This window comes from Rhizobium hidalgonense, from assembly GCF_002914525.1.
GTDB lineage: Bacteria > Pseudomonadota > Alphaproteobacteria > Rhizobiales > Rhizobiaceae > Rhizobium > Rhizobium hidalgonense.
On sequence record NZ_LODW01000048.1, the window covers coordinates 112055 to 169725 of the forward strand.

The 57671-nt window shown below is 62.0% G+C and carries 45 protein-coding genes, 2 pseudogenes and 1 riboswitch (1 of these 48 cut by a window edge); of the genes and pseudogenes, 19 read left to right on the forward strand and 28 right to left on the reverse strand.

All coding sequences use genetic code 11. The features are described 5' to 3' along the window. Nucleotides 1-946 carry the 3' portion of a YcjF family protein gene (locus ATY29_RS10475; protein ID WP_097532685.1) on the forward strand. 134 nt of this gene lie to the left of the window's left edge, so the window shows 946 of its 1080 coding nt (coding positions 135-1080); its start codon lies off the left edge, out of view; its stop codon occupies nt 944-946. Between the two features lie 210 nt (nt 947-1156). Next, a complete protein-coding gene (locus ATY29_RS10480) occupies nt 1157-1708 on the forward strand; it encodes a hypothetical protein (protein WP_003569009.1) in 552 nt (183 codons plus the stop codon). A 67-nt stretch (nt 1709-1775) separates the two neighbouring features. On the opposite strand, the gene folK is transcribed toward ATY29_RS10480, so the two are convergent. From folK to folP, 3 genes are read right to left on the reverse strand one after another with little or no spacing between them, the layout of a single operon-like run. Next, nucleotides 1776-2294 (reverse strand): 2-amino-4-hydroxy-6-hydroxymethyldihydropteridine diphosphokinase, encoded by a 519-nt coding sequence (gene folK, locus ATY29_RS10485; protein WP_172643045.1) that lies wholly within the window; start codon nt 2292-2294, stop codon nt 1776-1778. After that, on the reverse strand, nt 2287-2652 hold the full coding sequence (folB, locus tag ATY29_RS10490) for a dihydroneopterin aldolase (RefSeq protein WP_097532686.1): 366 nt from the start codon (nt 2650-2652) through the stop codon (nt 2287-2289). Before folB ends, folK begins: the two co-directional genes overlap by 8 nt. Then, complete coding sequence (gene folP, locus ATY29_RS10495; RefSeq protein WP_025416294.1) at nt 2649-3518, reverse strand: dihydropteroate synthase; 870 nt, start codon at nt 3516-3518, stop codon at nt 2649-2651. The genes folB and folP overlap by 4 nt, the downstream gene beginning before the upstream one ends. Nucleotides 3519-3619: 101 nt before the next feature. Between folP and ATY29_RS10500 the strand changes: the two genes are divergently transcribed. Beyond that, nucleotides 3620-4246, forward strand: a complete 627-nt coding sequence (locus ATY29_RS10500) for a DUF922 domain-containing Zn-dependent protease (RefSeq protein WP_097532687.1) — start codon at nt 3620-3622, stop codon at nt 4244-4246. Nucleotides 4247-4561: 315 nt separating this feature from the next. Here ATY29_RS10500 and ATY29_RS10505 read toward each other — a convergent pair whose 3' ends face one another. Then, complete coding sequence (locus tag ATY29_RS10505) at nt 4562-4882, reverse strand: 2Fe-2S iron-sulfur cluster-binding protein (RefSeq protein WP_003569017.1); 321 nt, start codon at nt 4880-4882, stop codon at nt 4562-4564. Nucleotides 4883-5082: 200 nt separating this feature from the next. Beyond that, nucleotides 5083-5466 (reverse strand): Hpt domain-containing protein, encoded by a 384-nt coding sequence (locus ATY29_RS10510; protein WP_003569019.1) that lies wholly within the window; start codon nt 5464-5466, stop codon nt 5083-5085. Nucleotides 5467-5930: 464 nt separating this feature from the next. Between ATY29_RS10510 and ATY29_RS10515 the strand changes: the two genes are divergently transcribed. Further along, a complete protein-coding gene (locus ATY29_RS10515; protein WP_097532688.1) occupies nt 5931-12929 on the forward strand; it encodes an apolipoprotein A-IV repeat region-like domain-containing protein in 6999 nt (2332 codons plus the stop codon). 122 nt (nt 12930-13051) lie between these two features. Continuing rightward, on the forward strand, nt 13052-13612 hold the full coding sequence (locus ATY29_RS10520) for a cysteine hydrolase family protein (RefSeq protein ID WP_097532689.1): 561 nt from the start codon (nt 13052-13054) through the stop codon (nt 13610-13612). Between the two features lie 52 nt (nt 13613-13664). Here ATY29_RS10520 and ATY29_RS10525 read toward each other — a convergent pair whose 3' ends face one another. Further along, a complete protein-coding gene (locus ATY29_RS10525; RefSeq protein ID WP_097532690.1) occupies nt 13665-14414 on the reverse strand; it encodes an aminoacyl--tRNA ligase-related protein in 750 nt (249 codons plus the stop codon). Between the two features lie 387 nt (nt 14415-14801). Between ATY29_RS10525 and ATY29_RS10530 the strand changes: the two genes are divergently transcribed. Then, on the forward strand, nt 14802-15677 hold the full coding sequence (locus ATY29_RS10530) for a D-alanyl-D-alanine carboxypeptidase family protein (RefSeq protein ID WP_025416300.1): 876 nt from the start codon (nt 14802-14804) through the stop codon (nt 15675-15677). A gap of 11 nt (nt 15678-15688) precedes the next feature. Here the strand turns inward: ATY29_RS10530 and ATY29_RS10535 are convergent, their stop codons facing one another. The 5 genes from ATY29_RS10535 to ATY29_RS10555 form a co-directional block, all read right to left on the reverse strand. Next, complete coding sequence (locus ATY29_RS10535; RefSeq protein WP_097532691.1) at nt 15689-16942, reverse strand: sensor domain-containing diguanylate cyclase; 1254 nt, start codon at nt 16940-16942, stop codon at nt 15689-15691. 147 nt (nt 16943-17089) lie between these two features. Continuing rightward, entirely contained in the window at nt 17090-17701 is a 612-nt protein-coding gene (locus ATY29_RS10540) for an ABC-type transport auxiliary lipoprotein family protein (RefSeq protein WP_003569028.1), read from the reverse strand. A gap of 24 nt (nt 17702-17725) precedes the next feature. Next, nucleotides 17726-19096, reverse strand: coding sequence for an MlaD family protein (locus ATY29_RS10545; protein ID WP_025416302.1), 1371 nt, complete (start codon nt 19094-19096; stop codon nt 17726-17728). Between the two features lie 8 nt (nt 19097-19104). Continuing rightward, nucleotides 19105-19944, reverse strand: coding sequence for an ABC transporter ATP-binding protein (locus ATY29_RS10550; protein WP_003569030.1), 840 nt, complete (start codon nt 19942-19944; stop codon nt 19105-19107). A 1-nt stretch (nt 19945) separates the two neighbouring features. Next, nucleotides 19946-21130: an MlaE family lipid ABC transporter permease subunit gene (locus ATY29_RS10555; protein WP_097532819.1), complete on the reverse strand. Its 1185-nt coding sequence runs from the start codon at nt 21128-21130 to the stop codon at nt 19946-19948. An 84-nt stretch (nt 21131-21214) separates the two neighbouring features. Here ATY29_RS10555 and dgcA point away from each other — a divergent pair, with 84 nt between their 5' ends. Further along, on the forward strand, nt 21215-22198 hold the full coding sequence (gene dgcA, locus ATY29_RS10560) for an N-acetyl-D-Glu racemase DgcA (RefSeq protein WP_097532692.1): 984 nt from the start codon (nt 21215-21217) through the stop codon (nt 22196-22198). Here dgcA and ATY29_RS10565 read toward each other — a convergent pair. Both ATY29_RS10565 and ATY29_RS10570 read right to left on the reverse strand, forming a co-directional pair. Next, the gene (locus tag ATY29_RS10565; RefSeq protein WP_097532693.1) at nt 22150-23367 is read right to left on the reverse strand and encodes an MFS transporter; all 1218 of its coding nucleotides are present in this window, start codon (nt 23365-23367) and stop codon (nt 22150-22152) included. The genes dgcA and ATY29_RS10565 overlap by 49 nt on opposite strands. 178 nt (nt 23368-23545) lie before the next feature. After that, nucleotides 23546-24388 carry a UDP-2,3-diacylglucosamine diphosphatase gene (locus ATY29_RS10570; protein ID WP_003569035.1) on the reverse strand — a complete coding sequence of 281 codons (843 nt, stop codon included), beginning with the start codon at nt 24386-24388 and terminating at the stop codon, nt 23546-23548. Nucleotides 24389-24577: 189 nt separating this feature from the next. Between ATY29_RS10570 and ATY29_RS10575 the strand changes: the two genes are divergently transcribed. Continuing rightward, nucleotides 24578-25327, forward strand: coding sequence for a histidine phosphatase family protein (locus ATY29_RS10575; RefSeq protein ID WP_003569036.1), 750 nt, complete (start codon nt 24578-24580; stop codon nt 25325-25327). A 57-nt stretch (nt 25328-25384) separates the two neighbouring features. On the opposite strand, the gene ATY29_RS10580 is transcribed toward ATY29_RS10575, so the two are convergent. Continuing rightward, nucleotides 25385-28537, reverse strand: a complete 3153-nt coding sequence (locus tag ATY29_RS10580) for a multidrug efflux RND transporter permease subunit (protein ID WP_097532694.1) — start codon at nt 28535-28537, stop codon at nt 25385-25387. Between the two features lie 5 nt (nt 28538-28542). Continuing rightward, nucleotides 28543-29721 (reverse strand): efflux RND transporter periplasmic adaptor subunit, encoded by a 1179-nt coding sequence (locus tag ATY29_RS10585; RefSeq protein WP_193550352.1) that lies wholly within the window; start codon nt 29719-29721, stop codon nt 28543-28545. Nucleotides 29722-29953: 232 nt separating this feature from the next. Between ATY29_RS10585 and ATY29_RS10590 the strand changes: the two genes are divergently transcribed. After that, complete coding sequence (locus ATY29_RS10590; protein ID WP_097532821.1) at nt 29954-30514, forward strand: TetR/AcrR family transcriptional regulator; 561 nt, start codon at nt 29954-29956, stop codon at nt 30512-30514. An 85-nt stretch (nt 30515-30599) separates the two neighbouring features. Here ATY29_RS10590 and ATY29_RS10595 read toward each other — a convergent pair whose 3' ends face one another. Further along, nucleotides 30600-32039: an FAD-binding oxidoreductase gene (locus tag ATY29_RS10595; protein WP_097532695.1), complete on the reverse strand. Its 1440-nt coding sequence runs from the start codon at nt 32037-32039 to the stop codon at nt 30600-30602. A 278-nt stretch (nt 32040-32317) separates the two neighbouring features. Between ATY29_RS10595 and ATY29_RS10600 the strand changes: the two genes are divergently transcribed. After that, a complete protein-coding gene (locus tag ATY29_RS10600; RefSeq protein WP_097532696.1) occupies nt 32318-34630 on the forward strand; it encodes an NADP-dependent malic enzyme in 2313 nt (770 codons plus the stop codon). Between the two features lie 15 nt (nt 34631-34645). Here ATY29_RS10600 and ATY29_RS10605 read toward each other — a convergent pair. Continuing rightward, a pseudogene (locus ATY29_RS10605) lies at nt 34646-35172 on the reverse strand (ribonuclease H family protein). 150 nt (nt 35173-35322) lie between these two features. Between ATY29_RS10605 and ATY29_RS10610 the strand changes: the two are divergent. Beyond that, nucleotides 35323-36420, forward strand: coding sequence for a DUF2865 domain-containing protein (locus tag ATY29_RS10610; protein WP_097532697.1), 1098 nt, complete (start codon nt 35323-35325; stop codon nt 36418-36420). Nucleotides 36421-36450: 30 nt separating this feature from the next. Here ATY29_RS10610 and bluB read toward each other — a convergent pair whose 3' ends face one another. Further along, a complete protein-coding gene (bluB, locus tag ATY29_RS10615; RefSeq protein ID WP_097532698.1) occupies nt 36451-37140 on the reverse strand; it encodes a 5,6-dimethylbenzimidazole synthase in 690 nt (229 codons plus the stop codon). Between the two features lie 42 nt (nt 37141-37182). Next, nucleotides 37183-37370: riboswitch (cobalamin riboswitch) on the reverse strand. A 203-nt stretch (nt 37371-37573) separates the two neighbouring features. Between bluB and ATY29_RS10620 the strand changes: the two genes are divergently transcribed. The 4 genes from ATY29_RS10620 (at nt 37574) to ATY29_RS10635 (ending at nt 43126) form a co-directional block, all read left to right on the forward strand. After that, the gene (locus tag ATY29_RS10620) at nt 37574-38980 is read left to right on the forward strand and encodes an MFS transporter (protein ID WP_097532699.1); all 1407 of its coding nucleotides are present in this window, start codon (nt 37574-37576) and stop codon (nt 38978-38980) included. Between the two features lie 237 nt (nt 38981-39217). Further along, nucleotides 39218-41095: a methyl-accepting chemotaxis protein gene (locus ATY29_RS10625; protein ID WP_097532700.1), complete on the forward strand. Its 1878-nt coding sequence runs from the start codon at nt 39218-39220 to the stop codon at nt 41093-41095. A gap of 60 nt (nt 41096-41155) precedes the next feature. After that, complete coding sequence (locus tag ATY29_RS10630) at nt 41156-41737, forward strand: hypothetical protein (protein ID WP_097532701.1); 582 nt, start codon at nt 41156-41158, stop codon at nt 41735-41737. Nucleotides 41738-42058: 321 nt separating this feature from the next. Then, nucleotides 42059-43126, forward strand: a complete 1068-nt coding sequence (locus tag ATY29_RS10635) for a 3-deoxy-7-phosphoheptulonate synthase (RefSeq protein WP_097532702.1) — start codon at nt 42059-42061, stop codon at nt 43124-43126. Nucleotides 43127-43357: 231 nt separating this feature from the next. Here ATY29_RS10635 and ATY29_RS10640 read toward each other — a convergent pair. The 3 genes and pseudogenes from ATY29_RS10640 to ATY29_RS10650 form a co-directional block, all read right to left on the reverse strand. Further along, a pseudogene (locus ATY29_RS10640) lies at nt 43358-43920 on the reverse strand (hypothetical protein). Nucleotides 43921-44194: 274 nt separating this feature from the next. Beyond that, on the reverse strand, nt 44195-45025 hold the full coding sequence (locus ATY29_RS10645; protein WP_003569065.1) for a TolB family protein: 831 nt from the start codon (nt 45023-45025) through the stop codon (nt 44195-44197). Nucleotides 45026-45050: 25 nt separating this feature from the next. Further along, entirely contained in the window at nt 45051-46730 is a 1680-nt protein-coding gene (locus ATY29_RS10650) for an NAD+ synthase (RefSeq protein WP_097532703.1), read from the reverse strand. A 190-nt stretch (nt 46731-46920) separates the two neighbouring features. Between ATY29_RS10650 and ATY29_RS10655 the strand changes: the two genes are divergently transcribed. Further along, complete coding sequence (locus tag ATY29_RS10655; RefSeq protein WP_003569068.1) at nt 46921-47451, forward strand: DUF1003 domain-containing protein; 531 nt, start codon at nt 46921-46923, stop codon at nt 47449-47451. A 15-nt stretch (nt 47452-47466) separates the two neighbouring features. On the opposite strand, the gene ATY29_RS10660 is transcribed toward ATY29_RS10655, so the two are convergent. Together ATY29_RS10660 and ATY29_RS10665 are read right to left on the reverse strand one after the other, a co-directional pair. Next, a complete protein-coding gene (locus ATY29_RS10660) occupies nt 47467-48114 on the reverse strand; it encodes a VOC family protein (protein WP_025416320.1) in 648 nt (215 codons plus the stop codon). Nucleotides 48115-48221: 107 nt separating this feature from the next. Further along, nucleotides 48222-48620, reverse strand: a complete 399-nt coding sequence (locus tag ATY29_RS10665) for a GFA family protein (protein WP_097532704.1) — start codon at nt 48618-48620, stop codon at nt 48222-48224. 285 nt (nt 48621-48905) lie between these two features. Between ATY29_RS10665 and ATY29_RS10675 the strand changes: the two genes are divergently transcribed. Then, nucleotides 48906-50744: an ABC transporter ATP-binding protein gene (locus tag ATY29_RS10675; protein ID WP_003569071.1), complete on the forward strand. Its 1839-nt coding sequence runs from the start codon at nt 48906-48908 to the stop codon at nt 50742-50744. 72 nt (nt 50745-50816) lie between these two features. On the opposite strand, the gene ATY29_RS10680 is transcribed toward ATY29_RS10675, so the two are convergent. Continuing rightward, complete coding sequence (locus ATY29_RS10680; RefSeq protein WP_003569072.1) at nt 50817-52190, reverse strand: class II 3-deoxy-7-phosphoheptulonate synthase; 1374 nt, start codon at nt 52188-52190, stop codon at nt 50817-50819. A 254-nt stretch (nt 52191-52444) separates the two neighbouring features. Between ATY29_RS10680 and ATY29_RS10685 the strand changes: the two genes are divergently transcribed. After that, the gene (locus tag ATY29_RS10685; protein ID WP_003569073.1) at nt 52445-53734 is read left to right on the forward strand and encodes a vWA domain-containing protein; all 1290 of its coding nucleotides are present in this window, start codon (nt 52445-52447) and stop codon (nt 53732-53734) included. A gap of 16 nt (nt 53735-53750) precedes the next feature. Here the strand turns inward: ATY29_RS10685 and gor are convergent, their stop codons facing one another. Beyond that, nucleotides 53751-55136 (reverse strand): glutathione-disulfide reductase, encoded by a 1386-nt coding sequence (gor, locus tag ATY29_RS10690; protein WP_003569074.1) that lies wholly within the window; start codon nt 55134-55136, stop codon nt 53751-53753. A 537-nt stretch (nt 55137-55673) separates the two neighbouring features. Between gor and ATY29_RS10705 the strand changes: the two genes are divergently transcribed. After that, nucleotides 55674-55892 (forward strand): hypothetical protein, encoded by a 219-nt coding sequence (locus ATY29_RS10705; protein ID WP_003569075.1) that lies wholly within the window; start codon nt 55674-55676, stop codon nt 55890-55892. A 46-nt stretch (nt 55893-55938) separates the two neighbouring features. Here the strand turns inward: ATY29_RS10705 and ATY29_RS10710 are convergent, their stop codons facing one another. From ATY29_RS10710 to rpiA, 3 genes are all read right to left on the reverse strand, one after another. Further along, nucleotides 55939-56223 (reverse strand): acylphosphatase, encoded by a 285-nt coding sequence (locus ATY29_RS10710; RefSeq protein WP_003569077.1) that lies wholly within the window; start codon nt 56221-56223, stop codon nt 55939-55941. A 94-nt stretch (nt 56224-56317) separates the two neighbouring features. Beyond that, nucleotides 56318-56887 (reverse strand): DUF2059 domain-containing protein, encoded by a 570-nt coding sequence (locus ATY29_RS10715; RefSeq protein ID WP_003569079.1) that lies wholly within the window; start codon nt 56885-56887, stop codon nt 56318-56320. Between the two features lie 15 nt (nt 56888-56902). Next, on the reverse strand, nt 56903-57601 hold the full coding sequence (gene rpiA / locus ATY29_RS10720) for a ribose-5-phosphate isomerase RpiA (RefSeq protein WP_003569081.1): 699 nt from the start codon (nt 57599-57601) through the stop codon (nt 56903-56905). Nucleotides 57602-57671 lie beyond the last annotated feature (70 nt).

Here is a 57671-nt window from a genome sequence, read left to right on the forward strand (position 1 = left end):
CATCGTCACAGCTGATGAGGACGATCCCTTCCTCAATCCCGATAAGGATCTGAGCGCAGTCCCGGTCGCAACGCCACGCAAGCGCCGGACCTCGTTCGGCAAGATCGCTGCCGGCGCCTTCGGCATCCTGCTGTCGCTTGGCATCGGCCTCTGGACCGATCGCTTGATCCGCGATCTCTTCACCCGCGCCGACTGGCTGGGTTATGCGGCCCTTGCCGTGCTTGCGGTCGGTATCCTCGCCGTGCTTGCCCTCGTCATCCGCGAGACAGCCGGCATGATGCGCCTTGCCGCCGTCCAGGCGATCAAGGCCGAAGCGGAAGCGGCGATGGTCGAAACCCGGCCGGCAAAGGCGCGCGCGGTCGTTGACCGCCTCACCGCGCTGCTTTCGGCCAATCCCGAGACATCGAAGGGCCGCGCCACGCTGAAGGCGACGGAAGGCGAGGTCATCGATCCCCCGCATCTGATTGCGCTTGCCGAACGTGAATTGCTCGCGCCCCTTGACCGCAAGGCCCGCGCCCTGATCGTCAACGCCTCGAAACGCGTCTCGATCGTCACGGCCGTCAGCCCGCGCGCCGTGGTCGACCTGCTCTATGTGCTCTATGAGGCCGTGCGCCTCATTCGCGCCATGGCCGAGCTTTACGGCGGTCGCCCCGGCACCCTCGGCATGTTCCGTCTGCTGCGTGACGTGCTGGCGCATCTTGCCGTCACCGGTTCGATTGCCGTCGGCGACAGCCTCGTCCAGCAGGTGCTCGGCCATGGGCTGGCCTCCAGGCTCTCGGCCCGGCTTGGCGAGGGCGTTATCAACGGCCTGATGACCGCCCGCATTGGAATCGCGGCAATGGATCTCTGCCGCCCACTCGCCTTCCACGCCCTGAAGCGGCCGGGAATCGGTGACTTCATCGGCGATCTCACGCCCTCCATGTCACCGCGCGGCAACACTCCTTGATCGACGAGGCTAATCCTCAAGCGTGACCTTCCCCGGCGTAATGCCGAAGAAATTGTAGCAGATTCAAAGCTCTAACAGCGATAATTTAAAATTGTCGCCGCGCGAAAACCCTGTATCTCCGCGCATTTCGGCACAATCGAAAGGAAGGATTAACCATTATTCGGCAAAACTTGCTGCCAGTTCTTGAGTGGCGCTTGCCAAGGAAAATCCATGTATTCGCGCAAGTTTCTTATCATATGCGGCCTGGCCGCCGCGGCATTGTCTCCCGTCGCAGATGTCGCTCCGGCAGCCACCGCTGCCACCCGTGACAAGGCCTTCTTCGATTCCGTCGCCGGCTCCTGGAAGGGCCCGGGCGAAATCGTCGCCGGCAAATATAAGGGCACGAAATTCACCTGTAATCTGATCGGCGAGCCGACAGGTGACAGCGGTGCCGGCATCAAGCTCGACGGCACCTGCCGCGTCGGCGTCTTCAAGCAGCCGATGACCGCCGTCATTTCGCAGTCGGGCTCGACCTACAAGGGCAAGTTCCTCGACGGCGCCGCCGGCAAGGGTCTCGACGTCGTCTCCGGCGCCGTCAGCGAGGATACCGTCGTCGTCGGCATCAACCGCGCCAAGCTGAACGGCGCGATGATCGCTCGTGTACGCGACGACAAGACGATGAACGTCACCGTTTCGGTCAAGGTCGAAAGCCAGATGGTCCCAGTCATCGGCCTGACGCTGACCCGCCAGGTCGACGAGATGGCCGTCGGTTCGATCCAGTAGATAATCGCAGAGCGGATTTTCCTGAAGCGGCGGGTTTCCCGCCGTTTTCCGTTTCAGGATCTCCGCCTCAGTTTTGGAGCCACCAGTCGCGGCTGTTGTCGGCAATCTCGATACCCGCCACGTCCGCACCCGACAGCCAGTCGCTGACCGCCCTGCCCTTGACGAGCAGGCCCGGCGCGATATCGGCAAGCGGCATCAGCACGAAACCGCGATCGGTCATGCGTGGATGCGGCAGTTCCAGCCGCGGCGCCTCCTGGATGACGTCGCCATAGGTGAGCACGTCGATATCGAGTGTGCGCGGCCCCCAGCGCTCGATGCGCTCGCGTTTCATTTCCCGCTCGATCGACAGGCAGACATCGAGCAAAGCCTCGGGCGCCAGCCGGGTTTCGACGGCGGCGCAGGCATTGAAGAAGAAGGATTGATCCGTCTTGCCCCAGGGCGGCGTGCGATAGAGCCGCGAGACCGCCGTAACCCGGCAGTCACCTCGTCCATCCAGCCGCTGCAGTGCGGCGGCCATCGCCTTGACGGGATCGCCGATATTGCCGCCGAGCCCGAGTGTGGCGGATTGCAGTGCAGCCTCAGGCAAAGTGCTCAACGCTCACCTGCACGAAATCGAGCACGCCCGGCACCGGCGCGTTCGGCTTGCGCACCGTGATCTTCGCCCGCCGGACCTGCGGGAATCTCTGACACAGTCCCTTGGCGATATCGAGCGCCAGCGCCTCGATCAGGTAGCGCCGCTTGCCCGTGACGATCTGCTCGATCACGGTGAAGGCGATACCGTAATTGACGGTGTCGTCGATCGAATCGCTTTCCAGCGCCTCGCCGGCAACGACATCGAGCTCGGCATCGACGAAGAAGCGCTGACCGAGGAACTCCTCCTCGTCATGCACGCCGTGGCGCGCAAAGAAAGCGCAGTTCTGCAGCGTGATCGTGTAGGTGGTCATGTCGGCCGCTTCCTCTCGAATTCCTTGCGCGCATTCAACATAGCATCGGCGATGTCGAGCGCATCCCTGTTGATTGCGACATTGTGCACCCGGAAAACCGCAGCCCCCTGAAGTCTGAGCAGGGCGCTGGTAACAGCGGTCGCAGAATCCCTGTCTGCCGCCTCACGCCCCGTCACCGCGCCGAGGAAGCGCTTGCGCGACGTCCCGGCGAGCAGCGGCAGGCCGAAGCGGGAAAGTTCGGAAAACCGCGCCATCAGTTCCAGATTCTCCTCCGCCGTCTCCTTGGCGAAGCCGAAGCCCGGATCGAGCACGATGCGGTCGCTGTTGACGCCGGCTGCCGCCGCGATCGCAAGCGACCGTTTGAGAAAATGCACCTGGTCGGCGATGACGTCGGGAAGCTTCGCCCGGTCGCGGCCGGTATGCATGATACAGAGCCCGGCCCCGGTCGCCGCGGCGATGTCGGCGATATCGGGCTCCTTCTGCAGCCCGAACACGTCGTTGACGATATGGGCGCCGGCGCCGACGGCTAGCCGCGCCGTCTCGGCGCGATAGGTGTCGATCGAGATCAGCGCCTGGGTGCGCCCGCGCAGCGCCTCGATGACGGGTAGCACGCGGGCCTGCTCCTCGGATGGGCTGACGGCTGCGGCGTTCGGCCGGGTCGATTCGCCGCCGATATCGATAATCCCGGCACCCTCGCTCACCGCCCGCAGCGCCTGTTCGACCGCCGCATCGACGGTTTCAAACCGCCCGCCGTCGGAAAAGGAGTCCGGCGTCACGTTGATGATCGCCATGATCACCGAACGACGGCCGAGTTCGATCTGCCGGCCATGGCCGACACGCCATAAACTGCCTTCGAGCCCTCTCACCAGACTTATCCCATCGATCATGAAAAAAGCGCCATCCGATATTGCGCTTGCGGTGGCTATGCCCCAAGCTCCTGTCGATTTCAACACGGGTTGCGTTCAGAATGCCGCTTGCAGTGCGTTATATGGTCCTTCCTATTGCCTATTCCATTGGTCTTTCCGTCTGCAGCCCGGTGGCAGCAGAAGTGATCGCATCGAAAAGCTATTCCTATTTCAGCATCCGCGGCAAAACCGCGGATGAGCTCGACCGCGAACTCAGCCGGCGCGGCCCAACCTCGAGCGGCTCTTCGGCGCGCCATCCGGGTGCCACGAAGATCCGCTTTGGCGGTGAAGCCACCTATATCCAGGATAGCGGACGCTGCCGCGTCGGTAACGTCAAGGTTACGGTCCACACCCAGATCATCCTGCCGCGCTGGAGCAACCGTAAGGGCGCCAGCAAGGAGCTGTCGATGATCTGGGACGCCCTGTCGAGCGATATCAAGCGCCACGAGGAGCGCCATGCCGAAATCGCCCGCGATCAGGCCCGCGCCATGGAACGCGCCATCCGCGCGCTGCCGCAGCAGCGCAGCTGCGAGGCCATGCAGGAACTCGTCTCCGGCGAATCAGCTCGCGGTATAGACGAGCACGATCGACAGCAGGCGCGATTCGACCGGGTCGAGGCGGTCAACTTCCAGAAGCGCATGCTGAGATTGCTGAACAATCGAATCAACGGCCGAGCCGGCGAAAAATAGGGCTTTTTCGCTCTGGTTGCGAGCGGAAAACCTTAGCTGCACAACGAAACTTGTGCGAAACTTGTCCCCTCCCCAGTGATTGAATGGTCATTTTTCATCCTGGCAGACTCAACCGGAACGCGTTAATATGAACACATTCGAAAGTGCAGCTACGGCATCTGCCCTTTCATCGCTGGGTTCTCCTGGCGCGTTCCGAAGCCGCGGATGTTCCTCCCTCATCCGTAGGTAATGCGCCCGCCTCGCCTCGCTCGCACCAGCGCGCGAGGCGTCTTTTTTGTGGATCTTATTCCGGCGAAGTTTGAAGCGCGGGCGCGCTTAAGCCTGGCGTTCCGGCACGTGCACCACGAGCCCGTCATAGACAGCCTTCATGCGGATCTGACAGGACAGCCGCGAGGTCGGGCGCACATCGAAGGCGAAGTCGAGCATATCCTCTTCCATCGCTTCCGGCTGGCCGACCTGCTCGGTCCATGCCTCGTCGACATAGACATGACAGGTCGCGCAGGCGCAGGCGCCGCCGCACTCAGCCTCGATACCGGGCACCGAATTGCGCACGGCATTCTCCATGACGGTGGAGCCTTGGTCGACGTCGAGGTCGAAGCGCGTGCCGTCGAAGGCGACGATGGTAAGTTTGGGCATCAGGACTATTTCCGGTCTTCAAATGATGGGCGGATTTTCTTCCGACAATTCGACGCTTCAGTCAACATTGGGAAAGTCGCCATAACCTCGCAGATCGAGCCTTCGGCCGCCGTCTTCAAAGCGTCATGGAAGACGTCGCAAAAAGACCCGAGGTTCCGCAATGGAACAACGGGTCTTTCAAACGACATCTCAAACAGCGATCAGCCGCGGCAGAGCTTCAGGATGAAATTCTCAGCGTCGATGACGGCGGCGCCGAGCGCTGCCGTCGCCCCGGCGTCACCGCCGGTCTCCTCGACGGCTTCGGCCGTCTGCGACACGCGGAACGCACCTACCGAGCTTGCCGCGCCCTTCAGGCGGTGCGCGGCCGCGCCGACGCGGATGGTTTCGCCGCTGGCTATATCCTGCAGACATGCGCGAGCCTGGCGCGCAAACATCTGAAGGACTTCGATTTCCAGCGACTTGTCGCCCATCGTCTGCTTGGCGAGATGGACGAGATCGATCGGCCGGACCTTCGAGGGACAGGGTCCCTTTGCATTGTCCGGCGCCTCGAATACGATGTTCAATGCTGCCATCTGAGCTGCCATTGCCAATTCTCCCGTCTCGTGTCGTGCGCAGTTGCTACCGTTCTGCGACAGGAGGGTGGCCATCACGTTAAATTCCGGCACATGCGGGCTGGAAATCTCGCCACATGGTTAACGTCCGTTAAATATCCCTAAATTATTGGTTTTTAAGCGGTGTCACGGATTCAAAGATGTTAACAACGGGTTAACGAGCCGCAAATCTCAAGCCTTCATTAATTGTGTGAAGAGCCCAGATGTGTCACTACGATACTGGTAGAGCGGGTTTATGGTACGCGCCTTTGCCGAGCGAGTGGATAATGGTAGTGTTTTGATACCTTCCGTTTGAAAAAGCGGCTATCTACTCTGAAATGACATGCTTATCCGTCCGTCGTTGGGATGGAAGGCTGGAACGGCAAAGTTGTTCTCCGGGTGAGGCGGAAGCCCGGAATTGCGCTGCCGGATCGGCCGACAGTAACGAGGCATAACCAATGGCGAACAATAGATATAACGAGTCGATCGAGGACAAGGCGTTCAAGGCATTGGACGAGGCCCTCCAGATCGACTTCGGCAAAGATAACGTGCCGTCTCGCCGCGGCGACGCGCCTGAGGCCCCGGAGGCTAATGTGTCTGATCCAGTAAATGCGCGTAACCAGCAGGCCCAGGAAGAAGCGCAGCGCCGCAACCGCCGCGGTGGCGCCGGCGAGCCGGCTTCCAGGGGGCCGGCTTTCACGCCCGCCAACGATGCCAGCCGCAACACGCCCGCCTCGATCCTGAAATCTTTCGACGGCTCCTCCAGCCGCTCGGCGGTGCGCACCGCCACACTGTTCTCCGTACTCTGGGTCATGGGCGGACTCGGCCTCATGTCGCTGCTGTATGGTCCACAGATCTGGCAGATCCGTTCGCTCGCCGATCTCGTCGCCCTGCCCGGCGTCATCGCCGGCCTCGTCGGCATCATTATCCCCGTGATGATGTTCTATGCTTTCGCCATCATGATCGCCCGCGCCCAGGACATGCGCAACGCCGCCCGGTCGATGGCGGAGGTGGCATTGCGCCTGGCGGAGCCGGAAACCATCGCCTCCGAACGCATCATGACCGTCGGCCAGGCCGTGCGCCGTGAGGTCTCGGCCATGAATGAAGGCATCGAGCGCACCATCGCGCGTGCCTCCGAGCTGGAAACGCTCGTCCATTCCGAAGTCAATGCACTTGAACGTTCCTATGCCGACAACGAGCTGCGCGTCCGCGGCCTCGTCCACGAACTCGGCTCCGAGCGCGAGGCGATCGTCAACCATGCCGACCGCATCCGCACCTCGATCGGCAGCGTCCACGACCAGTTGAAGGAAGAGCTGTCGCTGGCGACCGAAGAGATCGCGGTGCGGCTTTCTACATCGGGCGAAGCCTTTGCCTCGCTGATCGATACGCGCGCCGCGACGATTCTGGAAAAATCCGACAATGCCCTGCAGTCGATCGGCAGCCTGCTCGCCGCCAAGACCGATAGCCTGTTGCAGACACTGAACGCATCGGGCTTCGCGCTCGCCACCGAATTCGACAACCGCCTCGAAGCGCTCTCGGTCAACCTCAATGACCATGGTGAAAAGCTGCTCAGCCAATTCGAGACGCGCGCCTCGACCATGGACAGCAGCACCGAGAAGCTGAATGCCGCGCTGCAGGAGCGCACGCAGCAGCTCAGCGAGATCCTGATCGCCCGCACCCGCGAGATCAATGAGAGCCTGACATCGGGCGAACGCACCATCGGCGGGACGCTCGACGACGTGCTGTCGAAGCTGAATAGCGCCCTTGATGAAAAGGGCGCGAGCTTCCGCCAGAGCCTGCAGAGCACCGCCGACGACGCCGTCATGGATCTCGACGTGCGCTCCGGCTTCTTCGAAGAGCGGCTGCAGACGACGGTTGCCCAGCTGTCCACCGCCTTCGACGAACGCGTCGCTGAATTCACCAGCGCCTTCGACAAACGCACCGGCTCGCTCGACACCAAGCTGATGGAGAGCCTCGCTCGCATCAACGAGACGCTGACCGGCGGCTCGGATTCGATCGACGGCATCCTGAGTTCCGGCATCGACCGGCTCGGCACCTCGATGACCGACCAGCAACTGGCGCTCGCCACGGCACTCGCCACCGGCCATGACGTGCTGGAAAGCACGCTGGGCACCCGGGCCGACGAAATTACCACCGCCCTCACCGGCCGCACCGGCGAACTGACGTCGGCGCTGCAGAGTGCCACCTCGGAAATCGCGCTGACGCTTGCATCCGGCACCTCCGAGCTGCAGAACAATCTGCAGGCACGCTCGGCCGAATTCCGCGACACGCTGCGCACCACCACCACCGATCTGACCACCGCCGTTGCCGCCGGCACCGAGCAGGTGACTGCAGCCTTCGGCGGTCGCGCCGAGGAGCTGAGCGGTGTGCTTGCTGCCCGTACGGCAGAAATCAGCGAGGCGCTCGGCACGGCCCACGGCCGCATCGACAGCGTCATGGCCGAGCGCGGCGGCGCCCTGGTCGACGCGCTCACCACCCATCACGGCCGCTTCGAAGAAGCGCTGACGACCCGCGCCGACGCCATCATCGATGCCGTCTCCGGCACCCATGACCGCCTGGCCGAGACGCTTGACGAAAAGGCCATGGCGCTCGCCATCTCCCTGAACGAGAGCCAGGCCCGCATCGAGGATACGCTCGAGACCCGCTCCGGAGCGCTGCTGAGCGCGGTATCGGGCACGCATGACCGCCTCTCCGAGACGCTCGATGAAAAGGCGATGGCGCTCGCCATTTCGCTAAACGAAAACCAGGCCCGCATCGAGGATACGCTCGAGACCCGCTCCGCCGCCCTGCTGAACGCCGTCTCCGGCACCCATGCCCGCCTCTCCGAAACTCTGGACAGCAAGGCGGCCGCCCTGACCACCTCGCTCGACGAGCGCCATGCCCGCATCGACAATGCACTTGGAACGCGTGCAGAGGCGTTGCTGAACACCGTGTCCGGCACGCGTGATCGCCTTGCCGAGACCCTCGACGAAAAGGCCGCCGCCTTCGCCATTTCCTTGAACGAGAGCCAGGCCCGCATCGAAGAGACGCTCCAGACCCGCTCGGCGGCTCTGCTGAACGCTGTCTCCGGCACCCATGACCGCCTGTCCGAAACGCTGGAAGACAAGGTCGCAGCTTTTGCTACCTCGCTCAGCGAAGGCCACGCCCGCATCGACGAGACGCTCGAAAGCCGCTCCGCGGCTCTGCTGAATGCCGTCTCCGGCACCCATGACCGCCTCTCCGAGACGCTGGACGAAAAGGCGATGACACTCGCCATCTCCTTGAATGAGAGCCAGTCGCGGATCGAAGACACGCTGGAAGCGCGCTCCGAAGCCTTCCTGAAGGCTGTGTCCGGAACGCATGACCGTCTTTCGGAAACGCTCGACAAAAAGTCGGCAGCTCTCGCCGCCTCGCTGAATGAGGGCCAGAGCCGCCTGCAGGACACGCTGGAGAGCCGCTCGGAATCCTTCCTCAATGCGGTCTCCGCCACCCACGACCGTCTGTCCGAAACGCTCGACGACCGGGCGATGGCGCTTGCCATTTCGCTGAACGAGAGCCAGAGCCGTCTCGAAGAGACCCTGACATCAGGCGCCGATGCAATCACCCAAGCGGTCTCCGGTACGCATGACGGCCTGAACGGTGTGCTCGACCGGAAGGCAGCGGCCATTGCCACCTCTCTGAATGAAGGCCAGGCCCGCCTCGAGGAAGCCTTAGTGCACCGCACCGCTGCGATCATCGGCGCGGTAACGGCAACCCACGACCGGCTGACCGACACGCTCGACGAAAAGACCATGGCGCTCGCCATTTCGCTCGACGATAACCAGAGCCGCTTCGACAGTGTGCTCGAAGCGCGCAGCAACGCCATCATGGAGGCCGTCTCCGGCGCCGAGTCACGCGTTGCCGGCGCCTTCACCGACAAGACCGATGCCATCCGCGCCGCCTACACCGACAATCAGCAGCGGCTCGAAAATGCGCTTTCCGAGCATAGTGCCGCCCTTTCGGGCGTTCTCGATGCCGGCGGCGCTCGCTTCGAGGATCTCGTCGGCGGCCTGACCGGCCGCATCGAAGGCCGGCTGAGCGATGCCCATGCACGGCTCGGAGGCCTTGCCGACGAGACCGCGGCGCGTATCGAAGGCGGGCTCACCTCCGCCCACGAGCGCATCCGCACGACGCTTGAGGATCGCGCCAACGCCATCGACCTGTCGCTGAACCAGGCTCATGCGCTGATCAGCGATACGCTGACCGAACACGCAACCAGCATCGGCACCTCGTTGGCGACGAGCGTCAGCATGCTCGAAATGTCGCTGGAGGACCGTGAAGCTTCGATCCGCCAGGCCATCGATGCCAGCGCCCAGACGTTGGAAGACCGCATGCATGCCGGCGCCGGCCAGATCGCCGGCCGCTTCCAGGAGGCGGCAAATGCGATTTCGAGTTCCACGCAGAATTTCTCCGCCCAACTCGATCAGTCGGTCGAAAACCTGACGGGCCGTTTTGAAGAAACCGGATCGCGTGTGGAATCCAGTCTTGCAGCGATCGAAACTCGCATCAGCAACGGCGTCGGCGGTGTTGCCGAAAGGGTCGAAGCGGCCAGCGGCCAGCTCTCCAGCGTGCTTGCCGACGGCATCTCCCGTCTCGGCGCGCTCGGCGACGACGCCAACCGGCGCATCTCGGCAACGCTCGAAGGCAGCGCCGCAAACCTTACTCAGGCGATCGACAGCCGCGCTGCCAATCTGGCCGAGACGCTCGACAGCCGGACCACCACCCTGACCGGCGCCATCGACGGCCGCACCGTGAGCCTCGGTGAAACCCTCGACCGCGGCAATGAACGCATCGAGGAACGTCTCTCCACCATGGACCGTGCCTTGACAGTCGGCCTGGAGGCCGTCAACCGCACCATCGAGGGCAAGGCCGCCGGCCTCGCCTCGACGCTGCGCAGCGCCGTTGCCGAAGCAGCCCAGGGAATGGAAGGCGAAGCGACGAGAACCACCGAGCTGCTCGGCAAGACCGGCCAGCAATTCGCCGAAGATCTTAATACGAAAAGCGACGAATTCACCCGCACCATGGATGAGCGCTCGTCGCAGATCGTCACCCGCGTCACCGAGGCCCAGAGCCGGCTGGCGAGCCAGGCCGCAGCCGTCGCCCAGACCTTCTCGGAAGCCGGCAACGCCATCGTCAACAAGGTTGCCGAGGCAGAGACCATCGTCGGCAAGCAGGTCAATGCCATCTCCAAGGCGCTGTCGGATGCCGGCCAGTCGCTGGAGACGCGCGGCGACGCCATCCGCTCGACGCTGTCGGGGGCCGGCAGCGAGATTTCCACCACGATGGCGGATGTCGATCGGGCGCTCGAAGCCCGCAGCAGTGCTATCCGCTCCAATCTCGAAGAGCGCGCCCGCGAGATCGATACGACCTTCTCCGGCATCGACCGGGCGCTCGAAGCACGCGGCGATTCGATCCGCGCGACACTCGAAGAGCGCACCCGCGACCTCAATTCGATGCTAGCAGGCCGTTCGGTCGAATTGACCCGCATCCTCGACGAAACCGCCCGTCCGATCATCGACCGATATACCGATGCCGGCGAACAGGCCGCCGCCCGCATCACCGCCGCGGCCAACCTCAGCGCCGACCGTCTGCGCGCCGAAAACGAAGCGCTCGCCAGCGCCGTTGCTGCCCGCACCGAGAATGTCGCCAATGCCGTTAGCGCCATCGAAAACAGCCTGGTCGGCAACGTCAACGGCCTCGTCGAGCGCATGGCGGAAAGCAGTGCGGCGATGGCGATGATGATGAACCGCGCCGCCGAACAGCTGACGAGCGTCGACAGCCGTCTCGGCGACACCACCACGCGCTTTGCCGACTCCGCCACCAAGGCTGCCGAGATGGTCAACGCCTCGACCCGGCTTCTCGAAGGCAAGGTCGACCGCCTCTCCGACATTTCCGGCCAGACGCTGTCGCAGGTCGGCGGCATCATCGGCCGTTTCGACGAGCACTCCAAGGTGCTGACACAGGCCTCGCAGCTTCTCGGCGCAGCCCAGTCCAACCTTGCCTCGACGCTCGAGGAACGCGAAGGCGCGCTGCAGGCGCTCTCCGTCAGCCTGGTCCAGCGCTCCGACGAAATCGAAAAGACCATGCGCGGCCTCGGCGGCATGATCGAGACCGTGTTCGAGCGCGCCGAACAACGCTCCAGCCAGGTCACCGGCAATCTGCGCCAGGGCGTGCAATCCTCCTTCGCCGATATCGGCCGCATTCTCACCGAAACCGAGAAGCGCGCCCAGGAAGCCGCCGAGACGATGCGCGAGGCGATCACCCGGGCCGGCGACGAGGCCAATACGACGATCGACGGCACCTTCGCCAATGTCGAGCGTCGAACCGGCGACCTCTCCAATCGTATTCGCGGTGGCCTGACGGCTTCGCTGTCGGAAGTCGAGCGCATGCTCGGCGAGGCCGGCCGCGCCTCCGACGGTGCCGCCCAGCACATGCGCGAAGCGTTGCGCGAGGCAATCGATGATGCCGTCGGCCGCTTCTCCGGCGCCACCGATGATATCCGCCGCTCCGCCGTCGACATCCGCAACGAGCTCGACGCCACCCGCGCCGAGTTGAAGCGCGGCGCCTTCGACCTTCCCGAGGAAGCCAAGGAAAGCGCCTCGGCCATGCGCCGGGCCGTCGCCGAGCAGATCAAGGCGCTGCAGGATATCTCCCAGCTCGTCGGCCGCTCCAGCCAGCAGCTTGAGATTTCCGAGCCCGTCGCCCGCACGCTCGCTCAGGCGCAGCCGGCCCCGCGTGCCGCCCCGCCGATAGCAACTCAGCCGGTGGCAAGTCAGCCGGTGGCACATCAGCCGCCGCAGCCGGCAGCGCCCCCGCCGATCGAAGCGACGGGCCTGCGCGGAACGATCGCTCCGACGGTATCCGCTGCCGCCTCCCAGCGCGCCGCTCCGCAGCCTGCCGCTGCCCGTCAGGAACAAGGCCGCCAGGAACCGGCTCGCGCCGAAAGTGGCGGCTGGATCAGCGATCTCCTGCGCGGCGCATCGCGTGAGGAGGCCGCTGAAGAGGCGCCTGCCCGCACCCCGGCGCCAACGGCAGCACCGGCTGCGCGCAGCAATGATCTGCGCAATCCGCGCCACGTGGTCGAATCGCTGAATTCGCTTTCGGTCGATATCGCCCGCGCCATCGATCACGACGCCTCGGTCGATCTCTGGCGCCGTTATCAGCGCGGCGAGCGCGACGTCTTCACCCGTCGCCTCTATACGCTGAAGGGCCAGCAGACCTTCGATGAGATCAAGCGCAAATACGACCGCGAACCGGAATTCCGCACCGCCGTCGACCGCTATATCGGTGATTTCGAGAAGCTGCTCGCCGACGTTGCCCGTACCGATCCGAACCAGACCGTCTCGCAGTCCTACCTCACCTCGGATACGGGCAAGGTCTATACCATGCTCGCCCATGCAGCAGGCAGGCTCAGCTGAGCCTGTTTGTAACCATCGATCGTTTATGACCGAATTGGACAGAAAGCCGCCGCCACACATGTCGGGCGGCTTTCGTTTGTCGGAAGGGCGCGACCGAGAACGCCTATCGTGAGGTATCCGAAATGACCAAGGCCCTGCTGATCATCGATGTGCAGAATGCAATTCTTTCCGGAAAAGCCGGGCCGGAGCGCCAACCGCATATCGATGCCGCGCTGGACGAGACCGTCGCGCGCCTGGCCGCGCTTCAAGAAAATGCCCGGCAGGCGAGCGCGCCGGTCGTGCTGGTCCAGCATGACGGCGACACCGGCCATCGATTGGCAGTCGGCACGGAAGGATGGGTGTTGCGTCAGGAGATTGCGCCGAAACCAGGCGAGGTCGTCGTCCGCAAGAAAAGCGCCGACTCATTCTTCGAGACCGATCTGGCCGAACGTCTGAGCGAACGCTCGGTCACCCACCTCGTCATCGGCGGCTGCATGTCGCAATTCTGCGTCGACACGACGGTCAGGCGCGCCGTTTCCCTCGGATATGACGTAACGTTGATTGCCGATGGTCACACCACCGGCGATACGGCAACCCTCACCTTCTCCGAGATTATCGCCCACCACAATGAAACGCTCGACGGTTTCGACGCGGGCAAGGCGACGGTAGACATCCGTCCGGCCGCCGGGATCACCTTTTCATAAGCCTTGGCCACGGAAAGACCCGGACCGCCAGGCGGTCCCGATCGTCTGTCTTTCACTGTTCGGCTGCTATGCTCCAATTGTAAACGCATCGATCGAGGCCGATGGCGATTTCGAGCACGAGGACGTCGTGATCTATGGCCGCTCCCTTCTTGGGTTGCGACCGGTAGCGCTGCGGAAAATCGGTGCGCCGCGAGATCGAGCAGACCTCCATCCACTTGTCGCCATTGTCGACCTCGATATCCATCGTCACCTCGGAATAGGCGGGCAGCCGGTCGGAGGCGACGATCCGCGTCGGCAGGTGGATCAGCGAGGCGATCATGCGGCGCACCGGTTCGAGGCAGGCGGCGTGATAGTCGTTGCCGCTGTCGGCCGTGAAGGCACATTGGAATTCGATCTGCCAGAACTCCTTCAGCCGCATATGTTTGGTCGGCTGTTCCTGCTCACGGCGATAGGACCGGCCGGCCTGCCAGATACAGAGCGGCAGCCGCGTCTTTGAGTGATTGCCGAGAATATGCTGCATATAGGCATAGGTCGACGGCGTCGTCTCAGGCCTCAGCACCAATGTTGTATCCCCGGCTGAGAGCGCCTCCTGAACCCAGATATCGGCATTCGAATAGGCGCTTGACACCAGCGACCGCGGCATCAGCGCCGGCGCCTCGACTCTTCTGATATCCCAGGCCGGATTGATGGATCTGAGAAAACTGCGGACCTCTTGCGAGAAAAAGCCGATCATATGATCGCGCAGATGGATCTCGCGCTCCTCCCAATGGACGAGCGAATTGACATGATAAAGATTGAGCACGGTGCCTGTCTCCCTGGCAGCGTTGATTGACGTGGTGAGGGGCTTTACGTCCAGCCGCGCGCCGGACGCTCAGAGCGCCCGCACGTCACAGCAGGACGCGGAGACCTCGTCCGTCAAAAGCGCGCACAATCGCGACCTGCAGGCAGGTGCCGATATGGCGGGAGAAAGGCGCGCGCTTCATGCTCATGTTGAATTTCTACGTGCCGCTAGCGCCATTGTCAAAACCCAAGACGGTGAGACAAAATGAATCAGCTGTGGATGGGCTTTTTTATTGCCGCCTGTCCTTCATTTCGTCACAAACTTTCTCGATCCGCTTGCGTTTAGCCAATGGCTCACCCGCCGTCCAACGACAGAGCCCACCGCTCAACGACAGAGACAGTAATATCGATGACCAAGACGACCTCCCGGCTCCTTGCCACCGCGCTCTCCTCCGCCTTGCTGACGGGCGCTTTCACCCTGGCTCAAGCCGGCCAGGCAAGCTTCGTCGTCGATGCGCAATCCGGTCAGGTTCTCGAAGCCTCCAATCAGGATGAGTTAAACTATCCGGCGTCACTGACCAAAATGATGACGCTCTATCTCGCCTTCGAGGCCCTGCATGAGGGACGGCTCAAATGGGACCAGAAGCTCACCATGTCGGAAAATGCCGAGAGCAAGGAGCCGTTCAAGCTCGCCGTCGGCGCCGGCCGCCAGGTAACGTTGCGCGAAGCGGTCGAAAGCATCGTCGTCTTATCCGCCAACGACTCTGCCGTGGCGATTGCCGAACAGCTCGGCGGCTCCGAACAGGCTTTTGCCACTGTCATGACCGACAAGGCGCACCAACTTGGCATGTCGAATACGGTCTTTAAGAATCCCTCGGGCCTGCCCGATCCGGAGCAGGTCACCTCGGCGCGTGACATGGCAACCCTCGGCGTTTCGCTGATGCGGGACTTTCCGGAGGAGTTCAAGCTCTTCTCCATGCGCGGCTTTCAGTTCCGCGGCATGAAGCTGCGCGGCCACAACAACCTGATGTATCGATATGAAGGCGTCGACGGCATCAAGACCGGCTATACCGATGCATCGGGCTATAATGTGGTAACGTCGGCGCTGAAGGACGGCCGCCGCGTCGTCGGCGTCGTGATGGGCGAAAAGACGGCAAGCCTGCGCGACGACAAGATGGCAGGCCTGCTGGACAGCACCCTGTCCTCGTCATCGAATGCGACAGCTTCCACAACGCCAGGCACCCAGCTGGGAGCGACGATGACGGACACACAACCGACGAAGTAGGCCTGGGTCTGCTATCTGAAAGCCACTTCCAGGTGCTGCCGGTCCTGGGCGATCACCCGGCAATTCGTTTCGAATCCTTCTCCCTTGATGGCAAGAATGAACTCGGAAGGAATGCCGGCCGAATTGGAAACCGAAATGCCGGCGCTTTCCGAGCCGATGGATTTGACGGTGCAGTCGATGGTCGAGCGTCGATCGTTGAACAGGATCGAACCCGCCTTCAGCACCCGCCGCCGCGCGCCGATAGCATGATCCGCATGGATGGAACTCCATGACACGCAACGATTTCGCCCGGAATGTTTGGCCTGATACATTGCGGCATCCGCCTGAGCCAATAGCGTCTCGATCTCCTTGCTGACCATCGAGAGCGCCGACGTTCCGAAGCTCGCCGTGACATTCAAGGCGCCGTGATCGCCGCGAATGGACTGCGCGGCGATGGCGGCCCGGAGTTTCTCGGCGACGGCGATAGCCCCTTCCCGATCGACATGCGGCAGGATGACGGCAAATTCCTCGCCCCCGATCCGCCCGAACAGATCACCGGCGCGAAGGGTCGACTTGCAGGTCGAGGCGACCGCCTTGAGAACCGCATCGCCCGCGGCATGCCCATGCGTATCGTTCACCCGCTTGAAATGGTCGATATCAAAGGCGATGCAGGCCAGGTCATGCTGGTGCCGCAAAGCGACCGAAATCAGCTGGTCGGCTTCCTGCTTGAAGGCGCGCCGCGTCATCGCCTCGGTCAGACTGTCGGTGGCGGCCGACTGCACGAGTTCGATGCGGTCCATCGCCGCCCCCGCCAACTCCTGGAGAATGTCGAGATCTCTGCTGCCGAACGACCTTGGCCGGCGATCGATCGCGCAGACCGTTCCGATCATATGCCCGTCCTTCGTTCGGAGCGGCACGCCGGCGTAAAAGCGGATATGATCCTCGCCGGTCACCGCAGGATGTTTTGAAAACCGTGCATCCTTGGTGGCGTCCTGCACGATAACAGGCTCGTCACAGTCCACCACGCAACGGCAGAACGTATCTTCAAGCGACACTTCGTCGGCTGAGAGGCCGGAGCAGGCCTTGTACCATTGCCGGTGCGCATCGATCAGGGAGACGATGCCGATGTCGATGGAAAATATTTGCTTTATCAGGCGGACGATCCGCTCAAAACCTTCGTCCCTCGGTGTGTCGAGAATGTCGAGCTGCTGCAGCGCAGCCAGGCGAGCATTGTCGCGCTGGATGGCTTCTGATGGCGACTTTCCGAATACGCGTGCGACCACCATGCAGCATGCCTCCTGACAGCGATGTCATGATGCGTTCCACAAATTCGTGAAGAAATTGAATACGATGACAGCCCCAAGCTTATGGGGCCGAATATTTTTCAGAACAGGCAACCCTCAATGGCGACGCAATGGTCGCCAAACGCCATCTCAGATTGAGCGCAGCGTCCAGCTGACGATCTCGGAGACCACCGTGGAGAAGGCGCGGTCGAGGCCCTTGACGAAGCCGACATTATCGCCGCCGGCCGACGCCATGGCGCGAAACACCTTCTGGGCGCGGACCGAGCCGTTGCGGTCGTTGAGAATCTTCGCGGAGATTTCGACCACCGCCTGGTTGCCGTTCGAAGCATCGATCTCGAAAGAGCGGACATCGGTGACGATCTGGTAATCGATCGCCAGCCCCTGCCCCGGCATGCCGACGCCGCCAACCTTGCCGGAATTCTCGAAGGCCTCCACCAATTTCGATTGGACTATGCGCGGTAGCTTGTCGCCCCACTGCGCCCGCGACAGATACTGGATTTCCGAAGGCGAAACGCGGATGACGATCTGTTCGCTGTCGAGCGCCTTCAGCGCCGTCGGGCTGGCGATCAGGATCTGGCGGGATTTGGCCGCGGGTCCGTCACCGTCGACGGCCGCAGATAGGTCATAGGTATCGTTCTTGGCCGCGGTACCACACCCCGAAAGGATCAGCGCCGTCAGCAGCGGCGCGATCACCGTTCCCCTGATCCACGAACGGCGCGACAACAGATGCGATGCGACCATATTCGGCTACCCTGACTTTCCCTGTTAACGCCGCGTCCGGCCGTCGTACTGCTTGACCGTGTCTCCGCCGAAGATCAGGCGTTGCGGATTGCGGTCGAAGTTGGTGATCGTATCGTTCAGATTATTCACGGTTCCGCGCATGTCGTTGACGAGAGTCTGCACATCGCGCAAACCGCCGCTTGAGAATTTCTGCAGATTATCGGCGATCGGACCGATTCGCGAATTCAAATTGTCGGCGACCTTCTTGAAGGATTCCAGCGTTTCGCGCGCTTGTGCAAACATCGATTGTGTATTGTCGGTGCCGAGCAGCGCATCGACTTTGATGAGAATGCCGTCGATACGGGTCGAGGCCGAATTCAGCTTGTTGGTAAGCTGCGAGACGTCCTGGATCGTCTGGTCGATATCTTTCTTGCGGGCCGAAACCGTATCGGCGACATCGCGGATCGAGGCGACGGCGGTGCGCGCATCCTTGGTCGCCTGGGCGATGTCGTCGACTGAACCCTTCACCTTGGCGGGGTCGATCTGGGCGACGAGCGTGTCGACGCGGTCGAGCGTCGCCTGTGCCTGCTTGCCGAAATCGTTGAAGGTGGTGGCCGTCTGGTCGAACTTCTGGACCGCCCCCTTGAGCTCGCCAGAGGCATCGGCGACATTGGCGGTGATCTTCTCGGCGTTGGAAACGATGTTGTCGATCTTCTGGGCGTCGACAGCCTTGACCAGCGATTCCACCGCCTGCAGCGTCGAATCCACGCGGCCGGAGACTGCCTTCACCGTATTGGAGAGCTCACCGACGCTTTGCAGGAAGGCGTCGATATTGTCGGAATTCTTGGCCAGCGCATCCGAGAAGGTCTCTGCATTCTTGAATGTCTGGGTCAGCGGCGCACGTGAATCCTGGATGAAGCCCTGAAGTTCGCCGACTGCGTCATTGGCGCGATCGAGGATCTTGTCGGCGGTCGCCAGAAGATTGGTGACGCTCGACTGATCGGCGACGATGACGGCGCGTTTGCCGTTGTCGATCGCGTGCTGGAGAATGCTTTCCTCGCCCTTGCGGCCGCCCGACAATTCGATATAGGCGGCCCCGGTCAGGCCCTGAATTTCAAGAGCGGCCTTGGTCGAGGGGTAGATCGGCGCATCGGTGCGCACCTGGGTGAAAGCCAGCGAATATTGCGGATCGTCGGCGTCGATCGACAGTGTCTGCACCGAGCCGATCTGGATGCCGTTGAAGCGCACCGGCGAGCCGACGCTGAGGCCATTGGCCGAGCCCGGAATACGCACGATTAGCTCGGTCATCGGGCCGCCGCGGCCATATTCGGCCATCCAGTAGACGAAGCCGAAGGCCGCCGCGATCACCAGCACCGTGAAAAAACCGACAATCGTGTAATTGGCTTTGGTTTCCATTTATCCGATCACTTCCCGCTCACGCCGTGCCGCGCGCCATTGTCCTGCGGCACGATCGAGCGCGCCCGTTTACCCTTGAAATAGGCCTGCACCCAGGGATCGTCATAGGCCAGCATGTCGTCGATCGTGCCTTCCACCATTACCCGTTTCTTTCCGAGCACGGCAATACGGTCACAGACCGAAAACAGGCTGTCGAGATCATGCGTCACCATATACACGGTCAGTCCCAGACTATCGCGAAGGTTGGCGATCAGCTCGTCGAATTCGGCAGCGCCGATCGGGTCGAGACCCGAGGTCGGCTCGTCGAGGAAGACCAGTTCGGGATCGAGTGCCAGCGCACGGGCGAGCGCCGCGCGCTTGATCATGCCACCTGAAAGTTCGGACGGGTATTTGTCGGCGGCATCAGCAGCCAAGCCCACCATGCGGATCTTCAAATGCGCCAGTTCGTCCATCAGCGAGCGGGGCAGGTCGAGATATTCGCGCATCGGCACTTGGATGTTTTCCTTGACCGTCAGCGACGAAAACAGCGCCCCCTGCTGAAACAGCACGCCGAGCCGCATATCGAGAGCGTTACGCTGCGGTTCGGTGAGTTCGTCGAAATCCTGGCCTAGAATCTTGATCGTGCCGGAGCGGCGCGGCAGCAGCCTCAGCACCGTACGCATCAGCACCGATTTGCCGGTGCCCGACGCGCCGACGAAGCCGAGGATCTCGCCGCGATAGATATTCAGGTTGAGATTGTCGAGCACCACCTTGGAGCCGAAGGCGACGGTGACGTCGCGCGCCGAGAGCACGATGTCCCTCTCGTTCCTGTCTTCCGTATCGATCGGTTTTTCCACGCGGTTTGCCATGCTAAAAGTCGATCGCTGCATAGAACATCGCAAAAAGCCCGTCCATCAGGATGACGACGAAAATCGCCTTCACCACCGCGGCCGTTACATGCTGGCCGAGCGACTCCGCGCTGCCGCCGACCTTCAGCCCTTCGACGGCGGCGACGATTCCGATGACCAGTGCCATGAACGGCGCCTTAATCATGCCTGACAGAACCGTCGACAGCGTTACCGCCTCGTGCAGGCGCGACAGGAAGTTGGCGAAAGTGATGCCGGAATAGCCCCAGGCGACGGCGGCCGCACCGGCGAGCGAGGCGAAATTTGCCAGCACCGTCAGAAGCGGCAGCGCAATGGTCAGCGCCACCAGCCGCGGGAAGATCAGCACGCCGATCGGGTTCAGCCCCATCACCTTCAGCGCGTCAATCTCCTCGCGCATCTTCATCGAGCCGATTTCGGCGGTGATCGCGCTGCCCGAACGACCGGCGATCATGATCGAGGTCAACAGCACGCCGATTTCGCGCAATTGCAGGATGCCGACGAGATCGACGACGAAGACTTCAGCGCCGAAATAACGCAGCTGGAAGGCGCCCTGCTGGGCGATGATCGCCCCGATCAGAAACGACATCAGAAGGATGATCGGAACGGCGCGAACGCCCATATGGTCGATCTGGTTGACGATCGAAGCCGGCGAAACACCGCTGCCGCGCCCGAATTTCATCTGCGCGCCGCGCACGGCGGAGCCGAGGATATACATCGAGGCGGCCAGATTGTCCCAGAGATCGTAAGTCATCTTGCCGATCGGCACGAAGATGCGCGCGACAAGCGAGACCCTCTCCCTCTGCTCCGGCTCCGGTTTGGCCGGCTCCTCGGAAAACATCTCCAGCATTTCGTCGATATGCGGATTGGTGCCTTCGAAACGCACCGTTCGCCCGGCCGCCTCCTCTTCCTTCTTCAGCCGGCACAGCAGCCAGATGCCGGCGGTATCGATATCGGAAATGTCGGAGAGATCGACCGTCAGATCGCCGGCCTTCTGGTGCAGGAGCTTTTCGAAGTCGCGCAGCACGAAATGCACATAGGCACTGCGCCAGTTGCCCTTGAGACGAACATGCTGCCCCGAACCATCGGCATGGTCGTCCACTTCAAGTGAGGCAACGTTGCGATTCTCGGCGTTCAAGTTACTTATGTCTTTCAAGGCTTGCAGCGACATTGCCGAATCGCGAACGATGGTTCGGCGCCGGCGCGTCAATATACAGAAGCAGGCTGCAATTTCCATGCTCGCAGGACAGCAATAATGCCGCGCACCCTCGATATTCAGATGAATTCCTTTCCGATTGCCGGGAGCTTCACCATCTCGCGCGGCGCCAAGACCGAGGCCGAGGTAATCACCTGCGCGCTCGCCGAAGACGGTGCGCGCGGGCTTGGCGAATGCGTGCCCTATCGCCGTTATGGCGAGACCATGGAGAGCGTGTTCGCCCAGATCGAGGCCGCGCGTCCGCTGGTCGAGGCCGGCATCTCGCGCCGCGACCTTTTGTCGGCGATGCCGCCGGGCGCTGCTCGCAATGCCGTCGATTGCGCCCTCTGGGACCTCGAAGCGAAACGAACGGGCGAAAGCGTCGCGGCTCGTCTCGGCCTTGCCGATCTGAAGCCGCTCACAACTGCCTACACCATCTCGCTTGGTGAACCGGAGGTGATGGCCGCCCAGGCGCGCGAACATGCCGGCCGCGCGCTGCTCAAGGTGAAGGTCGGAACCGGCGACGATGAAAGCCGCATCCGCGCTGTCCGTGCGGCCGCACCCGACGCCGCCATCATCCTCGATGCCAATGAGGGCTGGCCGGAAGCGGTGCTGGAACGCCATCTCCATATCGCTGCGGAAGCGGGTGTGGCTCTCGTCGAGCAGCCGCTGCCGGCCGGCCGCGATGCGCTGCTTGCTGAAATCCGCCGGCCGCTGCTGGTCTGCGCCGACGAAAGCGTCCACCATACCGGTGATCTCGCAAGCCTTGCCGACCGCTACGACGCGATCAACATCAAGCTCGACAAGACGGGCGGCCTGACGGAAGCCTTGGCGATGAAGGCCGAGGCCGAACGCCTCGGATTCAGCATCATGATCGGCTGCATGGTCGGCACCTCGCTGGCCATGGCGCCCGCAGCGCTGCTCGCCCAGAATGCCGATTTCGTCGATCTCGACGGTCCGCTGCTGCTTGCCCGCGATCGCGAACCCGGCCTGCGCTACGCCGCTTCCCTGGTCTTTCCGCCCGAAAGCACGCTTTGGGGCTGAAGGTAGTAGGCCAAGATGACAAGGCCGAGGCCGGAGAATGCGACCAGCGCCATGACGTAATAGCTGACGACGCCGAGCCAGGCATAGAGATAACCCGACGCCAGCGTCATCAGCGCCATCGCCATGCCGACATAGAAGAAATAGGCGCCTTGCGCCGAGGATTCCTGCGTCTCCTGCACCGTCGCCATCATCCGCCGCTGCACGCCCGTATGCACGAAGGCATAGGTGAAGCCGTGAAAACACTGCAGCAGGAAAAAACCGGCAAAACCCGCATTCATGGGAAACAGGATCCAGCGGCAGACGCTGACGGCACAGCCGAAGCGGATCAGCGTCCAGGCGTTGAAGCGCCGGTTGAGGCGCTTCGACAGGAAGAACACCGTCACCTCGGAAGCAACGCCGGCGCTCCAGAGCAGGCCGACCTGAGCGCCTGAAAAGCCTAGCTGATGCCAATAAATCGAGGAGAAGGCGTTGAGTACCGCATGGCTCGACTGCTGGATGGCGACACCGATCAAAAGCAGCAGCAAATGCGGCTCGCGCAGCCCGCTGCCGGTAGCGGCTGGAATGTTGATCGGCTGGCCGCGGCGCCGCGTCGGCCCGATGCGCGGACAGAAGATCGCCATTACAACGGTCATGGCAAAGCCGAACACCATGACGACAAGCACCATTCCGCCGCCGAACCGGCTGACCATCTGGCCACCGACTAGCGTCGAGACGATGAAGGCGATCGAGCCCCAAACGCGCATCGACCCGTAATCGAGCCCCCAGCGGCGCACGCCCGAAATGACGATCGATTCGACGACGGGCACATAGGGCGCGAAGGTGGCGCCCTGCAGCGCGTAAACGATCGTCACGGGCCAGAAGCTGGTCGTCCAGAAAAGCGCGATCGCCGTCAGCAGCGACAGGCCGCCCGACCAGAGCAGCACGTCGGCGCGTTCCTTCAGACGGTCGGCGATCATGGCCACGACAGGCGCCACCAGCACGCGAACCACCATCGGTATGGCAAGGATGATGCCGATCTCGTGGTCGCTGAAGCTGTGGGTCGCGAGCCAGACCGGAAAGAACGGCAGAACGATGCCGTTGACGAGCAGCGGGGCGCAATAGGAAAGCGCGCTGAGCAGCCGGAAGCGCGGCGGCGCTCCCTCACTCGGGGAATGTTGAGCGGGAATCATCGGTGGACCTGAAGGAAACTGATCGTTGTCCTAACACACCACCCAGGAGGCGACTATTGCGAGAAATAGCCCCACTGAAACGTTTTAGAAAATAAATAGGGCCTGTCACCTGGCGGTAACGGCTAAATCACTGGGAGCGCGGCGCGGATGCGCCGGCGTCAAAATCACGCGGCCAAAATCAAGCAGCCTGGGGGGCCAGTTTTGCATCTTCGAGATGCTCGAGGGCAACAAGCGCCGGCACGCTGCTGGCGAGCGCCCGCCAGGTGATCAGTTCGAAGGTGCCGTCCTCATGTTCGGCGACCGCCGTGCAGCTTTCAACCCAATCGCCGGTATTGATATAGCGGATGCCGTCCATGTCCTGGATGATGGCATGATGGATGTGTCCGCAGATCACGCCGTCGGCGCCGTTCTTGCGGGCTTCCTCTGCAACGACGCGCTCGAACTCGCCGATGAAGTTGACAGCATGCTTGACCTGCAGCTTCGCCCAGGCCGAGAACGACCAGTAGGGCATGCCGAGGCGGCGGCGAACGGCGGCCAAGAGGATGTTGATGCGGATCGCCGTGTCGTAGGCCCAGTCGCCGAGATAGGCGAGCAGGCGCGCGTTGCGGACGACGACGTCGAATTCGTCGCCGTGCAGGATCAGGTATTTTTTGCCGTCGGCGCCGTCATGCATCATGCGATCGACGACCTCGATGCCGCCGAAATGCATGCCTGGGAAATCGCGCAGGAATTCGTCGTGATTGCCGGGAATATAGACAACGCGCGTGCCCTTGCGCGCCTTGCGCAGAAGCTTCTGAACGACATCGTTGCAGACCTGCGGCCAGTACCAGCTGCGCTTCAGGCGCCAGCCGTCGACGATGTCGCCGACGAGAACGATCGTATCGGCCTCGTGGTGGCGCAGGAAATCCAGGAGGAAATCAACCTTCGCGGCCTTCGAGCCGAGATGGACATCGGAAATGAAGAGCGTGCGGAAATGTCTGGGTTCCATCATGTCTATCATGAGCTGCTGCTCATGCCCCATCTTTCATCTAGCCTTCCAAAACCAGACTCGTGTTTCAGGAAGATGACAAACTGGGGAAAAAGCCCTGCAAACCCCATCCCACGCAAGCAGCTAGCGTATCGTCGGCTGCTTCCTCCCGGCAATGTTGCCCTCTCCATCGCGCGCGTTCATGATGACGGCGATTCCATATCCGACAATGCGGGATGGCTGATGCGTCTCTTTCTCGTTCGCCACGGCGAATCTCTCGGCAACCTCAACGAACGGGCCTATCGCCAATTCGGCGATCACAACGTGCCGCTGACGCAATGGGGCCATCGCCAGGCGGTGGAAGCCGGCGGCGCCATCGCCTCCTATTTGAAGGCATTGCCGGGCGCGGATTTCGGCAAGCTGCAGATCTGGTACTCGCCATTCCTCAGGACACGGCAGAGCAAGGATGCCCTGCTCACAGCCTTGCCGGAAAGCGTCGTCGGCGAGATCCGGGAGGATTACCTGCTGCGCGAGCAGGATTTCGGTCTTTTCACCGAAATCTATGACCACGCCGAACAAAAGCAGAAATTTCCCGAAGAATTCGAAAAATGGGCAAGGCTACGCAGCAACAGCGGCAAGTTCTACGCGCGGCCGCCGGATGGCGAAAGCCGGGCGGATGTGGCCCAGCGGGTGCGCCTCTTCCTTCAGACCGTCATGCGCGAGGCCGAAAACAGCAGCGACAACGTCGTCATCGTCGGCCATGGCGTCACCAACCGGGCGGTCGAAATGAATTTTCTGCACCGCCCTGTCGAGTGGTTCGAGCGTTCCGACAACCCCGGAAACGCCGATGTCACGCTGATTGAAGGGACGCGCTTGCAAGGATACGAGTCGATCCTGTTGCACCAGGCCGCTGACCGGCAGCCGGGACAGGAAGATGATCTGCGCGATGCCTATGGCGCCGACGTGACAATCACCCCGAAGACCGCCGGGTAGGTCTCCGGCGGGTTACAAAGGCAACCCGCCAACTCTTCACGTGAGGTGACGCGTCATTTACGTCGGCGACGTCACCGTCGCCGGTTCCTGCCCCGCCGAAGCCTCCTCCTTCGCCGCCTCCGGCCGTCTCGTCCTCAACAGACGCAGCACGAAGACGAAGAAGACGGGAACGAAGAAGATCGCCAGCACCGTTGCCGAGACCATGCCGCCGAGCACGCCGGTGCCGATCGCGTTCTGGCTGGCGGCGCTTGGCCCGGTGGCGATCGCCAGAGGCACCACCCCCAAGGTGAAGGCGAGCGAGGTCATGATGATCGGCCGGAAGCGAAGACGAGCGCCTTCGATCGCGGCATCCATCAGCGATTTCCCCTCGGCAAAGCCGTCCTTGGCGAATTCGACGATCAGGATGGCGTTCTTCGCCGACAATCCGATGATCGCGATCAGACCGACCTTGAAGTAGATGTCGTTGGACATGTCGCGGCTCATCACCGCGAGCACGCAGCCGAGCACGCCGAGCGGGACGACCAGCATCACCGACAGCGGAATGGACCAGCTCTCGTAAAGTCCCGACAGCAGCAGGAAGACAAAAAGGATACTGAGGCCGAACAGGAACGGCGCCTGCGATCCCGATCTCAGTTCTTCCAGCGACTGGCCGGTCCATTCGAAGCCGAAACCGTCGGGAAGCTCCGAGGCCAGCCGTTCCATTTCTGCGATCGCCGCACCCGATGAATATCCGGGGGCCGGGGCGCCCGAAATGCGAACCGAGGGATAGCCGTTATAACCGACGATCTGCGCCGGTCCCTTCTGCCATTCGGCCACCGCGAAGGATGACAGCGGCACCATGCCGCCGCTCGCATTGCGGACATTGAGCTTCATCAGGTCTTCGGCCTGAAGTCTGCTCTTGTCCTGCGCCTGCACGATGACGCGCTGCATGCGGCCCGAATTCGGGAAGTCGTTGACATAACTCGAACCGAGGTTGGAGGTGATCGTGTTGTTGATGTCGGCGAAGGCGACGCCGAAGGTATTTGCCTTTTCGCGGTCGATGACCAGCACCAGCTGGGCCGAATCCGGCATGCCTTCCGGACGGATCCCGGCGATGATGGGGTTCTGAGATGCTTTGCCGAGCAGCATTCCTGCGGCCTCGGTCAGTGCCGCCTGGCCCTTGCCCCCGCGGTCTTGCAGGCGAAAGGTGAACCCGTTGGTGGTGCCGAAGCCTTCGATCGGCGGCGGCGACAGCGCGAAGGATGTCGCATCCTTCAACGCGAATAGCTGCATATTGGTGCGGTTGGAGATCTCCTGCACCGAATTGCCTGCGCCGCGTTCGGCCCAGTCCTTGAGGGTGACGAACACCAGGGCGGCATTCGGCCCCTGCCCCGAAAAGCTGAAGCCCTGAATGGCGACGACGTTGGCTACCGCCGGCTCCTTCTTGAAGATCGTCTCGATGCTTTCGAGCGAGGCCACCGTGCGGTTGCGGCTCGCCTCAGGCGGTCCCTGCACGTCGACGATCAGGAAGCCCTGGTCCTCATCCGGCACGAAGCTGCTCGGCAGGTTGACGAAGAGATAACCGAGCCCGACGACCAGCGCGACATAGACGGCCATCACCCGCCAGGATCGCTTGGCCAGTCCGCCGACGGTGCGGGCATAACGGCCGGTCAGCCGGTCGAAATTGCGGTTGAACCAGCCGGCAATACCCTTCTTCTCGTGATGGCCCTTGATCGGCTTCAGGAAGGTGGCGCAGAGCGCCGGCGTCAGCGACAGTGCCAGGAAGGCCGAAAACAAGATCGAGACGACCATGGTCAGGCTGAACTGGCGGTAGATGATGCCGGTCGAGCCCGGGAAGAACGCCATCGGCACGAAGACGCAGGAGAGCACCAGCGTGATCCCGAGGATGGCGCCGGTGATCTGCCGCATCGCCTTTTTGGTCGCCTCCTTCGGCGACAGCCCTTCCACCGCCATCAGCCGCTCGACATTTTCGACCACGACGATGGCGTCGTCGACAAGAATGCCGATGGCAAGCACCATCGCAAACATCGTCAGCACGTTGATCGAGAAGCCTGCGGCAAACATCACTGCAAGCGTGCCGAGCAGAGCGACGGGTACGACAAGCGTTGGAATGATGGTGTAGCGGAAGCTCTGCAGGAAGATGAGCATGACGATGAAAACGAGCGCGACGGCTTCGGCGAGCGTATGCGCCACCTTCTCGATCGATGCGGACACAAACGGACTGGTGTCGTAGGGAACGGAATATTCAACGCCCTCAGGGAAGAATCGTGACAACTCCTCCATCTTCGCCTTGACCAGATTGGAGGTGCTGACGGCATTGCCGGTCGACGACAGCTGGATGGCGATGGCGGCACTCGGCTGGCCGTTCAGCCGGGTGGAAAAGCTGTAGCTCTCGCTGCCTTCTTCGATGCGCGCGACGTCGCTCAGCCTGACGTTCGAGCCGTCGGCATTGGCGCGCAGAACGATATCGCCGAACTCCTTGGTATCGGTCAGCTGACCCTTGACCAGCACCGTCGCCGTCAGGTCCTGCGAGATCGGATTGGGCGCCGCGCCGATCTGGCCTGCCGCGACCTGGGCATTCTGCGCCGAAATCGCCGTGCTGATATCGGATGCCGTGAGGTTGAGGCCAACCATCTTGTCGGGATCGATCCAGATGCGCATCGCCCGCTGCGATGCAAACAGCTGCGCGCGGCCGACGCCGTCAAGACGGCGCAGCTCGCCGATGACGTTTCGGTTGAGATAATCGCCGAGCGCCACCTCATCGGTCTTCCCATCCGTCGATGTCAGCGAGATGAACATCAGGAAGCCTGACGACGCCTCCTCGACCGTGATGCCCTGATCCTTGACGGACTGCGGCAGCCGCGGTTCGACCCGGCGGATGGCGTTCTGAACGTCGACCGAAGCCTGGTCGATATCGGTGCCGGCTGCAAAGGTCGCGGTGATCGTCATCGCACCCGAAGTGTCGGAGGTCGATTCGAAATAGGAAAGGTGCTCGACCCCGTTCAGCTCTTCCTCGATCTGCCGGGTGACACCCTGATAGATGTCCTGCGGCGATGCGCCGGGATAGCTGGTGGTGATGCTGAGTTGCGGCGGTGCGACCTTCGGATATTGGGCGACCGGCAGAAACGGCAGCGCGATCAGGCCGGCAATGGAGATGAAGATCGCAAAGACCCAGGCAAGGATCGGGCGATCGATAAAGAAACGTGCCATCGATCTTACTCCGGCTTCTTGGCGTCGCCGGACGCGACTTCGCCGCTACGCCACTCTTCCGGCGCGACCTTGGCACCCGGCTGCAGTTTCTGCACACCGTCGACGACGAGGCGCTCGCCCGCGGACAGGCCGCTTTCGACCACCCATTCATTGCCGGAGGATTGACCGAGCTCGACGTCGCGCGGCTGCGCCACATCTCCCTGCTCGACGACATAGACCTGCGCCTTGCCGTCGGCCGCGCGGATGACGGCGCGTTGCGGGATGAGGATCGCCTTCTCGCGGACGGCCTGTTCGATGCGGACCCTGATGTAAAGGCCCGGCAGCAGATCACCCTTCGGATTGGGGAATTCGCCGCGCAGGGTGACCTGCCCCGTCGTCGCATCGACGCTGGCACTGCTGAAGAGCAGCTTTCCGGACTGACCGTAGACCGTGCCGTCGTCGAAGATCAGCTTGATGTCGGCTTTGCCTGGTTCCGTCGAGGCGAGGCTGCCGTTCTCGACCGCCCGCTTCAGCGCCAGCAGATCGCCGGAGGATTGGGTGAAGTCGGCATAGACGGGGTCGATCTGCTGGATCATCGCCAGCGCATCGCCGGCATCGGCGGTCACCAGTGCGCCCTCGGTTACCAGCGCACCGCCGATGATGCCTGAGATCGGCGCCCGGACTTCGGTATAGCCGAGATTGATCTTCGCCTCGTCGAGTGCTGCCTGCGCCAGCGCCACATCGGCATCGGCCTGGGCAAGGGCGACGGCCGCCGTATCATATTCGATACCGCTTGCGACATCGCGGTCGCGCAGCGACTTCTGGCGGTCGAGCTGCAGCCGGGCGTTGGTCTGCGTCGCCTTGGCGCGCTCGAGGCTTGCCTCGGCGCTTGCGACGCGAACCCGAAACAGCGCCGGATCGATCCGGTAGAGCACGTCACCCTGGTGAACGAGACTGCCCTGCTCGAAGACCCGCTCCTGCAGGATGCCGGAAACCCTGGCCCGCACCTCCGAAACCCGCGTCGCGGCAATGCGGCCGGGCAATTCGCTGACAACGGGCACCGGACGCGCATTAAGCGTCAGGACGCTGACGGCGGCCGGCGGCATCGCGCCGCCTTCCTGAGCGTAAGCCGGCAGGCCGGCGGCGACGATCAGCGCCAGCGTTAGCGCGCAACGCAATGATTTCGTGTGAAAAAGCATGTTCATAAGCCTTCCTGATGGTCCCACTGAGGTCCAAAAAAGCACAGCCCGCCGAAATGACGTTCGGCGGGCCTCCTGAGCCGACAGGTAATCGATATTTTTTCGATTTTCAAGATACCTACCGGTTGGTATGATAGTGAAATCACTTCACGAGTTCCCATGGCACTGCGATCCCGAGAGTGATACTGACCTCTTGGGCGCCCTCATCATCAGGCGCCGCGCGAACACGGATCACCCATTGATAGATAGCCCCCGGAACAGAAAGAAACAGCCTGATGTTGTACGGCAGGCTCTTCTCGATTGCGCCACGAAACTGGCGCTCGAACATGGTCTTTCCGCCGTCAGCCTGCAGGCTGTCGCCACTGCTGCCGGCGTGACCAAGGGCGGCCTGTTTCATCATTTTCCCAACAAGCAGGCTCTCATCGAGGCCGTCTTCGACGGGATGATGGAAAACCTGGATCGCGAGATCGACGAGGAATTGGAAAAGGACGAGGGCGGCCACGGCACATTCACCCGCGCCTATGTCCGCACCCTGTTTGCCGACCGCGCGCAAAACAACAGCCCATGGTCGGCGCAGACCATGACCGTGCTTGCCGACCCCTACTCCAAAAGCCTCTGGCACCGATGGATGAATGACCGCCTCATCAAGCACGCCGCGACCGACACGGGAACCCGGCTCGAAATCGTGCGCCTGGCCGCGGACGGTGCATGGCTTGCCCACGTTCTCAGGCCCGACGACCATGCGGGTTCCGACGACGCCAGTCTATTGCAGGAACTGATCGAACTCACCGACAGGTGACAATCAGCCGGCTCGTCACTGCCAGGAGGGCCGCGCGTCAAACTGAACGCGCGGCGGAGACTTCAACTCGGATATCTCCAGACCCTCACGCAGGCCGCACCGCCGCCATCGGCTTCACGTTCTGGTTCATGCGAAACAGGTTGTTCGGATCGTAGTGCCGCTTGATTTCGGCAAGCCGGGCGTAATTGGCGCCGTAAGCCATTTCGACCCGATCGGACTCATCCTCAGGCATGAAGTTGATGTAGGCGGTGCCGACGGCATGCGGCTTGGTTGCCTCAAACAGCTCACGCGCCCAGCCGGTGCAGCTTGCATCCATCCCCGCCTCCCGCCAGCGCGCATGCACATTCATGACGAAATGCGAGCTGCGCTGCGGAAATGCGGTGGCTTCGATGGGAATGCGGCCGGCAGCACCACCGACATGGCCGACGAATATTTCGCATTCCGGCCCCGGCAATTTGCGCACGGCGTCGAGCAGCACCTCGATCGCCGCATCCGAAAGCGAGGCGAAATCCTGGCTCTTCCAGTAGTTGCGCGCACCTGGCGTCAGCAACGGATCGAATGCCTGCTGCCAGCCGGTGAACGGCACCGGGCCGACGACATCGGCGATCGGTTTTCCGATTGCCCGCAATCTTTCCGTCGCCTTTTCCCCCGCCGCGATGTCTCCGCAATAGCACATGGCGAGCACCACGATTTCCTTGCCGTGCCATTCGGCCGGCAGGAAGGGCAGCGGCGGCGCCTGGCGCATCACCACCCAGCAGGTCAGTTCATCGGGTGCCGCTTCCAGCGCCTGCCGATATTCCCTCAACACCTTTTCCGCATCGGCAAAAGGATGCACCACCAGCCCGGCGAGGACCTCGGTATTGAGCGGGTTGAGCTGAAACTCGAAGGAGGTGACGACGCCGAAATTGCCGCCGCCGCCGCGCAAGGCCCAGAAGAGGTCCGGCCTTTCCGTCTCGCTCGCCTTGACCAGCTCGCCATCGGCCGTCACCACATCGACCGAGACCAGATTGTCGATCGTCAGCCCAAATTTGCGGGTCAGCCAGCCGAAGCCGCCGCCGAGCGTCAGGCCGGCGATGCCGGTGGTGGAATTGATGCCGGTCGGCAGCACCAGCCCGAAGGCCAGCGTTTCCTGGTCGACATCGGCAAGCGTTGCGCCCGGCTCGATCCTGGCGCGGCGTATCTCCGGGTCGACCCGCACCGATTTCATCGCCGACAGGTCGATGACGACGCCGCCCTCGCAGACGGCGTTGCCGGCAATGCCGTGCCCACCGCCACGCACCGAAACGAGCAGATTATTGTCGCGTGCAAACCGCACGGCGCGCACGACATCGGCAGCACCGGCGCAACGCGCGATCAGGCCGGGCCGGCGGTCGATCATTGCATTCCAGATCGCCCTAGCCTCGTTGTAATCCATATCCTTGCTGGTCAGGAGATTGCCACGAAATCCGGCGGCAAATGCATCGATGGCCACGTCATTGACCATCGTCTGCCCCTTTTGCAGGGTCGTCAGGTTCAAATTGTCCATGATTTCCTCCATGCGACCGGCGCCCCGCACCGTCGCGGCCGCATCTTGCGCTTGCAGCGGCCGTCAAACAAGTTTTCCAAAGGGATTAGCTAGCCGCGGCCCACGCGGCGATCCGTCCATTGGCGGTACCTGGGATATCCCTCTGCCCGGCAGGGCCGAGGGGTATCCCACGAATGCCCAACTCACGAAAACTTCCCCCATCCCTCATTTCCATACTGTCGCCCGTATCCGATTGATGTATGGAGGGAACTCCCAAAAAGACGTGCACGGAGGCGGCAATGGATCACCAGGAAAAATCCAAAACGGACAAGAACCTGACGAGCGGCGATCTCGACGAGCAGGCGCTGTTCTTCCATCGCTACCCCCGCCCCGGCAAGCTGGAGATCCAGGCGACCAAGCCGCTCGGCAACCAGCGCGACCTCGCACTTGCCTATTCCCCCGGCGTCGCCGCCCCCTGCCTTGCCATCCGCGACAATCCGGAAATGGCGGCCGAATATACCTCGCGCGCCAATCTCGTTGCCGTCATCTCCAACGGCACCGCCGTGCTCGGTCTCGGCAATATCGGTCCGCTGGCCTCCAAACCGGTCATGGAGGGCAAAGCCGTGCTCTTCAAGAAATTCGCAGGCATCGACGTCTTCGATATCGAAATCGATGCCGCAAGCGTCGACCAGATGGTCTCGACCGTCTCCTCGCTGGAGCCGACCTTCGGCGGCATCAATCTCGAAGACATCAAGGCGCCGGAATGTTTCGAGGTCGAGCGGCGCCTGCGCGAGAAGATGAAGATCCCCGTCTTCCACGACGACCAGCACGGCACGGCGATCATCGTCGCCGCCGCGATCCTCAACGGGCTGGAACTCGCCGGCAAGGCCATCGAAAACGTCAAGATCGTCGCCTCCGGCGCCGGGGCCGCCGCCCTTGCCTGCCTGAACCTGCTGGTCATTCTTGGAGCAAAACGCGAAAACATCTGGGTGCACGATCTCGAAGGCCTCGTCTATGAGGGCCGCACCGAGCTGATGGACGAATGGAAATCCGTCTATGCCCAGAAGAGCGACACGCGCACACTGGCCGAAAATATCGGCGGCGCCGACGTCTTCCTCGGCCTGTCGGCCGCCGGCGTGCTGAAGCCCGAGCTATTGGCGCAGATGGCCGACAAGCCGCTGATCATGGCGCTCGCCAATCCGACGCCGGAGATCATGCCGGATCTTGCCCGCGCCGCCCGTCCCGACGCGATGATCTGCACCGGCCGCTCGGATTTCGCCAACCAGGTCAACAACGTCCTCTGCTTCCCCTATATCTTCCGCGGCGCGCTCGATTGCGGCGCCGAGACGATCAATGAGGAAATGAAGATGGCCGCCGTGCGCGCCATCGCCGCGCTGGCCCGCGAAGAACCGTCCGATGTCGCCGCCCGCGCCTATTCCGGCGAAACCCCGGTCTTCGGCCCGGATTACCTGATCCCCTCGCCCTTCGATCCCCGCCTCATCCTGCGCATTGCGCCTGCGGTCGCCAAGGCTGCCGAACAGAGCGGCGTGGCGCGCCGCCCGATCCAGGATTTCGACGCCTATCTCGATCAGCTGAACCGCTTCGTCTTCCGCTCCGGCTTCGTCATGAAGCCGATCTTCACTGCAGCCAAGGCCGCAGAGCGCAAGCGCGTCATCTTCTCCGAAGGGGAGGACGAACGTGTGCTGCGCGCCGCCCAGGTGCTGCTCGAAGAAGGCCTCGCCGAACCGATCCTGATCGGCCGCCCGCAGGTCATCGAGACGCGCCTGAAGCGCTACGGCCTGCGCATCCGGCCGCTGCAGGATTTCGAAGTTATCAATCCGGAAGACGATCCGCGCTTCCGCGAATATGTCGATCTCTATTTCTCCCTCGTCGGCCGCCGCGGTGTTATCCCGGAAGCCGCGCGCACCATCGTGCGTACCAATACCACCGTCATCGGCGCGCTGGCGCTGAGGCGCGGCGAGGCCGATGCGCTGATCTGCGGCCTGGAAGGCCGCTACGAAAAGCATCTGCGCGACGTCCGCCAGATCATCGGCAAACGCAAGGATGTCCGCGATTTCTCCGCCCTCAGCCTGATGATCTCGCAGCGCGGCGCCACCTTCTTCACCGACACCTACGTCACCTTCAATCCGAGCGCTGAGGAAGTTGCCGAGTCGACGGTGCTGGCGGCCGAGGAAATCCGCCGCTTCGGCATCACCCCGCGTGCTGCGCTCGTCTCGCATTCCAATTTCGGCTCGCGCGAATCCGAAAGCGCCACGAAGATGCGCAACGCCCTGCAGCTGGTGCGCGACACCGCGCCCGATCTCGAGGTCGATGGGGAAATGCATGGCGAAAGCGCTATCACCGAAGCGCTGCGAAAACGCGTCATGCCGGATACGACGCTGCACGATGAAGCAAATCTGCTGGTCTTCCCGAACCTCGACTCCGCCAACATCACGCTTGGTGTGGTGAAGTCGATGACGGACGGCCTGCATGTCGGCCCGATCCTGCTCGGCACCGCCCTTCCCGCCCACATCCTCGCGCCCTCGGTCACCTCCCGCGGCGTCGTCAACATGGCGGCGCTGGCCGTCGTCGAGGCGTCGCAGCCGGCTTAGCCGGCTGCGAACATATCAGCCACCCGGGATCGACAGGCGCCCATTGTCCGCGAGCACATCCGCGCGTTCGTTGCCGATAATTCCCGAATGGCCCTTGCACCAGGCAATGCTCACCAGGGCGTTCCGGGATAGCTGAAGATCGACCGCTTTCCAGAGCTCCGCATTGTCGATCGTTCGCCTTCGCCCATTCCCGTTCGGGCTGCTTTTCTTCCAGTCGTTGTTCTTCCAGATATGTCGCCGGCTGTTGCAGCCTTTGACGGCATAGATGGAATCGGACCAGATGACCGCGCGTTCGCCAGTTGTTTGGCTATTGATCCACATGGCTGCCTTGAGAACGGCGGTCAATTCCATCGCATTATTGCTGGAATCTTCAACGCCACCGTAATCGGCGGCAATTTCCACCGCATCGCGATAAGCGACAAACGACCATTCCCGGAACCGGGCTCGTAACAACCGTCCGCGAAGACGTGAAGGCCGTGTTGGGAGCCCGGTGCGCCTGATGCCGGTGCGGAGGATCGGATCTCGTCGGGAATGCCTGTCATTTTCACCGGGTCTCGGGCGATTACTGGATAAGGTCGCGAAAATACGCTAGGATTTCATCTGAGCTTATTAAGAGAAACACGTTAAGGGAAAACGCGCGGCCGGTTGAAGTCGCCAGTGACCCATCGACACTTTCTCATCCGGAACGAGCCGTGAAACGCCGAAACCTGTCTCTTGCGCTTCTTCTTGCCATCGCGGCGCCCGCCGCCGCGCAGACCAGCGTCATCTGCGAGGATCTGCGCGGCCGCCTCGCCGATCTGCCGCGATCGATCGGCAACGGCAACGGCCCGGAAGCCCGCCAATATGCCAGCGCCATGGCCGAGCAGAACCTTGAACTGCGCAAGGTTCGCAACGACCTGCGCAGCTACGGCTGCACCTCCGGCAGCATGGTGGTGATCGGCGGCGAAAATGCCGATTATTGCGACGAGCTCTCGCAGGCCGAAGCCCGGATGATCGACAATATCCGTTATCTCCAGGACCGCCGCGCCGAGCTGCGCGCCCAGGGCGGCGGTGATGACGGCGCCCGCCGCGAGTTGATGGCCGCGCTCGACCGCAACGGCTGCAACAGCGAAAACTTCTATGCGCCCGACGAGCGTAGCGCCAACGACCCCGCTCCGAGCGTCGAGGAACAGGCAATGCGCTCCGATACCTTCATCCCGCTCGGCGGCGGTGGAGAGGTCGACCCGCGTTACGGCCTGCCGCGGGCCGACATGATGTCGCCTGTCAGCACCATGTGCGTGCGCAGCTGCGACGGTGGTTTCTTTCCGATCAGCTCGAACGCCACCTCGGTCGATTTCGGCCGCGACGCCGAGACCTGCGCCAAGATGTGCCCCGGCATCGAGACGGAACTCTTCTATCGCGACGTGACGAGTACCGAGGCCTCGAACATGATCTCGGTTGCAACCGGCACGCCCTACAGCGCCATGAAGAACGCCTTTGCCTACAAGAACCGCACACCTGGCGAAAAGACCTCCTGCGCCTGCAATCTCACCGCCTATTACGACGAGATGCGCGGCAAGCAGGCGGTGAGCCAACCGCCGCAGCAGGGCTCGATCACCACCATCCACACCAATCCGCCGGCGAAGGATGCCGCTGCGGCCGCCGCGCCGCAGCCATCGGTTCCGGAACGTCCCTACGACCCCACGAAGAGCAAGGTCCGCCAGGTCGGCCCGCAGTTCCTCGCCGGCGATCAGGGCTCGATCGACCTCGCCAATCCGGCAACGCCGGGACCGCAGCCGCAACAGCAGTGATTGGCCGAGCCGGGTTCGAAGCGACGCCGTTCAGCGCTCGCTGCGCCCCCAGCCATCATGAAACACCAGCTCCTCGAGCGGCAGCCGCTGCCGCCAGCCTTTGACGGAGAGTTCCGGCTGGTCATAGAGCCGATCGACAAAACCGGCGCAGAGCCAGGCGACCACCTCGATATGCTCGGGTATGCCGAGAATGCTCTTCAGGTCGCCTTCCCGAAAGATGCTAACCCAGCCGATGCCGATCCCCTCAGTGCGGGCCGCTAGCCAGAGATTCTGGATCGCGCAGACTGTGGAATAGCTGTCCATCCTCGGATTATGAGTGCGCCCCAGCACCACGCTGCCGCTGCGGGTGGGATCGCAGGTCACGCATATGCCGAGCGGCGCCTCGACGATGCCTTCGAGCTTGAGCGAGCGATAGGCCTGCCGCCGCTCGCCCTCGAACATTAATGCCGCCTCCTCGTTGGCCTTGGCAAAAGCGTCCCGGATGCGCGCTCGCACAGTTGGACTTTTCACCAGAATGAAATTCCACGGCTGCATGAAGCCGACGGAGGGCGCATGATGGGCGGCCGTCAGCAGCCGCGCCACGACATCGTCGGGCAACGGGTCGGGCAGGAACTGGCTGCGCACGTCGCGCCGCGTCATGATCGCGTGATAAACGGCCTGGCGTTCAGCCAAGGAAAAACCGGACGCCACTGACAGGGCATCCTCATCAAAGGGTCGCATCGTCAAATCCCCAACAACGCAACCGCCCGCCGTCCGCGCGGGTTGGGTCTATCTTGCCAGGCCGGTCTTCTGACTTGGCTTCATCCGCCTGCCGCAGCCTTCCCGGCCTTGCGGCCAGTGGCATTCTATGCGGCAAGCGTCGGCCTTACAGCGTTGGGCACGTTCCGGTCTTGCACCGGATTCCCGATTCTCCCGCTTTGACGGCGGGCACCTGACGGCGCATCTATTTCAGGAAACGGGTGCTGCGGCAAGGCCGCTCCGATGGCGCAGTCGAAAGCGAAGCGCAATAATGAGCTCACCCCGCCCCGCGTCGGTTTGAAGCAGCTCGGCAAACCCCTTCATCGATCGTTTCTATGGCCTTATCATCGCCGACGGCGTATGGACGATGCAGTCCCTCGCAGCACCCCGGTTGCCCGTGCCCCGCCTGACGCCCATGATCCTTGCGGTCGCCCTGTTCATGGAACAGATGGATTCGACCGTGATCGCCACTAGCCTGCCGGCCATCGCGGCCGATATCGGCACGTCGCCGATTGCGCTGAAGCTTGCCGTCACCAGTTATCTCGTGGCGCTGGCGATCTTCATCCCGATCAGCGGCTGGATGTCCGATCGTTTCGGCGCGCGCAACATCTTCCGCCTGGCAATCTCAGTCTTCATATTCGGCTCGGTCGCCTGCGCCTTTTCCAATTCGATCGCCGCTTTCGTCGTCTCGCGGCTGATCCAGGGCGCCGGCGGCTCGATGATGACGCCGGTCAGCCGCCTGCTGCTGGTTCGGGGAACGCCGCGCCACGAACTCGTTGATGCCATGGCCTGGCTTACCATTCCCGCCCTGATCGGCCCGATCATGGGGCCGCCGATCGGCGGTTTTCTGACCACCTATCTCACCTGGCACTGGATCTTCTGGATTAACGTCCCGATCGGCGTCGCCGGCATTATCCTCGTCACGCGTTTCCTGCCGGCGGTCGAGCCGCGCAGTCCGCGGCCGATGGATTTTCCCGGCTTCTTCCTTTGCGGCATCGGCTTTTCCGGCTTCGTCTTCGGCCTGTCGGTCATCAGCCTGCCGGCCGTGCCCATCATCTACGGTTATATCACCGTGGCGATCGGCATCCTTGCCGGGTCTATCTACCTTCTGCATGCCCGCCGCGCGCCCCATCCGCTTCTCGATCCGAAAATGTTCCGCTACCCGCTGTTCCGGGCGGCTATCCTCGGCGCCTCCAATTTCCGCATGGGCCTCGGCGCTCTGCCCTTTCTGATGCCGCTGATGCTGCAGCTCGGTTTCGGCCTGACGCCGTTGCAATCGGGCTCGGTCACCTTCGTCAGCGCGCTCGGCTCGATGGGGTCGAAATTCGCCGCTTCGCGCACCTTCAATGCCTTCGGCTTCCGAACCGTCATATCGATCACCACCTTGCTGGCGGCAATCTTCCTCGGCATCAACGGGCTCTTCACCGTCGCAACGCCGCTGCCGCTGATCATGGCCTGCCTGCTGATCGGCGGCCTGTTCCGCTCCATGGCCTTTTCCGGCGTCAACGCCATGGCCTTCGGCGATGTCGACGATGCCGACAGCAGCCAGGCGACCGCGATCAACGCTGTTGCCCAGCGTATCTCCATGGCGATGGGTGTGGCGATTGCCGGCAGCATCCTGGAAATTTCGAGCAGTCTCCACGGCGGCAGGCTGCTGGTTTCGGATTTCCACATCGCCTTTTTCAGCGTCTCTGCCATTTCGGCGCTGGCCTGCATCACCTTCCTGCGCCTGCCGCGCGATGCCGGCGCGGAGCTGACGACGCGCCGCCGCAAGCATCGCGGGATCGAGCCCGACGGGGCCATGGCGGAAAACAGCCCCTAATTTCGCAAGAAAAGCAGCTCTCGGCGATCAAGGCCGGCCGAAACGCCGGTCCGCGCCGGTATCCCATTCTACTTTATGATTTATTCACACATCAAAGACACACTGCGTCTGCGCGTTTTGGGTCGCAAGGGGGACATGGGCATGAGTGCTCATGCTGCGACTGCCGGCGTGGATGCCCGTGTTGATAGGCTGGTCGAGAACATATCCGACTGAGCTGCGTTTCGAGGCCCCCGCGGCATGTTCCAACTTTTGAAAACGATGCCTCTGACAGCCAAGCTGGCGGCGATTATCGTGGCCGTCAACCTTTGCGGCATCTCCGCTTTTGCAACCTACACCTGGATGTACGAAACCAGGGCGTTGATCGATGGCGCCAAGGCGAACTGGTCCAAGGATGCGGAGCAGTTTGCGTCCCTGGCTGCCGGCGGCGTAAAATGGGGCAAGGCGAACGCCGTTCGCGAGGCCTATTCGCTCTACCGCGACGATCCCTCGCTCGACCTGGTGCAGTTTGCTGCCTTCAACGCGGAACCTGCCGCCGTCGACACGTGGACGCGCGACGGCATTGACGGTCTGCCCGCACCGGCCGATCTGGCGAAACGCCTCAGCACCAAGCCCGAAAAAACGACGATCGATGACAGCGGAATATCTGCCGGCGTGGTCACGATCATTGCGCCGCTTCCGCTGGATAAGTCTGGCAAGGCCACCGGCTACGTCGTCACCAACTGGTCGATCGAAAAAATCGCTGCCGAAGTCAAGCAGAAGGTCCTGATTTCGCTGCTGACGCAGTTCGCGATTACCGCCATGGCCGTTGTCGCCTTTCTTCTCGCCATGCGCAGCCTCGTCGGCCGCCCCCTCAGAATTCTCAGTGAAAGAATCAGCGCGTTGCAGAAGGGCGATCTGGCCTCTCCCGTCACCTACCGGGAAAATGGTGACGAGATCGGCTTCCTCGCACGTGCCTTGGAAGTTTTCCGCAATGAGGCGATTGCCAAGGTCGAAAGAGAGCAAGCAGCGGCCGAACAGAGCGCCTCGTTCGACGCCGAACGGGCGCGCAACACCTTGTTGACGGAAGAGGCCAGCAACGCTCAGCGGCTGGTCATGACAGCGCTAGCAAATGAATTGGAAAAACTCGCCGCCGGCGATTTCTCGATACAGCTCGCCGATCTCGGCCCAGAATTCGATAAATTGCGGCAGGATTTCAATAATATGGTTCATGCGGTCGCAGCCGCGCTGACGGAAATCAAGACTGCCTCCGTCGCGGTTGAAGGCGGCTCGAGCGAGCTGGCATCCTCCGCCGATCAGCTCGCCAGGCGGACTGAGCAACAGGCCGCCGCCCTGGAACAGACCGCCGCGGCCCTTGATGAGGTAACGACGACGGTCAGAACCTCGTCGCAGCGGGCCGAAGATACCGGCAAGCTGGTCGAGGAAACCAAGCGCAGCGCCCATGTCTCGGCAACGGTGGTACGCGATGCGATCGGAGCGATGGATAGGATCCAGACCTCATCGAGCCAGATCGGCCGCATTATCGGCGTCATCGACGAAATCGCTTTCCAGACGAACCTGCTGGCACTGAATGCCGGCGTCGAGGCCGCCCGTGCCGGCGAAGCCGGCAAGGGTTTTGCCGTCGTCGCACAGGAAGTGCGGGAACTCGCCCAGCGCTCCGCCAATGCGGCAAAGGAAATCAAGAACCTGATCAACGTCTCCGGCCAGGAAGTGGCAGCCGGCGTCGGGCTGGTGAACGAGACCGGCGATGCCCTCTTGAAGATCGAGGAGCAGATCAACCGCATCAGCGACAGCATCGCGTCGATTGTCCACTCCTATCGCGAACAGGCGACGGGTCTGCAGGAAATCAACGGTGCGATCAATCAGATGGATCAGGCCACACAGCAGAACGCAGCCATGGTCGAAGAGACTAACGCGGCCTGCCAGGAACTGCGCACGCAGGGACGCCTTCTGCAGGACTCGGCCGGCAGGTTCACCGTTGCCGTCTCTGCCGCCAGCCAGCCCAGATCCGCTCAACCGAGCATTCGTCAACCCCGCCCGGAACAGAGGAACTTTTCGCAGCGCCATGCGGGTAACGCCGCCGTCGCCGCCTCTCCCGGAGCTTGGGAAGAGTTCTGACGCCGACTTCGTTCGCTAAGCTTTAATCCTCAACACCCCAAAATCGGGAAGGGAACCGTTATGAAGAAAGTTGTGACCGCATTTCTTTTGGCCTGCACCGCAGTCGCCGTGCCTATGAGCGTATCCATGGCGCAGGATGCCAAGCTTGCCCCAATCTCCGACTACGTGACGAGCGACGTAAAACCCTGGCTGAATGACCCTGCTATCATCGAGGCCATCAAGGCGCAGAACGTCGCAAACGCCAATCTCGGCCAGGCCGATATCGACGCCCTCGACAAGAAGTGGCGCGCCGAAGTCGATGGCTCCGACCATTCGATGATCGACGGCGTTCTCGGCAATGCGCTGTCGAAATTCCTTCAGGAAAAGAAGGCTGCTTCCAACGGCAAGATTTCGGAAATCTTCGTCATGGATGCCAAGGGCCTGAACGTCGGTCAAAGCGATCCGACCTCCGACTACTGGCAGGGTGACGAAGGCAAGTTCCAGAAGTCCTTCGGTGCCGGCAAGGAGGCCGTCTTCGTCGACGAGATCGAAAAGGATGAATCGACCCAGACGCTGCAGTCGCAGGCAAGCGTCACGATATCCGATGACAAGGGAACGCCGATCGGCGCCATCACCGTCGGCGTCAACGTCGACGCTCTCTGATCTCAGCTTCTGTGTGATATCGCCCGGAAGCAGCGCACTTCTGGGCGATATGCTTTTTGTCTCCCTGCGGAGGCGATTAGTGGTCCCCCAGGAGCCGGATTTTCAGGTCGTAAATTCTGCGTGACATCAGGCGGCCGTGACGTTACATACGCCTCATGTCGAACGCTTCGATCTACGCCTCGCGATTTTATTGGTACCGCTGCTCCCAGCGGATGCGGGTCTATGCGTAACTGAAGTCGACGCGACGACAACCCGAACAGCCGCTAGTCTACCTGGCGGCTTTTTTTGTTTCGCCCGGTATGACCAAACAGGAGCCATACCGTGTCCGATACCATTGATGATCTGCGAATCCTCGAGATCACCCCGCTGACCAGACCCGCCGATATCATTGCGGAAATCCACCGCGACGACGTGGTCACCGAGACCGTGACCAGCAATCGCGATGCGATCCATAAAATTCTCCAGGGCAAAGACGATCGCCTGATCGTCGTCATCGGCCCCTGCTCTATCCATGACCCGATTGCCGCCCGTGAATATGCCGAGCGGCTCAAGCAGCAGCGACAGCGCTTCTCCGACGACCTCGAAATCGTCATGCGCGTCTACTTCGAAAAGCCCCGCACCACCGTCGGCTGGAAGGGCCTGATGAACGATCCGCATCTCGACGGCAGCTACCGCATCGAGGAAGGGCTGCGCATCGCCCGGCGCCTGCTGCTCGACATCAATGCCATGGGCCTTCCGGCCGGCGTCGAATTCCTCGACACGATCACGCCGCAATATATTGCCGATCTTGTCAGCTGGGGCGCAATCGGCGCGCGCACGACCGAAAGCCAGATCCATCGCCAGCTCGCCTCCGGCCTCTCCTGCCCGATCGGCTTCAAGAACGGCACCGATGGTAGCGCCCGCGTCGCGCTCGACGCGATCCTGGCCGCATCGCAGCCGCACCATTTCCCCGCCGTCACCAAGGACGGCCAGGCGGCGATCGCCTCGACGACAGGCAACGAGGACTGCCACATCATTCTGCGCGGCGGCAAGCAGCCGAACTATGAAGCGGCCGATGTCGAAGCGGTGGTCAGCGAAGCCGTCAAGCTTGGCGTGACCCCGCGCATCCTCATCGACGCCAGCCATGCCAACAGCAGCAAGGATCCGATGAACCAGCCGCGCGTCGTCAAATCCGTGGCCGCGCAGGTCGCCGCCGGAAACAGTCACATCAAGGGCATGATGATCGAGAGCAACCTGGTTGCCGGCCGCCAGGATCTCGTCCCCGGCAAGCCGCTGGTCTACGGCCAGTCCATCACCGACGGCTGCATCGACTGGGACATGTCGATGACGACCCTGGAAGACTTGGCGCAATCCGCCCGCGCGCGGCGCAAGGCAGTCGTCGCAGCCTGATAGACAGCATCAAGCGCGGCGGGCAGACACCCGCCGCCCAACAGGGCGGTGGGGGCCAACCCAGTTATCTCACGGGTAAGCCTACCGGATAGGGCTTCATAACTCACGCCCGGATGATCGATCCAAATTCCGATTTGAAACTGATACGAGCAACGTGGCTACTAACCCACCGCCTCGCCATCATGGGCGGAGCTCGGGACCGGATCACCGACACACGGAATAGTAGCAGATTTAATAGAGCCATGGGTGCATTGAATCGGGCTCGTGTTCAGTCGCGACCCTGTAATAAATACGCATGTCGTCGCGCTCTTTCTCGTAAGTCCACTTCAAGCCCCATCTGCATTCGTCAGTCATGCACTCACGGCTCTTCGATTCGAACATATCGAGTTGAAATGCCTCCCCATTGATTTCGCCGGTAATCGAGCCGGTTTTCCCCTTATCCTTCGATATGAGTTCAAATGCCCCTGCTCGACCATCCAGACAGTAGATCTTCCCGCGATAGGTTCGCTCGCCGGTCTCCAGCTTCCAGAAATTTGTCTTCACCTGCGATACTTTGTAGCGACCCTTGCATTGCTGCCTTTCGGCCGAGCCGATCTCGATCGTTCCCCCATCTCCTCACTCTCGTTCCTCGCAGTCACCTTTCCAAGCACCGGAGTACCCGTTGCGAGGTAGCTTCCCTCGACACCACGGACAAAAATATATGAACATCCTGCGAGCGTGAAACCCATTGCCACCACGGAGCCGGCGATCGTGAAACCACGCAGCGTCCACGCACATCTCAAGGCAGCCAGCAAGTCTATACCTCCAGGTTCATCTTCATGTTTGCGGATGCCAAAAGAGCGAGCAGGAGCAGTGGACGACCAGTCGTTACCAGCCAGGACAGCACTGATATTCAGGTCACAATATTTCTCCCATAATTACGAAGATGAATAACTGTTCTGGCTGATGGCCGCCGCTGGCGTTAAAAGACAGCCCGTTTCTGAAACGGTTCCAAGCAAAGTGTTCGAGTAGGCGGTCTCTCGATATCATCAGATACCCACCACCCCATCATAAAAGGCGGTGTCCCTCTCAAGATCTCACCGGGAAATACCTGACATAGGCAAACTCGTCACCATCTGGTGACCAGCAGGGCACGTTGATCGTGCCCTGCCCGCCGAAAAGCTCGAACAGCGTCTTCAGATTGCCGCCGTCCATATCCATCAGCCGCAGCCGCACGTCGAGGTCGCGCGGATGGTCGAACACCGAGGGGTCGTAGGACAGGATCAGCACCTTGTCATTCCTGGGCGACGGATGGGCGAACCAGTTGCCCTGATTGTCCGAGGTTACCTGTTCCAGCCCGGTGCCATCGGGGTGAATGCGCCAGATCTGCATCAAACCGGTGCGGCTGGAATTGAAATAGATCCATTGCCCGTCGGCGGAATAATCCGGCCCGTCGTTGCGGCCCTCGCCATGCGTCAGCCGCGTCTCGGCGCCGCCGTCGACGGAGATCGTATAGATGTCGAAGAGATCGTCGCGGATGCCGCAATAGGCGAGCTGACGCCCATCCGGAGACCAGCCGTGCCAATAGGAGGGCTGGTTCTCGGTGATCAGCCGCGGCGTGCCGCCCTCGATCGGCAGGATATAGATCGTCGACTTACCGAATTCGGTCTTGTCGGAGATGACGATCTCGGTGCCGTCGGGCGAAATGCCGTGATCATTGTTGCAGTTGACGGCAAAGCCGGTATCGACCTGGGTGACTTCGCCGCCGTGAAGCGGCAGCCGGAAAAGCAGACCGTCGCCGTTCAAGAGCAGGTAGGAACCATCAGGCGAGAAGTTCGGCGCCTCCACCAGCTTGTCCGTCTGCCAGACTTCGCGCGCCCTGCCCGTCCTGACATTGTAGATCTCAACCGAGCTGCGCATGTTTCCTCCCTTGTATTCGATCGCGCTAGCGATCGCGGAACCGGTTGGTGATCGGATAGCGCCGGTCGCGGCCGAAATTCTTCTTGGTGATCTTTACCCCGGGCGCCGATTGCCGGCGCTTGTATTCGGCGAGATAGAGCAGGTGCTCGACGCGGTGAACGGTGGCGACGTCGTGGCCGCGCGCGACGATCTCATCGACCGCCATCTCCTTTTCGACAAGGCATTCGAGAATATCGTCGAGCACGGGATAGGGCGGCAGCGAATCCTGATCCTTCTGGTCGGGACGCAGTTCGGCCGATGGCGCCTTGTCGATGATATTTTTCGGGATCACCTCGCCCGACGGCCCGAGCGCACCCGGCGGCACATTCTCGTTGCGCCAGCGCGACAGTGCATAGACCTGCATCTTGTAGAGGTCCTTGATCGGATTGAAGCCGCCGTTCATGTCGCCATAGAGCGTGGCGTAGCCGACCGACATTTCCGATTTGTTGCCCGTCGTCACCACCATTGCGCCGAACTTGTTGGAGATCGCCATCAGGATGACGCCGCGCGCCCGGCTCTGCAGGTTCTCCTCGGTGACGCCGCTGTCCGTACCCTCGAAGAGGCTGGCGAGCGCGCTGCTGAACCCCGTCACCGGCTGTTCGATCGGCACGATGTCGTAACGGCAGCCGAGCGCTTTGGCGCAGTCGGCGGCGTCCTTCAGCGAATCCTCGGATGTATAGCGGTATGGCAGCATGACGGTGCGCACCCGCTCTTCGCCCAGCGCATCGACGGCGATGGCCGCGCAGATCGCCGAGTCGATGCCGCCGGAAAGGCCGAGCACCACCGTCTTGAAGCCGTTCTTGTTGACGTAATCGCGAAAGCCGAGCAGGCAGGCGCGGTAATCGGCCTCCTCGCCTTCCGGGATATGCGCCATCGGCCCTTCGGCGCAGTGCCAGCCGGCCTCGCCGCGCTTCCATGTGGTCACCGCCAACGCCGTCTCGAACTGGCTCATCTGGAAGGCAAGCGACTTGTCGGCGTTGAAGGCAAAGCTGGCGCCGTCGAAGACAAGCTCGTCCTGACCGCCGAGTTGAGCGGCATAGACCAGCGGCAGGCCGGTCTCGATCACCTGCTTCAGCACCACCTGATGACGGATATCGACCTTGCCGCGATAATAGGGAGAACCGTTCGGCGACAGCAGAATCTCGGCCCCGCTTTCGGCCAACGTCTCGCAGACGCCGAGATCGCCCCAGATATCCTCGCAGATCGGAATGCCGATGCGCACGCCGCGAAAATTCACCGGCCCCGGCATGGCGCCCTGGTTGAAGACGCGCTTCTCGTCGAATTCGCCATAGTTCGGCAAATCGATCTTGTCGCGCACCGCGATCACCTTGCCACCGTCGAGCACGGCGACGGAATTGTAGCGCCCGGTCTCGTCCTGGCGGGGAAAACCGATGAGAATGCCCGGCCCGCCATCGGCGGTGTCGGCGGCGAGAGCCTCGACCGCTTTCCAGCAGGCGCGGATGAAGGCCGGCTTCAGCACCAGGTCTTCAGGCGGATAACCGGAAATGAAAAGCTCGGTCAGAACGAGCAGATGCGCGCCCTCCCGGCCCGCGTCGGCGCGCGCTTCGCGTGCCTTGGCGAGATTGCCGGCGACATCGCCGACCGTTGGGTTGAGCTGCCCGATGGCAATGCGGAGGATATCGGAGAGAGCGTTTTCCTGTGTCATGTCATTTATTTAGCCTGCGCCTTCCGCAACGGCAACATGTTCGCCCCGAAAGCGGCGCTTCCCAGAGACGAAATTTTTATGAACGAATCGCACGGCGCGACGCGGCATCGATACGCATTGCAATTTGCCGGCAGAGCGGAATACTGGCCCCGAAAGCGATCCTAGCGATAACCGGCACCGGAAACAGGCAATGTCTAATCTTTCGAACTTCATGCACCATCATTTCGACAAGCCGGCCAACGAACTCGGCGATATCGAAAAGCGCGTGCTCGCAAGGGCGCACGAGCGCAAGGTCATCTCGACCGACGTCAACGCCGCTCTTTCCGCCGAGGCCTCGTTCGGCGAGCGTGTCGCCGACGGCATCGCCCGCGTCGGCGGTTCCTGGTCCTTCATCCTCGCCTTCCTGGCGTTCCTTGTCGTCTGGACACTGATTAACACCATCATCCTGGCGACCGGCGCTTTCGACCCCTATCCCTTTGTCTTCCTCAACCTGATCCTGTCGATGCTGGCCGCCATCCAGGCGCCGATCATTATGATGTCGCAGAACCGCCAGGCCGAACGTGACCGCTTCGAGGCCGCCAAGGATTACGAAGTCAATCTCAAGGCCGAACTCGAGGTACTCTCGCTCCACCAGAAGATCGACATGAGCGTGCTGACAGAGTTGACGGCGCTGCGCGAGGATGTCGCCCGCCTCAGCGCCGCGCTTTCCGCAAAGAGCTAGCCGCCCTCGCAAGGATCAATCACCCGGGCCTGCAAACAGGATAAGATTTCCATCCGGATCGAGCACGATAAAGTTTCTGGCGCCCCAGGGTTCTTTCCTCAAGGTTTGGTGAAACGGCACTCCAGCGGCCTGGAAATCCAGGAAGAGGCGCTTGATCTCGTCCGACGTATCGACGGCAACCGACGCTGAAAGCAGATGTTCGCGTTGCCTGATGTCGCCGACGAACACAGGCTCCCACACCTTCCGCAGGGCGATTTGCGCATTGTCGCGGATAACCTGCCCGTAAAAAGGCGGATCGCCGTAAAGGAAGTCGATCGTGAAGCCGAGTTGGCTGGTGAAGAATTGACACGACGCCTCGATGTCGGCAACGAAGAGCTGGGCCGATATCGAACGCAGAACGGGCTCAGGTGTGGATTGCTTTTTCGGATCTGCCATGACTGCGGCTCCTGTTTTGAGCGCCTGCCATCCCTCGAACCCCAACTGACGCGCGATTAGATCCTGCGCGTCCGCGAGCCTGAAGCTCGCTTCCAGCACTTCTTTGTCATCAAGATGCTGGAAGCGGGACAAGGCTGCTCTGATTTCGGCCGCCACCGGATAGTAGCCTTCACGATGCCACCGCAGATATTGCTTGGCCTGTTTTTTGAGGTTTTCGAGATTCGGCATGGGCGCAACTGTTAATACAGTGTAGGCGGGCATTGCCCTTTCGGCATTGGTCCGAAGCGCCCTACGCAGCACACCAAGTCTAGCCTCGGCGACCCACTATTGTCAATCTAAACGGGATACCTGTCATATTGCGGCAGCCCATCTGATATCTCGTAGAAATCGCCCTTGTCGGCGCAGTAAATATGGTGGCTGAAGACAAGACCGCTTGGTTCGTCGAAGGCGCCCGCCATCACGGAAATCTCGGGCGATTGATCGCCCTGCCAGAACAGCGCCGAGCCGCAATTCGAACAAAAGCCGCGCTGGGCTTCGGCGCTCGAGCGATACCAGCGGATCGCGCCGGCGTCATCCACCGAGAGGGCTGCGCGCGGCACGTTGACTGCGGCGTAATAGAACCCGGTCTGCCTGCGGCATTGCGAACAATGGCAGCCGACGACGGGTCCGGGCTTTGACCCAATTGAAAATCGCACGGCGCCGCAAAGACAGCCGCCTGTATGCCGTTCGGTCATAATCGCTCTCCCATTTTATGAGTGAAAATTGCCGCCGATCGCGCTTGCCGTCAAATCCATTCCGCTCAACAAAATCATCAGAAATCTTGAAGGCCGCCGGTGATTTGGCTTGAGACACACTGTTGCCGGTCGACAACGCTCACCAACCTCCTCCCATCGCCGGTTGCATCAATCGCCGTTGTGGGCGATAATCCTGATGCAATTCATACAACCGCTGGGAGACTGACATGAGAGCGACCCTGTCCACACAGAAAGGAAACATCGCCCACAAGGACATTCTGCCTCATGAATATTCGGTTCGCCCGCGCGAGGAAAAGCTCGCGACGCCATAACCCCTTCCTGAAACTCTTCCCCGACCATTCGAACGCCGCCGACCGCGAGCGGCGCCGGTCGCGCATGCGAAAATTCCTCTCCTACTATCGCCCGCATCTGCCTTTGCTGCTGGCGGATCTGGTGTGCGCCATCCTCGTCGCCGGCACGGCGATCGCACTGCCACTCTGCGCCAATGTCGTCACCAGCCGGCTTCTCACGCTGCCTGACGCGCCACAAGCTTTCACACACATCCTTGCGATGGGCGGCGTGATGCTGGCTGTTCTGGCGGTCCAGATGGTCGCCATCTTCTTCGTAGACTATCGCGGCCACGTCATGGGCGCCCGCATCGAGGCGACGGTCCGGCAGGAGCTCTTCGAGCATTGCCAGAAGCTCTCCTTCAGCTTCTACGATCGCCAGCGCACCGGCCAGCTGATGAGCCGCATCACTAACGATAGCCTTTGGTTGGGCGAACTGTTTCACCACGGTCCAGAGGACCTTTTCATCGCCGTGCTGAAATATGGCGGCGCCATGCTGGTGCTATTCTTCATCGATCCGCCCTTGGCCGGCCTCATCCTGCTGCTGACGCCTGTCGCGGTGATCTATGCGCTCTATTTCAACCGGCGCATGAACCGCGCGCTCGAAGCCAGCAAGCACCAGATCGCCGCCGTCAACGAGCGCGTGGAGGATGCGCTCGCCGGCATCCGCGTCGTTCAGTCCTTCGCCAACGAGGCACTGGAAAGGCAGCGCTTCGCCGAGCAGAACCGGCGCTTCCTGCAAAGCCGCGCCGACGGCTACCGCAGCGAGGCGTGGTTTTCTGTCGGCACCGAAACTTTCGCCCAGCTCGTCACCATACTGGTGATCGTCGTCGGGGGCTTACGCATCCTGGCAGAGCATCTCACCGTCCCCGATATGCTGACCTTCCTGCTCTGCGTTGCCGTCCTTGTCGACCCCGTTCAGCGGCTCGCCAATTTCGTGCGTCTCTGGCAGGAAGGCTATACCGGTTTCATCCGGGCGATGGAAATCCTGGAGATCGACCCTGATATCACCGACCGGCCGGCCGCCCAGCCGATGCCGGCGCCCAAAGGCGAGATCAGCTTTACCGATGTCGCTTTCGGCTACGAGGCCGATGGTCCGCGGGTGCTGGAGCGGCTATCGCTCACAATCGCGCCGGGCGAGTTCGTTGCCCTGGTCGGTCCTTCCGGGGTCGGCAAGAGCACGCTGTGCGCGCTCATCCCACGCTTCTACGATGTCGAGGCCGGCGCAATCCGCATCGACGGCACCGATGTAAGAGATGTGACGCTGGCCTCGCTGCGGCGTCATGTCGGAGTGGTGCAGCAGGATGTCTATCTCTTTGCCGGCACCGTGGCGGAGAACCTGCGCTACGGCAGGCCCGACGCCAGCGATAGGGAGTTGGAAGCGGCCGCCCGCGCCGCCAATGCGCACGACTTCATCATGGCCCTGCCCCAGGGCTATGACACCGATATCGGCCAACGCGGCGTCAAGCTCTCCGGCGGCCAGCGCCAGCGCATCACCATCGCCCGCGCCTTCCTCAAGGATCCGGAGATCCTGATTTTCGACGAGGCGACCAGCGCACTCGACAATGAGAGCGAACGGGCGGTGCAACAGGCGCTACTGAATCTCTCGAACGGGCGAACCACTTTGGTCATCGCCCATCGCCTGTCGACCGTCCGCCATGCCGACCGGATCCTGGTTCTGACGGCAGACGGCATCGTCGAACAGGGCACCCATGACCAGCTCATGGCGCATGACGGCGTCTATGCCAACCTGCACAGCGTCCAGGCGAGCATCTGACGGAATTGTCGACTCCGCAACAATAAAAAAACCCGGCTCGCGCCGGGTTTTTCGTCATCCGTTTCCGGTATCTCAGCCGTTGGCGACCATGCGCTTCTCGTCGCGACCGCCCTTCATGCGCTCGGCAAGCAGGAAGGCAAGTTCGAGCGCCTGGTCGGAGTTGAGGCGCGGGTCGCAATGGGTGTGGTAGCGGTCCTGCAGGTCGTCGGCGGTTACAGCGCGGGCGCCGCCGGTGCATTCCGTCACATCCTTGCCGGTCATCTCGACATGGATGCCGCCGGGATGCGTGCCTTCGGCGCGGTGGATTTGGAAGAAGCTTTCGACTTCCGACAGGATCCGTTCGAAGGGACGGGTCTTGTAGTTGTTGAGGGTGATCGTGTTGCCGTGCATCGGGTCGCAGGACCAGACGACCTTGCGGCCCTCGCGCTCGACGGCGCGGATGAGCCGCGGCAGGTTTTCGGCGACCTTCTCATGGCCGAAGCGGCAGATCAGCGTCAGGCGCCCGGCTTCGTTAGCCGGATTCAGAATGTCGATCAGCTGCAGCAGGTCGTCGGCCTGCAGCGACGGGCCGCATTTCAGGCCGATCGGGTTCTTGATGCCGCGGCAATATTCGATATGCGCATGGTCGGCCTGGCGTGTGCGGTCGCCGATCCAGATCATGTGGCCTGATGTGGCATACCAGTCGCCGGAGGTGGAATCGACGCGGGTCAGCGCCTCCTCGTAGCCGAGCAGCAGCGCCTCATGGCTTGTGAAGAAATCGGTTTCGCGCAGGCTCGGGTGGTTTTCCGAGGTGATGCCGATCGCCTTCATGAAATCCATAGTTTCGCTGATGCGGTCGGCAAGCTTGCGGTAGCGCTCGCCCTGCGGGCTGTCCTTGACGAAGCCGAGCATCCACTGATGGACGTTTTCGAGATTGGCGTAACCGCCCATCGCGAAGGCGCGCAGAAGGTTCAGCGTCGCAGCCGATTGGCGGTAGGCCATGGCCTGACGCTCCGGGTTCGGAATGCGCGACTCCTCGGTGAATTCGATGCCGTTGATAATGTCGCCGCGATAGGCCGGCAGCGTCACGTCACCCTGCTTCTCGACATTCGAGGAACGCGGCTTGGCGAACTGGCCGGCGATGCGGCCGACCTTGACGACCGGCAGCTGCGCGCCGAAGGTCAGCACGACGGCCATCTGCAGGAAGGCGCGGAAGAAGTCGCGAATATTGTCGGCGCCGTGCTCGGCGAAGCTCTCGGCGCAATCGCCGCCCTGCAGCAGGAAGCCATTGCCCTCTGCGACATTGGCGAGATGCTTCTTCAGGCGGCGCGCTTCACCGGCAAAGACGAGCGGCGGATAGCTGGCGAGCGTGGCCTCCGTTGCCGCCAAAGCGGCCTCATCCGGATATTCCGGAACCTGCAGGATGGGCTTTTGCCGCCAGCTGCTCGGGGTCCAATTCTCTGCCATCTCACTCACCTCATTCACATCCGTCCCTGGGATGCACCTATCCTTGATTGCGGCGGCTTATAGACCTTTAGATCGGGCTTGCAAAGGCCATTCGCTGCAAGCTCCATGCCGCGCCGCTGCCATCACCCGATGCTCGCACATAGGTAGCAAAAATCGCCGATTCCATCGTTAAACCGGCATATACCACGTCGATTTCCCTATATTTCAGAATTTAAATGTAAAACGGCAAGGAGTTTCAACATCGGGGACCTGTGATGGCCATCCTTCCGTCGCGCTTCGTATCGGATCGTTCAGGCAATTTCGGCATCATGACGGCATTGTTGATGGTGCCGCTTCTTGGCACGGCGGGCATGGCGGTGGATTTCGGTCACGCCCTGAGCCTGCGCACGCAGCTGTTTGCCGCCGCCGACGCCGCCGCCGTCGGCTCGATCGCCGAAAAATCCGGCGCGGTCGCCGCCGCCATGACCATGAGCGGCAATGGCACGATCTCGCTTGGCAAGACCGATGCTCGCAGCATCTTCATGTCGCAAGTATCGGGAGAATTGGCGAACGTGAATGTCGATCTCGGCATCGACGTTACCAAGACCGCCAACAAGCTGAATTCGCAGGTTTCTTTCACCGCAACAGTGCCCACCACCTTCATGCGCGTTCTCGGCAAGGATTCGATCACCATCTCCGGCACGGCGACGGCCGAATACCAGACCGCGTCTTTCATGGATTTCTACATCCTGCTCGACAACACCCCCTCGATGGGCGTCGGCGCCACCGCGACCGACGTCGCGGCGATGGAAAAGAACACCAGCGATAGCTGCGCCTTCGCCTGCCACGAAACTCAGAACAAAAACAACTACTACAATCTCGCCAAGAAGCTCGGCGTCAGCATGCGCATCGACGTCGTGCGGCAAGCGACAAAGGAGCTGACGCTGACCGCCAAGTCGACGCGTGTTTCTACCAATCAGTTCCGCATGGGGGTCTATACCTTCGGCACCAAGGCCGAGGATGCCAAGCTGACCACCATATCCGACCCGACGGACGATCTCGACAAGGTGCGCAGCTATACCGACGCCGTCGACCTGATGACCATTCCCTATCAGGGTTATAACAACGACCAGCAAACGAGCTTCGACAGCGCCCTGACGCAGATGAAAGACATCGTCACCACCCCCGGCGACGGCAGCACCGCCACGACTCCGCAGAAGATCCTGTTCTTCGTCTCGGATGGCGTCGGCGACAGCGAAAAGCCGAAGGGCTGCACCAAGAAACTGACCGGCAATCGCTGCCAGGAGCCGATCGACACTTCCTTCTGCCAACCGCTGAAGGACAAGGGCATCCGGATCGCGGTGCTCTACACCACCTACCTGCCTCTGCCGAAAAACAACTGGTACAACACGTGGATCAAGCCCTTCCAGGGCGAAATCCCGACGAGAATGCAGGCATGCGCTTCGCCGGGCCTCTATTTCGAGGTGACGCCGACCGAAGGTATTGCCGATGCGATGAAGGCGCTTTTCCTCAAGGTCATCCGCGCGCCGCGCATCACCAGCTAGGCGCTCACGGGAAAACTCAGATGCGCTGCCCGTCACGGACCCGATAGGTCGGCGCGTACATGGTGACGAGTTCTTCGGCCGCCGTCGGATGCAGCGCCATGGTCTGGTCGAAATCGTCCTTGGTGCAGCCGGCCTTCAGCGTGACGCCAAGCAACTGCGCCATCTCGCCGGCATCGTGGCCAAGGATATGGGCGCCCACCACCTTGCGGCTTGCGGCATCGACGATCAGTTTCATGATCATTCGCTCGGCCCGGCCGGAAAGCGTCGCCTTCAGCGGCCGGAACTGGGCCCGGTAAACCTCGAGCTCGCCGTAGCGCTTGCCCGCCTCCTCTTCCGAAAGACCGACGGTGCCGATCTCCGGCTGCGAGAAGACGGCGGTCGGGATCAGCTCGTAGTCCGGCCGGGTCGGATTGTTCTTGTACTCGGTCTCGATGAAGCACATCGCCTCGTGGATCGCCACCGGCGTCAGCTGTACCCGGTTGGTGACATCGCCGAGCGCATAGATGTTTTCGACATTGGTGCGGGAATAGTCGTCGACGATAATCGCGCCGCGCTCGTCGACGGCGACGCCGGCCGCATCGAGGCCGAGGCCTTCGGTGTTCGGATCGCGCCCGAGCGCCAGCATGACGACGTCGGCTTGCAGCGTGCCGCTGTTCAGGGCCTCCAGAACGAGGCCGCCCTCACCCTTCGAAACCTTCTGCAGCGTGTCGTGGCAGAGGATGCGGATGCCCTTGGCGACCATCGCCTCATGCAGACCGCGCCGCAGATCCTCATCGAAGCGCGACAGGATCTCGGCGCCGCGATAGATCAGCGTGGTCTCGACACCGAGGCCGTGGAAGATGTTGGCGAACTCGACGGCGATATAGCCGCCGCCTGCTATCACAATCGATTTCGGCAGCTCTTCGAGATGAAAGGCCTCGTTGGAGGAGATGCAGAACTCGTGGCCGGGAAGGGCCGCATGCGGGTTCGGTCGTCCGCCGGTGGCGATCATGATCGTCTTTGCCGTCACCGTCTGACCCGTTTTCACAAGCCGCACCGTATGGGCGTCGACGAGTTCGGCGCGCGTTTCCAGGATCTCGGCATTGGCGCCGGCGAGACCCTTCTTGTAGAGGCCTTCCAGCCGGGCAATTTCGGCATCCTTGGCCGCCACCAGCTTCTTCCAGTCGAAGCTGCTGTCACCGACCGTCCAGCCGAAGCCGGCCGCATCCTCGAAATGCTCATGGAACTGCGAAGCATAGACGAAAAGCTTCTTCGGCACGCAGCCGCGAATGACGCATGTGCCGCCGTAGCGGTACTCCTCGGCAATCGCCACCTTTTTGCCGAGCGAGGCCGCGACACGCGCGCCGCGCACGCCTCCGGAACCGCCGCCGATGACGAAGAGGTCGTAGTCGTAGGAAGACATGAGGAACTCCGGAAGGGAATCGCAGGAAGGATGTTCCTGATATAGAGCCTTTCCTGGTTAGATTGAAGCATTCTGCCGGAGCAGGTTTTCGTCAGGGCAGAGGCGATTGGCGACGGGCATACCCCCAGGTACGGCCGAGCCGATCGCCTTTGATCCTGGCTAGAGATGCCCGGCCCACCGGCCGCACCGCTTCGCCATGGCGAAGCGATAAGTGCGTCCGGCGATTTTTAAGTCTTGCAGATTTGCCAGGCAAATCTGCGGGAGGGTTGGCTGAAACGGGCCGGCTGATCGACCGGCCGGCTTGGCCGTAGAGCCGGGCTACGACGCGCGCCGGCCGGTCGACCATCCGACTCCGTTTGAGCCAACAGAATGCTTCAATCTAACCAGGAAAGGCTCTGGGGGCGATCGCACTGAAAACAAAAGCCCGCTCCTCTCATCATCCCGTTCGCCTCGCCGAATCTTCCCGGCAAACGGGTTGACCCGGTCGCCAGAGGCTGGCAGGCAAATCCATGCAGTAAAAAGAAGCCGGAGCAAACGATGGATCAGACTCTCTTCGCCAACCTGTGCAAGGCTGGCAAATTCAAGGAAGCGCTCGGCCTCGCCATCCAGGGCCACGAGAACGAAAAATACGCGCCGAGCCGCTTCGCGATGGACAAGAAAACAGGACTGCCGATCTTCTACCGCGGCAACAAGCGCGTCGAGCCGGATGAAACGGGTGTATGGCAATTGGCCAAGAGCTCGAAGGATTGGGGCTGAGCGTCCGGCGCGTCTGAGATGCCTATCTCTTGGCGGATTGCCGCTTTCAACCGGTGATGCGGAAATCCGTCGGCATTTCCGCAAGCTGGGTCGCTTTCGTCTCAACGGCTGAAACCGATGCCCCCGAAGGCCCGCGGCTGAAACGCTCGATCATTGTCGAGATGGCGGTATCGGGGCCTGCGATCAAAGCGGCGACAGATCCGTCCGCTTCATTGCGCACCCAACCTGTGAGCCCGAGCCGCAACGCCTCATCGCGCGCCCACATGCGGAATCCGACACCTTGGACCCTGCCTGATACCCGCACTCGCACAGCCTCGTCATCAGCAGACATGTTGCCTCACCAAAGCCTCTTCGGTATTGCGGCCTCCATCATAGCAAAAAAGCCCGGACGATGCCGGGCTTTTGCAAATCCGCTGAGACAGACCTTATTTCTGGGCAGCCGGTGCGGGCGCCGGAGCCGGTGCCACCGGGCTGTCGGTTGCCGGCGGCGGCGCCTTGATGACCTTGGAGAGTTCGGCATTGCTCTGCTTTTCCAGGTCGCGGGAAATGCCCTGCGCCCAGATGTCGGCAGCCTTCGCCGTCTCGCGCGAGGCGACCGGGCCGTCGCGCAGCAGCTTCTTGCCGACGTCGGAATTATAGAAGTCGGCGATCGCCTTCAGTTCGTCGGCGGTAAAGGTCTTGGCATAGGTGAGTGCCGCTTCCTTCTCCAGATCGCCGCGGCGGGGCGCCAGCGCCAGCGCCTGCGCGTCGACCGTCGACGAAATGATGTCCTGGTAGTTCGGCGAATCCTGGATCAGGCCGGCCTTCAGACGCTCGGCAAGACCAGGCAGAATGTTGTCGAACTGGGCGGTGGCGCCGATCGCGTCAATCGCCGCGCGAGACGCCTTCAACTGCTCCTCGGAGACTTCCTGCGCCTTGACGGCGGTGCCGAAGGCAAGCCCGGAAAGAACGATCGTCGCAGCGGCAAAACGGCCAAGACCTGCAATGTTCATCATGAGTGTATGCTCCTGTTATCTGTTTGCCTGCAGCGTGCGCGCACCCGCAGGACCGGCAATGATCGCAAGTGCCGCCATATTGATAAAGAGCCCGTGTTCGACGACGCCGGGTATGGAATTCAGCTCGCTCGAAAGCGCCTCTGCATCAGGAATGCGGCCAAAAGATGCATCGATAATGTGATGGCCGCCATCTGTGGTAAACTCTCCGTCACCGGATTGGCGCAGGCTGAGTCCACCGGACAGGCCGAGCCGGGCCGCGACCTTCTCGATCGCGATCCGTGTCGAGACCAGCCCAAACGGGTTGACCTCGATCGGCAGCGCGTAGGCGCCGAGCGTGTCGACCAGCTTACTCTCGTCGGCAATGACGATCATCCGCTCGGAAGCCGCAGCAACGATCTTTTCACGCAGCAATGCGCCGCCGCCGCCCTTGATCAATCGGAGCGCCGGATCGACCTCGTCGGCGCCGTCGATCGTCAGGTCGAGTGCCGGCAGTTCGTCAAGCGATTTCAGCGGCACGCCGAGTTCGACGCAAAGCCGCGCCGTCCGTTCGGACGTCGGAACGCCTTCGACCCTGAAGCCGCCAGCGACCTTCTCTGCCAACAGACGAACGAATTCTTCCGCCGTGCTGCCCGTGCCGATGCCGAGCCGCATTCCGTCTTCGACATGGGCGAGTGCGGCCGCGGCGGCCTTGATCTTCATTTCGCGGGCATCCATGCGCCGCCAGCTCCTGATATTGCGTTCGATGTGCTGTTTACACGGCTCGCCTGGCAAACGAAAGTCAAAA

Bases quoted from the DNA above. Each gene is read 5' to 3' on its own strand.
- ATY29_RS10480 (WP_003569009.1), top strand. From the start codon at position 1,157: ATGTATTCGCGCAAGTTTCTTATCATATGCGGCCTGGCCGCCGCGGCA.
- folB (WP_097532686.1), bottom strand. From the start codon at position 2,652: ATGACCACCTACACGATCACGCTGCAGAACTGCGCTTTCTTTGCGCGC.
- ATY29_RS10500 (WP_097532687.1), top strand. From the start codon at position 3,620: ATGCCGCTTGCAGTGCGTTATATGGTCCTTCCTATTGCCTATTCCATT.
- ATY29_RS10505 (WP_003569017.1), bottom strand. From the start codon at position 4,882: ATGCCCAAACTTACCATCGTCGCCTTCGACGGCACGCGCTTCGACCTC.
- ATY29_RS10510 (WP_003569019.1), bottom strand. From the start codon at position 5,466: ATGGCAGCTCAGATGGCAGCATTGAACATCGTATTCGAGGCGCCGGAC.
- ATY29_RS10515 (WP_097532688.1), top strand. From the start codon at position 5,931: ATGGCGAACAATAGATATAACGAGTCGATCGAGGACAAGGCGTTCAAG.
- ATY29_RS10520 (WP_097532689.1), top strand. From the start codon at position 13,052: ATGACCAAGGCCCTGCTGATCATCGATGTGCAGAATGCAATTCTTTCC.
- ATY29_RS10530 (WP_025416300.1), top strand. From the start codon at position 14,802: ATGACCAAGACGACCTCCCGGCTCCTTGCCACCGCGCTCTCCTCCGCC.
- ATY29_RS10535 (WP_097532691.1), bottom strand. From the start codon at position 16,942: ATGGTGGTCGCACGCGTATTCGGAAAGTCGCCATCAGAAGCCATCCAG.
- ATY29_RS10540 (WP_003569028.1), bottom strand. From the start codon at position 17,701: ATGGTCGCATCGCATCTGTTGTCGCGCCGTTCGTGGATCAGGGGAACG.
- ATY29_RS10545 (WP_025416302.1), bottom strand. From the start codon at position 19,096: ATGGAAACCAAAGCCAATTACACGATTGTCGGTTTTTTCACGGTGCTG.
- ATY29_RS10550 (WP_003569030.1), bottom strand. From the start codon at position 19,944: ATGGCAAACCGCGTGGAAAAACCGATCGATACGGAAGACAGGAACGAG.
- ATY29_RS10555 (WP_097532819.1), bottom strand. From the start codon at position 21,130: ATGTCGCTGCAAGCCTTGAAAGACATAAGTAACTTGAACGCCGAGAAT.
- dgcA (WP_097532692.1), top strand. From the start codon at position 21,215: ATGCCGCGCACCCTCGATATTCAGATGAATTCCTTTCCGATTGCCGGG.
- ATY29_RS10565 (WP_097532693.1), bottom strand. From the start codon at position 23,367: ATGATTCCCGCTCAACATTCCCCGAGTGAGGGAGCGCCGCCGCGCTTC.
- ATY29_RS10570 (WP_003569035.1), bottom strand. From the start codon at position 24,388: ATGGGGCATGAGCAGCAGCTCATGATAGACATGATGGAACCCAGACAT.
- ATY29_RS10575 (WP_003569036.1), top strand. From the start codon at position 24,578: ATGCGTCTCTTTCTCGTTCGCCACGGCGAATCTCTCGGCAACCTCAAC.
- ATY29_RS10580 (WP_097532694.1), bottom strand. From the start codon at position 28,537: ATGGCACGTTTCTTTATCGATCGCCCGATCCTTGCCTGGGTCTTTGCG.
- ATY29_RS10585 (WP_193550352.1), bottom strand. From the start codon at position 29,721: ATGAACATGCTTTTTCACACGAAATCATTGCGTTGCGCGCTAACGCTG.
- ATY29_RS10595 (WP_097532695.1), bottom strand. From the start codon at position 32,039: ATGGACAATTTGAACCTGACGACCCTGCAAAAGGGGCAGACGATGGTC.
- ATY29_RS10600 (WP_097532696.1), top strand. From the start codon at position 32,318: ATGGATCACCAGGAAAAATCCAAAACGGACAAGAACCTGACGAGCGGC.
- bluB (WP_097532698.1), bottom strand. From the start codon at position 37,140: ATGCGACCCTTTGATGAGGATGCCCTGTCAGTGGCGTCCGGTTTTTCC.
- ATY29_RS10620 (WP_097532699.1), top strand. From the start codon at position 37,574: ATGATCCTTGCGGTCGCCCTGTTCATGGAACAGATGGATTCGACCGTG.
- ATY29_RS10625 (WP_097532700.1), top strand. From the start codon at position 39,218: ATGTTCCAACTTTTGAAAACGATGCCTCTGACAGCCAAGCTGGCGGCG.
- ATY29_RS10630 (WP_097532701.1), top strand. From the start codon at position 41,156: ATGAAGAAAGTTGTGACCGCATTTCTTTTGGCCTGCACCGCAGTCGCC.
- ATY29_RS10645 (WP_003569065.1), bottom strand. From the start codon at position 45,025: ATGCGCAGCTCGGTTGAGATCTACAATGTCAGGACGGGCAGGGCGCGC.
- ATY29_RS10650 (WP_097532703.1), bottom strand. From the start codon at position 46,730: ATGACACAGGAAAACGCTCTCTCCGATATCCTCCGCATTGCCATCGGG.
- ATY29_RS10655 (WP_003569068.1), top strand. From the start codon at position 46,921: ATGTCTAATCTTTCGAACTTCATGCACCATCATTTCGACAAGCCGGCC.
- ATY29_RS10660 (WP_025416320.1), bottom strand. From the start codon at position 48,114: ATGCCGAATCTCGAAAACCTCAAAAAACAGGCCAAGCAATATCTGCGG.
- ATY29_RS10665 (WP_097532704.1), bottom strand. From the start codon at position 48,620: ATGACCGAACGGCATACAGGCGGCTGTCTTTGCGGCGCCGTGCGATTT.
- ATY29_RS10675 (WP_003569071.1), top strand. From the start codon at position 48,906: ATGAATATTCGGTTCGCCCGCGCGAGGAAAAGCTCGCGACGCCATAAC.
- ATY29_RS10680 (WP_003569072.1), bottom strand. From the start codon at position 52,190: ATGGCAGAGAATTGGACCCCGAGCAGCTGGCGGCAAAAGCCCATCCTG.
- ATY29_RS10685 (WP_003569073.1), top strand. From the start codon at position 52,445: ATGGCCATCCTTCCGTCGCGCTTCGTATCGGATCGTTCAGGCAATTTC.
- gor (WP_003569074.1), bottom strand. From the start codon at position 55,136: ATGTCTTCCTACGACTACGACCTCTTCGTCATCGGCGGCGGTTCCGGA.
- ATY29_RS10705 (WP_003569075.1), top strand. From the start codon at position 55,674: ATGGATCAGACTCTCTTCGCCAACCTGTGCAAGGCTGGCAAATTCAAG.
- ATY29_RS10710 (WP_003569077.1), bottom strand. From the start codon at position 56,223: ATGTCTGCTGATGACGAGGCTGTGCGAGTGCGGGTATCAGGCAGGGTC.
- ATY29_RS10715 (WP_003569079.1), bottom strand. From the start codon at position 56,887: ATGATGAACATTGCAGGTCTTGGCCGTTTTGCCGCTGCGACGATCGTT.
- rpiA (WP_003569081.1), bottom strand. From the start codon at position 57,601: ATGGATGCCCGCGAAATGAAGATCAAGGCCGCCGCGGCCGCACTCGCC.